Source organism: Parafrigoribacterium soli (genome assembly GCF_040227235.1).
GTDB classification, from domain to species: domain Bacteria; phylum Actinomycetota; class Actinomycetes; order Actinomycetales; family Microbacteriaceae; genus Parafrigoribacterium_A; species Parafrigoribacterium_A soli.
This window is the reverse complement of record NZ_JBELNZ010000004.1, coordinates 343,139-400,809: the sequence shown is the minus strand read 5'-3', so window position 1 is coordinate 400,809 and position 57,671 is coordinate 343,139. Positions and strand designations below refer to the sequence as shown.

Annotated in this window: 47 protein-coding genes and 1 tRNA gene (2 of these 48 running past the window's edge); 37 read left to right on the top strand and 11 right to left on the bottom strand. The window is 65.7% G+C overall.

Annotated features, from left to right (window positions below):
- From ABUA37_RS13120 to ABUA37_RS13075, 10 genes are all read left to right on the top strand, one after another.
- Nucleotides 1–529 carry the 3' portion of an L-ribulose-5-phosphate 4-epimerase gene (locus ABUA37_RS13120; RefSeq protein WP_349899662.1) on the top strand. Its footprint begins 173 nt before the window's first position, so only the last 529 of its 702 coding nucleotides appear in the window; its start codon lies beyond the left edge, outside the window; it ends in the stop codon at nucleotides 527–529.
- An 8-nt stretch (nucleotides 530–537) separates the two neighbouring features.
- Complete coding sequence (gene araA, locus ABUA37_RS13115; protein ID WP_407075392.1) at nucleotides 538–2,046, top strand: L-arabinose isomerase; 1,509 nt, start codon at nucleotides 538–540, stop codon at nucleotides 2,044–2,046.
- Nucleotides 2,047–2,191: 145 nt separating this feature from the next.
- Nucleotides 2,192–3,313, top strand: a complete 1,122-nt coding sequence (chvE, locus tag ABUA37_RS13110; protein ID WP_349899660.1) for a multiple monosaccharide ABC transporter substrate-binding protein — start codon at nucleotides 2,192–2,194, stop codon at nucleotides 3,311–3,313.
- 87 nt (nucleotides 3,314–3,400) lie between these two features.
- Nucleotides 3,401–4,942 carry a multiple monosaccharide ABC transporter ATP-binding protein gene (gene mmsA, locus ABUA37_RS13105; protein WP_349899658.1) on the top strand — a complete coding sequence of 514 codons (1,542 nt, stop codon included), beginning with the start codon at nucleotides 3,401–3,403 and terminating at the stop codon, nucleotides 4,940–4,942.
- Nucleotides 4,939–6,126, top strand: a complete 1,188-nt coding sequence (gene mmsB, locus ABUA37_RS13100; RefSeq protein WP_349899657.1) for a multiple monosaccharide ABC transporter permease — start codon at nucleotides 4,939–4,941, stop codon at nucleotides 6,124–6,126. Before mmsA ends, mmsB begins: the two co-directional genes overlap by 4 nt.
- Nucleotides 6,127–6,376: 250 nt before the next feature.
- Nucleotides 6,377–7,360, top strand: a complete 984-nt coding sequence (locus ABUA37_RS13095) for an ABC transporter substrate-binding protein (protein ID WP_349899656.1) — start codon at nucleotides 6,377–6,379, stop codon at nucleotides 7,358–7,360.
- Between the two features lie 120 nt (nucleotides 7,361–7,480).
- On the top strand, nucleotides 7,481–9,004 hold the full coding sequence (locus tag ABUA37_RS13090; protein WP_349899655.1) for a sugar ABC transporter ATP-binding protein: 1,524 nt from the start codon (nucleotides 7,481–7,483) through the stop codon (nucleotides 9,002–9,004).
- Entirely contained in the window at nucleotides 9,001–10,032 is a 1,032-nt protein-coding gene (locus tag ABUA37_RS13085; RefSeq protein ID WP_349899653.1) for an ABC transporter permease, read from the top strand. The genes ABUA37_RS13090 and ABUA37_RS13085 overlap by 4 nt, the downstream gene beginning before the upstream one ends.
- Entirely contained in the window at nucleotides 10,029–11,039 is a 1,011-nt protein-coding gene (yjfF, locus tag ABUA37_RS13080) for a galactofuranose ABC transporter, permease protein YjfF (RefSeq protein ID WP_349899652.1), read from the top strand. Before ABUA37_RS13085 ends, yjfF begins: the two co-directional genes overlap by 4 nt.
- 28 nt (nucleotides 11,040–11,067) lie before the next feature.
- A complete protein-coding gene (locus tag ABUA37_RS13075) occupies nucleotides 11,068–12,153 on the top strand; it encodes a LacI family DNA-binding transcriptional regulator (protein WP_349899651.1) in 1,086 nt (361 codons plus the stop codon).
- A gap of 51 nt (nucleotides 12,154–12,204) precedes the next feature.
- On the opposite strand, the gene ABUA37_RS13070 is transcribed toward ABUA37_RS13075, so the two are convergent.
- The 3 genes from ABUA37_RS13070 to ABUA37_RS13060 form a co-directional block, all read right to left on the bottom strand.
- Nucleotides 12,205–13,095 carry a carbohydrate ABC transporter permease gene (locus ABUA37_RS13070; protein WP_349899650.1) on the bottom strand — a complete coding sequence of 297 codons (891 nt, stop codon included), beginning with the start codon at nucleotides 13,093–13,095 and terminating at the stop codon, nucleotides 12,205–12,207.
- Nucleotides 13,092–14,054 (bottom strand): carbohydrate ABC transporter permease, encoded by a 963-nt coding sequence (locus ABUA37_RS13065; protein WP_349899648.1) that lies wholly within the window; start codon nucleotides 14,052–14,054, stop codon nucleotides 13,092–13,094. The genes ABUA37_RS13070 and ABUA37_RS13065 overlap by 4 nt, the downstream gene beginning before the upstream one ends.
- A gap of 77 nt (nucleotides 14,055–14,131) precedes the next feature.
- A complete protein-coding gene (locus ABUA37_RS13060) occupies nucleotides 14,132–15,388 on the bottom strand; it encodes an ABC transporter substrate-binding protein (RefSeq protein ID WP_349899646.1) in 1,257 nt (418 codons plus the stop codon).
- A gap of 281 nt (nucleotides 15,389–15,669) precedes the next feature.
- On the opposite strand from ABUA37_RS13060, the gene ABUA37_RS13055 reads away from it, so the two are divergent.
- The 4 genes from ABUA37_RS13055 (at nucleotide 15,670) to ABUA37_RS13040 (ending at nucleotide 19,881) form a co-directional block, all read left to right on the top strand.
- Nucleotides 15,670–16,695: a LacI family DNA-binding transcriptional regulator gene (locus ABUA37_RS13055; protein WP_349899645.1), complete on the top strand. Its 1,026-nt coding sequence runs from the start codon at nucleotides 15,670–15,672 to the stop codon at nucleotides 16,693–16,695.
- Between the two features lie 187 nt (nucleotides 16,696–16,882).
- Nucleotides 16,883–18,043, top strand: coding sequence for a Gfo/Idh/MocA family protein (locus tag ABUA37_RS13050; RefSeq protein WP_407075390.1), 1,161 nt, complete (start codon nucleotides 16,883–16,885; stop codon nucleotides 18,041–18,043).
- Between the two features lie 48 nt (nucleotides 18,044–18,091).
- On the top strand, nucleotides 18,092–18,799 hold the full coding sequence (locus ABUA37_RS13045) for a ThuA domain-containing protein (protein ID WP_349899642.1): 708 nt from the start codon (nucleotides 18,092–18,094) through the stop codon (nucleotides 18,797–18,799).
- A complete protein-coding gene (locus ABUA37_RS13040; protein ID WP_349899641.1) occupies nucleotides 18,796–19,881 on the top strand; it encodes a Gfo/Idh/MocA family protein in 1,086 nt (361 codons plus the stop codon). The genes ABUA37_RS13045 and ABUA37_RS13040 overlap by 4 nt, the downstream gene beginning before the upstream one ends.
- Before the next feature lie 123 nt (nucleotides 19,882–20,004).
- Here ABUA37_RS13040 and xylB read toward each other — a convergent pair whose 3' ends face one another.
- From xylB to ABUA37_RS13025, 3 genes are all read right to left on the bottom strand, one after another.
- Entirely contained in the window at nucleotides 20,005–21,423 is a 1,419-nt protein-coding gene (xylB, locus tag ABUA37_RS13035; protein WP_349899640.1) for a xylulokinase, read from the bottom strand.
- A gap of 193 nt (nucleotides 21,424–21,616) precedes the next feature.
- Nucleotides 21,617–22,810: a xylose isomerase gene (xylA, locus tag ABUA37_RS13030; protein ID WP_349899639.1), complete on the bottom strand. Its 1,194-nt coding sequence runs from the start codon at nucleotides 22,808–22,810 to the stop codon at nucleotides 21,617–21,619.
- 112 nt (nucleotides 22,811–22,922) lie between these two features.
- Entirely contained in the window at nucleotides 22,923–24,008 is a 1,086-nt protein-coding gene (locus tag ABUA37_RS13025) for a LacI family DNA-binding transcriptional regulator (protein WP_349899638.1), read from the bottom strand.
- A gap of 146 nt (nucleotides 24,009–24,154) precedes the next feature.
- Between ABUA37_RS13025 and ABUA37_RS13020 the strand changes: the two genes are divergently transcribed.
- From ABUA37_RS13020 to ABUA37_RS12920, 21 genes are all read left to right on the top strand, one after another.
- Nucleotides 24,155–25,447 (top strand): ABC transporter substrate-binding protein, encoded by a 1,293-nt coding sequence (locus ABUA37_RS13020; protein WP_349899637.1) that lies wholly within the window; start codon nucleotides 24,155–24,157, stop codon nucleotides 25,445–25,447.
- A 9-nt stretch (nucleotides 25,448–25,456) separates the two neighbouring features.
- The gene (locus tag ABUA37_RS13015) at nucleotides 25,457–26,482 is read left to right on the top strand and encodes a carbohydrate ABC transporter permease (protein WP_349899636.1); all 1,026 of its coding nucleotides are present in this window, start codon (nucleotides 25,457–25,459) and stop codon (nucleotides 26,480–26,482) included.
- Complete coding sequence (locus ABUA37_RS13010; RefSeq protein WP_349899635.1) at nucleotides 26,482–27,354, top strand: carbohydrate ABC transporter permease; 873 nt, start codon at nucleotides 26,482–26,484, stop codon at nucleotides 27,352–27,354. Before ABUA37_RS13015 ends, ABUA37_RS13010 begins: the two co-directional genes overlap by 1 nt.
- Nucleotides 27,355–27,454: 100 nt before the next feature.
- On the top strand, nucleotides 27,455–29,875 hold the full coding sequence (locus ABUA37_RS13005; RefSeq protein ID WP_349899634.1) for a beta-xylosidase/alpha-l-arabinosidase: 2,421 nt from the start codon (nucleotides 27,455–27,457) through the stop codon (nucleotides 29,873–29,875).
- 58 nt (nucleotides 29,876–29,933) lie between these two features.
- A complete protein-coding gene (locus ABUA37_RS13000; RefSeq protein ID WP_349899633.1) occupies nucleotides 29,934–31,109 on the top strand; it encodes an ROK family transcriptional regulator in 1,176 nt (391 codons plus the stop codon).
- Between the two features lie 41 nt (nucleotides 31,110–31,150).
- Nucleotides 31,151–32,584, top strand: coding sequence for a GH1 family beta-glucosidase (locus ABUA37_RS12995; protein ID WP_349899632.1), 1,434 nt, complete (start codon nucleotides 31,151–31,153; stop codon nucleotides 32,582–32,584).
- The gene (locus tag ABUA37_RS12990; RefSeq protein WP_349899631.1) at nucleotides 32,581–33,810 is read left to right on the top strand and encodes a multidrug effflux MFS transporter; all 1,230 of its coding nucleotides are present in this window, start codon (nucleotides 32,581–32,583) and stop codon (nucleotides 33,808–33,810) included. The genes ABUA37_RS12995 and ABUA37_RS12990 overlap by 4 nt, the downstream gene beginning before the upstream one ends.
- A 73-nt stretch (nucleotides 33,811–33,883) precedes the next feature.
- Nucleotides 33,884–34,903: a LacI family DNA-binding transcriptional regulator gene (locus tag ABUA37_RS12985; protein WP_349899630.1), complete on the top strand. Its 1,020-nt coding sequence runs from the start codon at nucleotides 33,884–33,886 to the stop codon at nucleotides 34,901–34,903.
- A gap of 154 nt (nucleotides 34,904–35,057) precedes the next feature.
- Nucleotides 35,058–36,428 carry an extracellular solute-binding protein gene (locus tag ABUA37_RS12980; protein WP_349899629.1) on the top strand — a complete coding sequence of 457 codons (1,371 nt, stop codon included), beginning with the start codon at nucleotides 35,058–35,060 and terminating at the stop codon, nucleotides 36,426–36,428.
- Nucleotides 36,429–36,632: 204 nt separating this feature from the next.
- Nucleotides 36,633–37,502 (top strand): carbohydrate ABC transporter permease, encoded by an 870-nt coding sequence (locus ABUA37_RS12975; protein ID WP_349899627.1) that lies wholly within the window; start codon nucleotides 36,633–36,635, stop codon nucleotides 37,500–37,502.
- Nucleotides 37,499–38,407, top strand: a complete 909-nt coding sequence (locus tag ABUA37_RS12970; protein ID WP_349899626.1) for a carbohydrate ABC transporter permease — start codon at nucleotides 37,499–37,501, stop codon at nucleotides 38,405–38,407. The genes ABUA37_RS12975 and ABUA37_RS12970 overlap by 4 nt, the downstream gene beginning before the upstream one ends.
- 41 nt (nucleotides 38,408–38,448) lie before the next feature.
- The gene (gene arfA, locus ABUA37_RS12965; protein ID WP_349899624.1) at nucleotides 38,449–39,960 is read left to right on the top strand and encodes an arabinosylfuranosidase ArfA; all 1,512 of its coding nucleotides are present in this window, start codon (nucleotides 38,449–38,451) and stop codon (nucleotides 39,958–39,960) included.
- An 11-nt stretch (nucleotides 39,961–39,971) separates the two neighbouring features.
- A complete protein-coding gene (locus ABUA37_RS12960; RefSeq protein WP_349899623.1) occupies nucleotides 39,972–40,955 on the top strand; it encodes an arabinan endo-1,5-alpha-L-arabinosidase in 984 nt (327 codons plus the stop codon).
- 44 nt (nucleotides 40,956–40,999) lie between these two features.
- Entirely contained in the window at nucleotides 41,000–41,677 is a 678-nt protein-coding gene (locus ABUA37_RS12955; protein ID WP_349899622.1) for a phosphatase PAP2 family protein, read from the top strand.
- 44 nt (nucleotides 41,678–41,721) lie between these two features.
- Nucleotides 41,722–42,999, top strand: coding sequence for a saccharopine dehydrogenase family protein (locus tag ABUA37_RS12950; protein WP_349899621.1), 1,278 nt, complete (start codon nucleotides 41,722–41,724; stop codon nucleotides 42,997–42,999).
- Entirely contained in the window at nucleotides 42,996–43,535 is a 540-nt protein-coding gene (locus ABUA37_RS12945; protein ID WP_349899620.1) for a TetR/AcrR family transcriptional regulator, read from the top strand. Before ABUA37_RS12950 ends, ABUA37_RS12945 begins: the two co-directional genes overlap by 4 nt.
- Before the next feature lie 205 nt (nucleotides 43,536–43,740).
- The gene (locus tag ABUA37_RS12940; protein ID WP_349899619.1) at nucleotides 43,741–45,066 is read left to right on the top strand and encodes an ABC transporter substrate-binding protein; all 1,326 of its coding nucleotides are present in this window, start codon (nucleotides 43,741–43,743) and stop codon (nucleotides 45,064–45,066) included.
- A gap of 174 nt (nucleotides 45,067–45,240) precedes the next feature.
- Complete coding sequence (locus ABUA37_RS12935) at nucleotides 45,241–46,116, top strand: carbohydrate ABC transporter permease (protein WP_407075389.1); 876 nt, start codon at nucleotides 45,241–45,243, stop codon at nucleotides 46,114–46,116.
- Complete coding sequence (locus ABUA37_RS12930) at nucleotides 46,113–47,003, top strand: carbohydrate ABC transporter permease (protein WP_349899616.1); 891 nt, start codon at nucleotides 46,113–46,115, stop codon at nucleotides 47,001–47,003. The genes ABUA37_RS12935 and ABUA37_RS12930 overlap by 4 nt, the downstream gene beginning before the upstream one ends.
- 16 nt (nucleotides 47,004–47,019) lie before the next feature.
- Nucleotides 47,020–49,368 carry an alpha-xylosidase gene (gene yicI / locus ABUA37_RS12925; protein WP_349899615.1) on the top strand — a complete coding sequence of 783 codons (2,349 nt, stop codon included), beginning with the start codon at nucleotides 47,020–47,022 and terminating at the stop codon, nucleotides 49,366–49,368.
- Between the two features lie 88 nt (nucleotides 49,369–49,456).
- Entirely contained in the window at nucleotides 49,457–50,497 is a 1,041-nt protein-coding gene (locus tag ABUA37_RS12920) for a LacI family DNA-binding transcriptional regulator (protein WP_349899614.1), read from the top strand.
- Here ABUA37_RS12920 and ABUA37_RS12915 read toward each other — a convergent pair.
- The 4 genes from ABUA37_RS12915 to ABUA37_RS12900 form a co-directional block, all read right to left on the bottom strand.
- Nucleotides 50,490–51,131: a hypothetical protein gene (locus ABUA37_RS12915; protein WP_349899613.1), complete on the bottom strand. Its 642-nt coding sequence runs from the start codon at nucleotides 51,129–51,131 to the stop codon at nucleotides 50,490–50,492. The genes ABUA37_RS12920 and ABUA37_RS12915 overlap by 8 nt on opposite strands.
- A 162-nt stretch (nucleotides 51,132–51,293) precedes the next feature.
- A complete protein-coding gene (locus ABUA37_RS12910) occupies nucleotides 51,294–52,349 on the bottom strand; it encodes a cation diffusion facilitator family transporter (protein WP_349899612.1) in 1,056 nt (351 codons plus the stop codon).
- A complete protein-coding gene (locus ABUA37_RS12905) occupies nucleotides 52,346–52,711 on the bottom strand; it encodes an ArsR/SmtB family transcription factor (RefSeq protein WP_349899611.1) in 366 nt (121 codons plus the stop codon). Before ABUA37_RS12905 ends, ABUA37_RS12910 begins: the two co-directional genes overlap by 4 nt.
- Before the next feature lie 124 nt (nucleotides 52,712–52,835).
- A tRNA-Ser gene (locus tag ABUA37_RS12900) sits at nucleotides 52,836–52,920 on the bottom strand.
- Nucleotides 52,921–53,012: 92 nt separating this feature from the next.
- Here ABUA37_RS12900 and ABUA37_RS12895 point away from each other — a divergent pair.
- Together ABUA37_RS12895 and ABUA37_RS12890 are read left to right on the top strand one after the other, a co-directional pair.
- Entirely contained in the window at nucleotides 53,013–54,188 is a 1,176-nt protein-coding gene (locus ABUA37_RS12895; RefSeq protein ID WP_349899610.1) for a hypothetical protein, read from the top strand.
- Nucleotides 54,185–56,833 (top strand): multicopper oxidase domain-containing protein, encoded by a 2,649-nt coding sequence (locus tag ABUA37_RS12890; RefSeq protein ID WP_349899609.1) that lies wholly within the window; start codon nucleotides 54,185–54,187, stop codon nucleotides 56,831–56,833. Before ABUA37_RS12895 ends, ABUA37_RS12890 begins: the two co-directional genes overlap by 4 nt.
- Nucleotides 56,834–56,878: 45 nt before the next feature.
- Here the strand turns inward: ABUA37_RS12890 and ABUA37_RS12885 are convergent, their stop codons facing one another.
- Nucleotides 56,879–57,671, bottom strand: partial view of a patatin-like phospholipase family protein gene (locus tag ABUA37_RS12885; RefSeq protein WP_349899608.1) — the 3' portion only. It continues 161 nt past the right edge of the window; only the last 793 of its 954 coding nucleotides appear in the window; the start codon falls outside the window, past its right edge; it ends in the stop codon at nucleotides 56,879–56,881.

The following is a 57,671-nucleotide window of genomic DNA, read 5'->3' as shown; positions in this document are numbered from 1 at the left end:
GCCCGAGAACATGATCCTCTGCGACCTCGACGGCACCGTGATCGAGGGCGACCACGCTCCGTCGAGCGACACGGCGGCGCACGCCTACGTGTACCGCTCCATGCCCGAGGTCGGGGGAGTGGTGCACACCCATTCCACCTACGCCACGGCCTGGGCGGCGCGCGGCGAGGCCATCCCGTGCGTCATCACCGCCATGGCAGACGAATTCGGGGGAGACATCCCGGTCGGTCCGTTCGCGATCATCGGTGACGACTCGATCGGTCGCGGCATCGTGCAGACCCTCAGCGGCCACCGCTCCCGCGCGGTGCTCATGCAGAACCACGGCGTCTTCACGATCGGCAAGAACGCCCGCGACGCGGTCAAGGCCGCGGTCATGGCCGAGGATGTGGCGCGCACGGTCCACATCGCCCGGCAACTCGGCGAGATCATCCCGATCCCCCAGCCCTCGATCGACTCCCTGTTCGATCGCTACCAGAACGTCTATGGGCAGCCCGCAGCAGGGCGCCCGGCAGAAGGAGACCAGAAGTGAGCCGCAGCATCGTCCCGAACCTCGCGAACAACGAGGTCTGGTTCCTCACCGGAAGCCAGAACCTCTACGGCGAGGAGACGCTGCGCCAGGTCGCCGAGCAGTCGCAGGAGGTCGTTCGCGGACTGCAGGCGGCCTCGGACATCCCGGTCACCGTGGTCTGGAAGCCGGTGCTCAAGGACTCCGACTCGATTCGCCGCGCAATGCTCGACGCCAACAGCGCGGACAACGTCGTCGGCGTGATCGCGTGGATGCACACCTTCAGCCCCGCGAAGATGTGGATCTCCGGCCTCGACGCGCTGCAGAAGCCGCTCCTGCACCTGCACACGCAGGCCAACGTCGAGCTGCCCTGGGCGGAGATCGACTTCGACTTCATGAACCTCAACCAGGCGGCGCACGGTGACCGCGAGTTCGGCTACATCCAGACGCGCCTGAACGTCGCGCGCAAGACCGTCGTCGGCCACGTCTCGAACCCCGCGGTCACCGCGCAGATCGGCACCTGGTCGCGCGCCGCATCCGGATGGAACGCCGTGCGTTCGCTCAAGCTCGCCCGCTTCGGCGACAACATGCGCTACGTCGCCGTGACCGAGGGTGACAAGACCGAGGCCGAGCTGCGCTTCGGGGTGAGCGTCAACACCTGGGGCGTGAACGAGCTCGCCGAGGCCGTAGACGCCGCGAGCGACGCAGACACGGATGCCCTGGTCGCCGAATACCTGGACCTCTACGACGTCGCGCCAGAGCTTCACCCCGGCGCCGAGCGAGCGGACTCCCTGCGCTACGGCGCCCGCATCGAGCTGGGGCTCCGCTCCTTCCTCGAGGCGGGCGACTTCGGAGCATTCACCACAACCTTCGAAGACCTCGGCGCGCTCCGCCAACTCCCCGGCCTCGCCGTGCAGCGGCTCATGGCCGACGGCTACGGCTTCGGGGCGGAAGGTGACTGGAAGACCGCGGTGCTCGTGCGCGCGGCCAAGGTGATGGGCGCGGGGCTCCCCGGCGGCGCATCCCTCATGGAGGACTACACCTACGACATGGTCCCGGGCAACGAGACGATCCTCGGCGCCCACATGCTCGAGGTGTGCCCGTCGCTCACGACGTCGAAGCCGCGCCTCGAGGTGCACCCGCTCGGCATCGGCGGCAGGGAAGACCCGGTGCGCCTGGTCTTCGACACGGATGCAGGCCCCGCCGTCGTCGCCGCCCTCAGCGACATGCGCGACCGCTTCCGCCTCACCGCCAATGTGGTCGAGGTCGTCGACCTGCCGCAGCCGCTGCCGAAGCTCCCGGTCGCCCGCGCCCTGTGGAAGCCGGCACCCGATTTCGCCACGAGCGCGACCGCCTGGCTCACGGCCGGCGCCGCCCACCACACCGTCATGTCGACGGCCGTGGGTATCGAGGCCTTCGAAGACTTCGCCGACATCGCGCGCACCGAGTTGCTCGTGATCGACGAGGACACCACTGTTCGCGGTTTCCAGCGCGAGGTGCGCTGGAATGCCGCGTACTATCGCTTGGCACAGGGCATCTGATGCTCACCGCCGGGCGCGCCCCACACTCACCGACGGTCGCGATCAACGCGCTGCCGGGAGGAGACGCGGTCTTCATGGACGAGCCGCGTCCCGCTTCGCACCACTCCTGACAACGATGTCCATAGAAAAACCGAAAGGAAACACAGTGAATAAGAAAGCACTACTCGCGGTCCTGACCGCGGGCGCGGTCATCGCAACGATGGCTGCCTGCTCCGGCGGCGGCCGTGGCGGCAGCAGCGACACCGGCGCGACCAACAACAAGGGCGCACTCGTCGGCGTCGCGATGCCGACGAAGACCTCCGAGCGTTGGATCAAGGACGGCGACGCAGTCAAGGCCGACCTCGAGAAGCTCGGCTACAAGGTCGACCTCGAGTACGGCGATGACAAGATCCCGCAGCAGGTTCAGCAGATCAGCAACATGATCACCAAGGGCGCCAAGGTCCTGATCATCGCGTCGATCGATGGAACCGCGCTGAGCGACCAGCTCGACAACGCTGCCAAGGCGGGCATCAAGGTCATCGCGTATGACCGCCTGATCAACGGCAACAAGAACGTCGACTACTACACGACCTTCGACAACTACAAGGTCGGTGTAGACCAGGCGACGAGCCTGCTCACCGGTCTCGGTGTGCTCGATGCTGACGGCAAGAAGACCGACAAGAAGGGTCCGTTCAACGTTGAGCTGTTCGCCGGTAGCCCCGACGACAACAACGCCACGTTCTTCTACAACGGTGCGATGGACACCCTGAAGCCCTTCATCAACGACGGCACCCTCGTCGTGAAGAGCGGCCAGACCGGTTTCACGCAGATCGCAACGCTGCGATGGGACCCGGCCACGGCTCAGAAGCGCATGCAGAACCTCATCGCGAGCACCTACTCGGATGGCGCGAAGGTTCAGGGCATCCTGTCGCCGTATGACGGCCTGTCGATCGGTATCATCTCCGCCCTCACCGGCGCGGGTTACGCCACCGACGCCCTGCCGATCATCACCGGCCAGGACGCTGAGGCGGCATCCGTGAAGTCGATCATCGCGGGTCAGCAGTACTCGACGATCTACAAGGACACGCGCAAGCTCGGCAAGGAGGCCGTCAAGATGGCCGACGACATCCTGAAGGGCAAGAAGCCCGAGGTGAACGACACGAAGAGCTACAACAACAAGGTCAAGATCGTCCCGACCTTCCTGTTCCAGCCCACCGTGGTCACCAAGGACAACTACAAGTCGGTTCTGATCGACAGTGGCTACTACAAGGAGTCGGACCTCAAGTAGGTTCGATCTAGCACCGCGCAGTGGCGGCGGATTCGTTCCGCCGCCACTGCGTCGTCCTTTCTTCACAGCGACGGAAGAAGATACACAGTGTCAGAAACCATTCTCGAGATGCGCAACATCACGAAGACTTTTCCGGGCGTCAAGGCGCTCCAGGATGTCTCGCTCGAGGTCAAACGCGGACACGTTCACGCCATCTGCGGCGAGAACGGAGCGGGCAAGTCAACACTCATGAAGGTGCTCTCGGGGGTCTACCCGGCAGGCACCTTCGAGGGCGAGATCCTCTTCGAGGGCGAGCCCGTAGCGTTCAAGAACATCAACGACTCCGAAGCGGCCGGAATCGTCATCATCCACCAGGAGCTCGCGCTCAGCCCCTATCTGTCGATCGCCGAGAACATCTTCCTCGGCAACGAACAGCAGGCCAAGGGCTGGATCGACTGGAATCGCACCAACCTCGAGGCGAGCAAGCTGCTCGACCGCGTCGGTCTGCGCGATAACCCGATCACCAAGATCATGGACATCGGCGTGGGCAAGCAGCAGCTCGTGGAGATCGCCAAGGCGCTCTCCAAGGAGGTGAAGCTGCTCATCCTCGATGAGCCGACCGCGGCGCTCAACGACGAGGACTCTGCCCATCTGCTCGACCTGATCAAGCAGCTGCAGGCCCAGGGCATCACGTCGATCATCATCAGTCACAAGCTCAACGAGATCAAGGCGATCGCGGATGAGGTGACGATCATCCGTGACGGCAAGCCGATCGAGACGCTCGACATGGTCGCGGACGACGTCAGCGAAGGCCGCATCATCAAGGGGATGGTCGGTCGCGAACTCGGCAACCGCTATCCGGCCCACGAGCCGAAGATCGGCGACGAGCTCCTTCGCATCGAGGACTGGACGGTGTATCACCCGCTCGACCGCTCGCGGCAGGTGGTCAAGGAGGCGAACCTCACCGTTCACGCCGGTGAGATCGTGGGCATCGCGGGGCTCATGGGTGCCGGCCGCACCGAGCTCGCGATGAGCGTGTTCGGCCACAGCTACGGCCACAACATCACCGGAAAGATCTATAAGCGCGGCGTGGAGATCCACACGAACACGGTGAGCGCCGCGATCGATAACGGCATCGCGTATGCCACCGAGGATCGCAAGCGCTACGGCCTCAACCTGATCGAAGACATCACGAGGAACATCTCCGCGGCATCGCTGCAGAAGCTCGCCGCGCGCGGCTGGGTGGACAGCAACAAGGAGCGCCGCGTCGCGGAGGGCTACCGCACGAGCATGAACATCAAGTCACCGACGGTGGCTGCTCTCGCCGGCAAGCTCTCCGGAGGCAACCAGCAGAAGGTTGTGCTCTCGAAGTGGATGTACTCGAACCCCGATGTGCTCATTCTGGATGAGCCCACTCGCGGCATCGACGTCGGCGCCAAGTACGAGATCTACGGCATCATCAACCAACTCGCGGATGAGGGCAAGGGCGTCATCGTCATCTCCTCCGAACTGCCGGAACTGCTCGGTATCTGCGATCGCATCTACACCCTCTCGGAGGGTCGCATCACGGCGGACGTGCCTCGCAGCGAGGCCACCGCGGAACACCTGATGAAATTCATGACCAAGGAAAGGGAACTGGATCACCGATGAGCCCGTTCAAAGCAACACTCAATTACCTCACCGGCCAGTTACGTCAGATTGGCCTCTTCATCGCGCTCATCGCCCTGGTGGTCTTTTTCCAGGTTGCCACAGGTGGCATCACGCTGAAGCCGATCAACGTCTCGAACCTGGTCATCCAGAACAGCTACATCCTGATCCTGGCGGTCGGCATGGTGATGGTGATCATCGCCGGTCACATCGACCTCTCCGTCGGCAGCGTTGTGGCCTTCATCGGCGCCATGTCGGGAGTGATGATCACCCAGTGGCACATCCCGTGGTTCGCCACCATCGTGCTGTGCCTCATCCTCGGCGCACTCGTGGGCATGTTCCAGGGCTTCTGGATCGCCTACTTCGAAATACCGTCGTTCATCGTCACGCTCGCCGGCATGCTCCTGTTCCGTGGCCTCACGCAGATCACGCTGCAGAACCAGCAGATCTCGCCCTTCCCGGATTCCTTCCGCGCGCTCGGTTCCGGCTTCCTGCCCGACCTCGGTGGTGGAACGAGCACGCTCGAACCGCTGACGGTGATCATCGGTATCGTCGCCGCCGTCGCGCTCATCGTGCAGGGTGTTCGCCAGCGTCTTGCCCGCAAGAAGTATGAGGTGGAAGACGAGCCGCTGACCTGGTTCGTGCTGAAGCTCGCTTTCACCGTGGGGCTGATCCTGCTCGTCGCGTACCTGCTGGCCGGATACCGTGGCACGCCGATCGTGCTCGTCGTGCTCGGAGTGCTCACGGTGGGTTACTCGGCCGTCATGGCGAATACCGTCTGGGGCAGGCACATCTACGCACTGGGCGGCAACGCCAACGCGGCGGCGCTGTCTGGCGTGAAGACCAAGCGGGTCAGTTTCCAGCTGTTCATCAACATGGGCGTGCTTTCGGCTCTCGCCGGACTCGTTTTCACAGCGCAGCTGAACCTCGCGAACCCGAAGGCCGGTGACGGCTTCGAACTCGACGCCATCGCCGCCGTCTTCGTCGGTGGCGCGGCCATCACGGGTGGTATTGGCACGATCTCTGGCGCCATCATCGGTGGTCTCATCATCGGTATCCTCAACAACGGCATGTCGATCCTCGGCGTCGGCACCGAATACCAGCAGCTGATCAAGGGCCTCGTGCTCCTGGCGGCCGTGGCGTTCGACGTCTTCAACAAGCGCAGGGGGGCGAGCTCGACCAAGTAGCTCGCCCGCCCCAAGGATGGCCCGGTCGCGTGAGCGACCGGGCCATCCTGGCTTAAACCATTGATAGCGCTAACAATCTGGCGTAACCTGCCAAGAACCGCGATAAACCGGCGTTACCACACCGTAATAATCCGCTGTTGTGCGTACCAATTGTGAGCGCTAACATTCTGAATCAGGTCGGATCACCCCGATCGCACCGGATGAGGGCCGCGGCTCAGCAGACCGGCACTAAACAAGGAGGTTTGGTTAGATGAAGAAACTACTCACCATCGCAGCGGCAGGGGCGGCGATCGCGATCGCCCTCTCCGGCTGTGCGGCTGGAGGCGGCTCGAGCTCCAGCGGCCCCAAGGACGCCAAGGACATCGTCGTGGGCTTCGCCCAGGTCGGTGCCGAGAGCGGATGGCGCACCGCGAACACCAAGGACATCAAGAGCTCCTTCAAAGACGCGGGTATTCAGCTGAAGTTCTCGGATGCGCAGCAGAAGCAGGAGAACCAGATCAAGGCGATCCGCTCCTACATCCAGCAGCGCGTCGACGTCATCGCGTTCTCGCCGGTCGTTGAGTCCGGCTGGGACACCGTACTCAAGGAAGCCAAGGCGGCGAAGATCCCGGTTGTGCTCACCGACCGCGCGGTCGACTCCAAGGACACCTCGCTCTACGTGACGTTCCTCGGCAGCGACTTCGTCAAGGAGGGCAAGGAAGCCGGTGACTGGGCGGTGAACGAGTACAAGGACGCGACCGACACCGTGCCGATCATCCAGCTCGAGGGCACCACCGGCTCGGCGCCCGCGCTCGACCGCACCTCCGGCTTCGCCGACGCGATCGCCGCCAACCCGAAGCTCAAGATCGTCGCAAGCCAGACGGGTGACTTCACCCGCTCGGGCGGCAAGCAGGTCATGGAGGCTCTGTTGAAGTCGCACCCCGAGGTAAAGCTCGTCTGGGCGCAGAACGACGACATGGGTCTCGGTGCCATCGAGGCGATCGAGGCCGCAGGCAAGGTGCCGGGCAAGGACATCAAGATCATCACCGCGGATGCCACGCACGACGGGCTCCAGGCTGCTGCCGACGGCAAGATCAACTTCGTCGTGGAGTGCAACCCGCTCATGGGCAAGCAGCTGATCGAGATCGTGAAGAAGATCACGGCGGGTGACTCGCTGCCGAAGCGCATCGTCACCGACGAGACGACCTTCACGTCGGCCCAGGCCAAGGAAGCGCTGCCGACGCGCAAGTACTGACCGGTCGCGCCGGCCGGGCGCGGATGAGACCGCAGTTACGCTACGGTCTCATCACGCCCGGCTGGCGCCGAGGCGCGTGCCTCGCCCAGGATTCACCTCAACGAAGAGAAAGCCATCCGCATGAGCCAGCCCGCTCCCGTCATCGACATGACGGGGATCTCGATAGCGTTCCCGGGTGTCAAAGCCCTCGACGGGGTCGACTTCCGCATGTTCCCCGGAGAAGTCCACTCGCTCATGGGCGAGAACGGAGCGGGAAAGTCGACGCTCATCAAGGCTCTGACCGGCGTCTACTCCATCGATACCGGGCGCATCCTGCTCGATGGCAAGCCGCTGTCGATCTCATCGCCAGCGCAGGCGCAGGCCGCGGGCATCAGCACCGTCTATCAGGAGGTCAACCTCCTCACCAATCTCACCGTGGCCGAGAACATCATGCTCGGCCGCGAAGCCCGCAGGGGGCCGGCCATCGACTGGAAGAAGACGAGGGCGCAGGCGGCGGAGCTGCTCGCGGGACTCAGCCTCGACATCGACCCGAACTCCCTCCTCAGCTCCCACTCGCTCGCCGTGCAGCAGCTGGTCGCCATCGCGAGGGCGATCGGCATCCAGGCCAAGGTGCTCATCCTCGACGAGCCGACCTCGAGCCTCGACACCGACGAGGTGGCGGAGCTCTTCCGCATCATCCGCCGGCTCAAGAAGAGCGGCGTCGCCATCCTGTTCGTCTCGCACTTCCTCGAGCAGGTGTACGAGATCTCCGATCGACTGACGGTGCTGCGCAACGGGCAGCTCGTCGGCGAGTACCTCACCGACGACATCCTGCGCATCGAACTCGTGCACAAGATGATCGGCAAAGAGGTCGAGGTGCTCGACGACCTCGAGCGCAAGACGCGCAGCACCGTGGATGCCGCGGACGAGGAAGTGCCGTTCGTCGAGGCGATCGGCCTCGGTCGCAAGGGTTCTCTCGCCCCGATCGACCTCAGCGTGTACGAGGGCGAGGTCGTCGGCCTCGCGGGTCTGCTCGGTTCGGGTCGGACCGAACTCGCGAGGCTCCTCTCGGGCGCCGATCACGCCGACGCCGGCGAGCTGCGCATCGGCGGAAAGGCCTCGAGGCTGCGCACACCGCGGGCCGCGCTCAAGCGGCGTATCGCCTACTCCTCTGAGAACCGGCGTGCAGAGGGCATCGTCGACGACCTCAGCGTGCGCGACAACATCGTGCTCGCACTGCAGGCCGATCGCGGCTGGTTCCGGCGCATCCCGAAGAAGCGGCAGGACGAACTCGCGACGAGCTACATCAAGGCGCTCAACATCCGCCCGGCGAACCCGGATGCGCTCGTGCGCAACCTCAGCGGCGGCAACCAGCAGAAGGTGCTGCTCGCGCGCTGGCTTGCGGTGGCGCCGCACCTGCTGATCCTCGATGAGCCGACCCGCGGCATCGACGTGGGCGCCAAGGCCGAGATCCAGAAGCTCGTGATCGAGCTGGCAGAGAACGGGATGTCAGTGCTCTTCATCTCCGCGGAACTCGAGGAGGTGCTGCGCCTCAGCCACCGCATCGTGGTGATGCGCGACCGGGAAAAGGTGGCAGACATCGAGAACGACGATGTGAGCCTCGGCCAGGTCATGACCCTAATCGCGAGCGGAACGGAAGCATGAGCGCCATCCTGAGAGGCCGGCTCGTCTGGCCCATCGTCACCCTCGTCGCACTTCTCGTGCTCAACGTCATCGTCGAGCCGAGCTTCTTCTCGATCCGCCTGCAGGACGGCCACCTCTTCGGCAGCATCATCGACATCCTGCGCAACGGAGCCCCGACGGTGCTCGTCGCTCTCGGAATGACCCTCGTCATCGCCACCCGGGGCATCGACCTCTCGGTCGGTGCAATCGTCGCGATCTGCGGCGCCCTCGCCTGCTCCATGATCGCCGCGTCGCCGCATCCGGGCAGCGTCTCGACCGTCATGCTGGCGGTCGGCGCGTCACTCGTGCTCGCGATCGTGCTCGGGCTCTGGAACGGACTGCTGGTCTCGGTGATCGGCATCCAGCCCATCATCGCCACGCTCATCCTGATGACCGCCGGCCGTGGCCTCGCGATGCTCATCACGCAGGGGCAGATCATCACGGTCACGAGCGCGCCGTACAAGGTGATCGGCGGGGGATACTGGCTGGCACTACCCGCCTCCATCCTGATCGCCGCCGTCATGTTCGCCATCACGGCACTGCTCACGAGGAAGACCGCACTCGGAGTGCTGATCGAATCCGTGGGCATCAACCCCGAGGCGAGCCGGCTCGCCGGAGTGCGCTCGCGCAGCATCATCTGGACCGTGTACGTCTTCAGCGCTCTGTGTGCTGGCGTCGCCGGTCTCATGATCAGCTCCAACGTCACGGCCGCGGACGCCAACAACGCCGGGCTGTGGATCGAACTGGATGCGATCCTCGCGGTCGTCATCGGCGGCACCTCCCTCATGGGCGGACGGTACTCGCTCATGGGCACCCTCATCGGTGCGTTCATCATCCAGACGCTGACCACCACGGTCTATACGGTCGGTATCCCGCCCGAGGTCACTCTCGTGTTCAAGGCCATCGTCGTTATCGCCGTCTGCCTGCTGCAGTCGCCCGCGATGCAGGCGCGAATCCGAAACATGCGAAGAAAGCGTGCACTCGCCATCAAGGAAGGTGTCGCAGCATGAGCGTCCAGGTCACGGGCAGGGCGCCCGTATTCGCCCGCACCGGCATCCGCCGGTACCTCCCGAACTCTCGCTACGTCTCGGTGCTCGTCACGCTCGCACTGCTCATCGTGATGTTCGCCGCCGGCTCCGCGAGCTACCGCGGCTTCTTCTCCGGGCAGGTCGTGCTGAACCTGTTCATTGACAACTCGTTCCTCATCGTGCTCGCGGTCGGGTCCACCTTCGTGATCCTCACCGGCGGCATCGATCTCTCGGTCGGCTCCGTCGTGGGGCTCTCGACGATGATTGCCGCCTATCTGCTGCGGGCCGGATGGTCGCCGGCGCCGGTCATCCTCGTCGTGCTGCTGGCCGGGTCGACGCTCGGACTGCTGGTCGGACTCGTCATCCACTACTTCGACATCCAGCCGTTCATTGCGACGCTCGCCGCGATGTTCCTCGCTAGGGGCCTCTGCTACGTGATCAGCCTCAAGTCGATCTCGATCAGCGATCCATTCTTCACCTCGATGGCCCAGACCCAACTCCCACTCGGCCCCGACCTGCATCTCACGCCGAGTGTCATCGTTGCGCTCATCATCGTGGCCGCCGCGTTCTTCGTGCTGCACTACACGCGCACGGGCCGCACGGTCTACGCGATCGGCACGGGGGACCAGTCGGCCATGCTGATGGGCCTGCCGGTCACGCGCACGCGCATCCTCGTCTACGTCATCAGCGGCTTCTGTGCCGCGCTCGGCGGGGTGCTCTTCACTTTCTACACGCTTTCGGGCTACAGCCTGACCGCGGTCGGCATGGAACTCGACGCGATCGCGGCCGTGGTGATCGGTGGCACGATCCTCACCGGCGGCTCCGGATATGTGCTCGGTTCGGTGCTCGGCGTGCTGGTGCTGGGCATCATCCAGACCATCATCAGCTTCGACGGCACGCTCAGTTCGTGGTGGACCAAGATCGTGATCGGCGGACTGCTCCTGCTCTTCGTCATCCTGCAGCGCGTGTTCCTCGCCAGGAAGCGATGACTGCGCGAGGTCACCGGGGGCGGCATAATTGAGTTCAGCTGTCGAGGAGCCAGAGTCCGGCGCGGGTGTACGCAGCGAGAAGTCGGCGGTGCGGGTGAGTACAGGCGAGCAGAGAGCCCGCGTCGCAACGATCTTCGACGTCGCGCGCCTCGCCGGCGTCTCTCACCAGACCGTCTCGCGCGTGCTCAACGACCTGCCGAATGTTCGCCCCTCGACCAAACTCAGGGTCGAGGATGCGATCAAGCAGCTTCGCTATCGGCCATCCACCGCCGCGAGGGCGCTCGTCACGAAGCGATCGCGCACCATCGGACTCGTCACCACCGGCGCACCCGACTTCGGCCCGTCCAGCACCGTCATCGGCTTCAACGAGGCCGCCCGCGAGGCACGCTATGCGGTGAGCATGGCGAGCATGCTCGACTCCGATCCGGAGTCGGTGCGTGCCGCCGTCGACCTGCTGCTGCGCCAGAACGTCGAAGCGCTCGTTCTCATCGCATCGAGGCGCGGTGCGCTCGAGTCCATCCGCGGCATCGAGCTGGGTGTGCCGCTCATCGCCGTGGAGTCCAGCGGTCGCGGTGGCTTCCACAGCGTCTCCATCGATCAGTACCGTGGCGCGCGCGCCGCCGTGGCGCACCTCATCTCTCTCGGGCATCGAGAGATACTGCACCTCTCCGGCCCCAGCGACTCGATGGATGCCATCGAACGTGTGCGCGCATGGCGCGACACCTTGGCGGAGCACGACCTTCAGGCGCGCGAACCTGCCGTGGGCGACTGGTCGCCCGGCAGCGGCTATCGCTACGGACTCACGCTCACCCCGCCGCTCGACTTCACCGCCATCTTCGTCGGCAACGACCAGATGGCCCTCGGAGTGATTCAGGGCCTCGTGAAGAACGGCGTTCGGGTTCCGGAGGACGTGAGCATCATCGGCTTCGACGACCTTCCCGAAGCGGAGTTCTTCTCTCCGCCGCTCACGACCATGCGGCAGGACTTCAGCGAGCTCGGTCGCGAGATCATGGCCGGGCTGCTCGAGGTCTTGAAAGACGAAGACGCGCACAAGCACACGAAGTCGGTTCCGCAGCTCGTCGTGCGCGAATCGACAGCGCCTCCTGCCGCCTGAGCAACGAGTGCTCGGCGGCAGGAGGCGCTGTCGTGCTACCCGCCTGGCCGGTTAGCGGCCCGCGAGCGAACCGCCGATCCCGCCCACGCTGAAGTACTTGTTCAGCAGGGCGAAGAGCAGCACCGGTGGAAGCATCATGACCACGGCCACCGCCATGACGAGGCCCCAGTTGGCCTGGTTCTGCTGGAAGAACGTCTGCAGCCCGATCTGGAGCGTGTAGTTCTCGTCGGAGCGCAGGAACACCACCGCGACCAGATAGTCGTTCCAGGCGAGCAGGAACGCGAAGATCGCGGTCGACAGCACGCCAGGCAGCGAGTTGCGCAACACGATGCGCAGGAACCCGCCAAACACTGAGGCGCCGTCCATCCACGCGGCTTCCTCGAGCGTGATCGGAATCGAGTCGAAGTACGCCGCCATCATCCAGATCGCCACCGACATGGTCGAGCCGACGTAGATGATCGTGACACCCGCGAGGTTGTCGACCAGTCCGAGCTGCGCAAACAGGATGAACAGCGGGATGACGGCGGTGACCACGGGCAGCGACTGCACAACGAACAGCACGAGCGAATAGCCCGAAACGAGCTTGCTGCGACCGCGCGAGAGCACGTACCCGGCGGGAGCCGCGACGACGACGGCGACGAGCACCGTGATGAGCGTCACCGTGAGGCTGTTCAGCAGCCACGTCCCCACCTTCGTCTTGGCGAAGATGGTGCCGAAGTTCTCGAGCGTGAATCCGTGCGCCTGGCTGCCGAGTGACGGCTGCGTCGAGAGGACCAGCACCGCGAAGATCGGAATGAGCACGATCGCGCAGATCACGACGAGCGCGGCGAAGCGCCACCATTTTCCGCGTTCCTGCATCTGGGTGAGCGTGCGGCGTTTCGAGGGGGCTACCCCTACCTGGAGCTTGCCCACGAGCTGGGCTGCTGGAGCTTCGGTGCTCATTCGATGTTCACCTTTCGAATCTGGCGGTACAGCAGCACCGAGATGATCACGAGCACGATCGTCATGATGAACGCGATCGCGACACCGGGGCCGGTCTGGAAGTTCTGGAACACCGTGGAGTAGGCCAGCACGACCAGCGTCTGCGTCGAGTTGACCGGCCCACCGCCGGTGAGAAGGAAGATGCTGGGGAAGTCGTTGACGCAGAAGATGGTCATCAGGATCCAGCTGATGTAGGTGGAGCGTGAGATCATCGGCAGCGTGATGCGACCGAAGGTCTGCCAGCTCGAAGCACCGTCGACCTTCGAGGCCTCGTACACGTTGATGTCGACGGACGCGAGCGCCGACGACATCATCATCATCATGAACGGGAAGCTGATCCACACCTTGAAGATGCAGACGACGATCTGGGCGTTCAGCGGGTCGGCGAGGAACAGCGGATTGCCGAAGCCGAGCGCGTCGGCAATGATCGGCAGCGGCGACTGAGGGGTCGCAACGAGCCAGTTCCACGAGGTGGCGGAGACGACCACCGGCACGACCCAGGGCAGCAGGAGCAGCACCTTGAACAGGCCGTTAGCCGGGATGCGGGTCCGCAGCAGCAGTGACAGCGCCAGGCCGATGGCCCAGCTGCCGAACACGCCGACGACCGTGAAGACGATCGTGAAGATCGTCGCGTGCAGGAAGGCCGGCGTCTGCACCACCGAGATGTAGTTGTTGAGGCCGACGAAATCGCCGGCGCTCAGAAGGTCGCCATTGCGCAGTGACTGCATGCCCGCGTAGACAACGGGGTAGACGTTCAGCAGAACGAGCAGGATGAGCGATGGCAGCACGAACAGGGTGAATGTTCGGGTGTGGGTGAATGCGCGCTTGCGGTCTCGGCCGCTCGGTGAGCGTCCGGAGCCACCGACTCCTACTCCACTTCGCGCTTTTTTAAGCGCTCCGGTAACGGACTCGGTCGTCATGTACTTCTCCTTCGAAGGTCCTCGTAATGATAGAACGGGTGGGCCCGGCCTAGGCCGGACCCACCCGAATCGGTTCGTTACTTCATGAGGCCTTCCATCGACTTCTGCAGCGTGGTGAGCGCAGACTTCGCGTCGGTCTTGCCACCGAGGATGGCCTGGGCGAAGGTGATCATCGGCGCGGTTCCGTCAACGGTGTTGGCGATGTTCGCGAAGAGACCGGTCGTGCCGGGCGCAGCCCAGGTCTTGAAGATGGGCTGCCACTCGTCGACGATCTTGACGTTGTTGGCGTTCGACTTGAACTCCGGGGTGTCAGCGATCGACTTGAGCGGCGGGAGGCCGATACCCGTCTTCTTCGTCCACAGGGGCGACATGTTCTTGTAGTAGTACGTGAGGAACGCCTCAGAGCCCTTCTGGCTGGGGGTGTTCTTGTACATCATGATGTTGTTCGGGAAGTACAGGCCACCCTTCTTGCCGCTGGGGCTTTCGAGCGGGTCACCGACGACCAGGTCACCGGCGACATCGCCGACGGCACCGGACGGAAGGCCTGCGCCATCCCAGCCGAAGCCGAACTTCTTGGCCTTCCACTGAGCCTGAACGTTGTCGCTCGTGTAGGTGGCCGCAGCGGGGTCGCTGTAGCCGCTCTTCACGAGGTCGAGGATGAACTCCATCGCCTCGATGTTCTCGGGGGTCACGCAGTCCGGCTTCTTGTCAGCGTTGAAGAGGCCGCCACCGTTGTTGATCATGAACGCGGTGAGGATGTGGCTGCCGGTGAAGCTGCCCGCACCTGAACCGACACCGAAGCCGAAGACGCCGATCTTCTTGAGGGCCGCACACACGTTGCGGTACTCGTCCCAGGTCTTCGGGGACTCGACGCCGGCCTGCTCCATGAGGGACTTGTTGTACCAGGAGCAGCGGATGTCAAGGTTGTACGGAATGGCCGCGTAGCCGTCATCCGTCTTCATGGTGTCGACGAGGCCGTCGAAGAAGTCGTCGTAGAGACCGTTCTTCTTCCACTCGTCGAGCAGGTCATCCGCATAGGCGATCTTGCCCTGTGCGGCGAACTGGAACGCCTGCGTTCCACCGCCGGAGCTGACAGCCGGGCCCGTGTTGGATGCCACGGCCGAGGAGAAGGTCTGGGTGAAGTTCGCCCACTGGATCTCCTGGTACTTCGCAGCGGGAAGGCCGCCCTTCGGCTTGTAGGCGAGAGTGATCTGCTTGTCGGTGGGGTTGAACTCGGTGCCGCCCCATGGCATGTTCCAGAACTTGAGCGGCTTGGAGCTGCCTCCGGCTCCGCCGCCGCTGCTACACGCCGCGAGTGCGGCAGTTGCTGCCACACTTCCGGCGATTCCTAGGAATCCACGCCTCGAGAATGAAGATCCTGTGGATTGTGAAGCCATGACAGTTCCTTTCCAGCCACCGCCGACCGAAGGGGCGGCGGCCATGATTCGTCGTTGGATGCATGTGTCGCTCTACTGGTGAAAAGGTTTCGTGCTGCGACGGCATCAGTATTCATGGGTTCGAGGGCCTTTGTCAACAGGAAACGGCGGTGCAAGTTCGCACAAGCTCGCACAACTTCGCCCGATGCAAAGAGCAATATGGCCGCTAACATGAGCGCATGAGTCTGCAAAAGGTTTCGTCACCGCGCGCAACGCTCGCGGAGATTGCACACGACGCATCCGTCTCAACGTCGACGGTATCGAAGGTGCTCAACGGTCGCCCCGGCGTTTCCGAGTCCGTGCGCGAGCGCATCGAGGACCTGTTGCACTCGGCGGGATACAGTCGGCGCGGCACCGCGCACTCTCAGGGAAGGCTCATCGAGCTCGTCTTCGAGAACATCGACAGCGAATGGTCACTGGAGATCATCCGCGGCGTCGATCGCGTTGCGCGCGAGCATGGATTGAGCGTGATCCTGACCGAGAGCGGCGATCGTTACACCCAGGCACCGGACTGGATCGACGGCATCATGAGGCGCCAGCCCGTAGGCGTCATCCTGCTGTTCTCGAAGCTCTCCGTTGACCACAAGCGGCAGCTGCGCACCCGCAACATCCCCTTTGTCATCGTTGACCCGGCGGGCGATCCGGATGCCGATGTCGCCTCGGTGGGGTCGGGCAACTGGTCGGGTGGGCTCGCCGCGACGAGGTACCTCGTGGAGCTCGGTCACCGCAGGATCGGCATGATCACGGGGCCCCAGGAGATGCTCTGCTCGACGGCCAGACTTTCTGGCTATCGCGCGGCGCTCGATGAGGGTGGAATCGCCTTCGATCCGGCGCTGATCAAGGGCGGTTCGTTCCACTATGAGGACGGCGTGGCCGCGGGTACCAAGCTCCTCTCCATGCCCGACCGGCCGACGGCGATCTTCGCAGGCAACGACCTGCAGGCCTTCGGCGTATACGAGGCCGCGCGCAAGCTCGGACTGTCGATTCCCGACGACGTTTCGGTCGTCGGTTACGACGACGTGCCCACCGCGAGTTGGATGGGGCCGACGCTCACCACGGTGCGTCAGCCGCTCATCGAGATGGCAGAACAGGCCACCCGACTGGTGCTCGCGCTGCGCGAAGAAACCGACCCACAGCTCGTGCGCCTCGACCTCGCGACGAGTCTTGTCGTGCGGGGCAGCACCGCGCCACCCGCCGCGCGCTGAGACCCGTTCGAGGGCAGTCGCAGCGCAACTACGCTCCGACAACTTTCCTCACGAGTTGAGAAAGCTTGCGCAGACAGGCACGAGCGGGATAGCGTGACGGGACACGCATAAGCAGTCGGGCGCGCTTTTTCGCGGCCCACGGATGAAGGAGTCCGCACAGATGAATCGACCCTCGCTGGGCGTGGCGATGATGGGCTATGGCTTCATGGGTGCGGCGCACTCCCAGGCCTGGCGGGTCGCCCCGCGATTCTTCGATCTTCCCGTCGAACCACGGATGTCGGTCATCGTCGGCCGCGACCGCTCGCGAGTCGAGGCAGCGGCCGAGAAGTTTGGCTGGGCCGAGGCCGAGACGGACTGGCGGCGGGTTATAGAGCGCGACGACATCGGCCTCGTCGACATCTGCAGCCCCGGGTCCACGCACGTGGAGATGGCGATCGCCGCTCTCGAGGCAGGCAAGCACGTGCTGTGCGAGAAGCCCCTCGCCAATACCGTCGCCGAGGCGGAGCTCATGGCCGAGGCGGCCGCGCGCGCGGCGGAGCGTGGCGTCTACGCCATGGTCGGCTTCAGCTACCGCCGGGTCCCTGCGCTCGCCCTGGCACGCGACCTCGTCGCTGCGGGCCGGATCGGCCAGTTGCGGCAGGTGCGGGCGCTCTACCTGCAGGACTGGCTCGTCGACGCCGAGGGTCCGATGACCTGGCGGCTCGACAAGAGTCTCGCGGGATCGGGCTCCCTGGGCGACATCGGCGCTCACGCGATCGACGCCGTGCAATTCGTGACCGGGCGCACGGTGGCAAGCGTCAGCGGCATCCTCGAGACCATCGTTCACGAGCGCCCGCTTCTCGGCGAGTCCATCGGCCTCAGTGGCACCGCTTCGAGCGAGCGCGGCACGGTGACGGTCGACGACGTTGCCCTGTTCACCGGTCGGCTCGACGACGGCGTGCTCGCCTCGTTCGAGGCGACGAGGTTTGCGACCGGGCGCAAGAACGCGTTCCGCCTCGAGTTCAGCGGCTCCGACGGCGCGATCTCCTTCGACTTCGAGCGGATGAACGAGCTCGAGTTCTACGACGGAACCGACGCCGCGGGGGAGCGTGGCTTCCGCCGCATCCTCACGACCGAGCCGCAGCATCCGTATATGGAGGCGTGGTGGCCGGCCGGGCACGGCATCGGCTATGAGCACCCCTTCTCGCACCAGGTGCGCGACATGCTCGTCGACATCGCGGAGGGCAGGCAGCCGCGACCGTCATTCGACGATGGACTGCAGGTACAGCGGGTTCTCGATGCCATCGAGGCCAGCTCTGCCGCCGGTAGCAGCTGGATTTCCGTGGGCACCACAGCCTCGGAACAATAGAACTATAGGAACGATGAGCGGCAATCGCCGTCAGGCGAGGAGAACACCATGAGTACAGAATCACGCGAGCGCCAGGCGCTCATCGTCCGCGGCGGCTGGGACGGACATCAGCCCGTCGAGACCACGAACTCGATGATCCCGTTCCTCGAGAGCAACGGATTCAGGATCCGCGTCGAAGAGGGGCCGGCCATCTATACGGATGCCGAGTTCATGAAGACCGTCGACCTGGTCTTGCAGATCAACACGATGGCCACCATCACGAAGGAAGAGTTCGCCGGCCTTCAGGACGCCGTGTTGAACGGCACGGGCATGGGCGGATGGCACGGCGGCATCGCGGACTCGTACCGCAACAACGCCGACTACCTGCACATGATCGGCGGGCAGTTCGCTCACCACGCGGGCAAGGACCCGGCGGAGCGCACGGGCGAGCAGTCGGACAACTACATCCCGTACACGGTGCACATCACCGACCTCGGCAAGCAGCATCCGATCACCCAGGGCATCGATGACTTCGATCTCGTGACCGAGCAGTACTGGGTGCTGAGCGACGAGTACAACGACGTGCTGGCGACCACGACCCAGGAGGTGCGCCCCTGGGATGCGTGGAACCGTCCGGTCACGGCGCCCGCCATCTGGACTCGTCAGTGGGGCAAGGGCCGGATCTTCGTGTCGGCGCCCGGTCACCGGCTCGAGATCCTGGACAACCCCAACGTACGCACGATCGTGGAAAGGGGCCTGCTGTGGGCAGCCCGATGAACATTGGAATTATCGGCGTCGGCAACATCAGCGCGCAGTACTTCGCGGAGTTTCCGAAGCTTCCCGGCCTGAAGGTCGTCGCGATCGCGGACGTCAACGAGGCACGCGCGGCCGAGGTCGCGGCGGAGCAGGGCGTCGAGGCGCTCAGCGTTGAGGCGCTCCTGGCGGATCCGCGCATCGACACCGTGCTGAACCTCACCATCCCCGCCGCCCACGTGCAGATCGCCACGCGCGCGCTGCAGGCCGGCAAGAACGTCTACGGCGAGAAGCCGCTCGCGCTCGACCCCGACGAGGCCGCGCCGATGCTCGCGCTCGCGCGTGAAAAGGGACTGCGCGTGGGCAGTGCGCCCGACACGGTACTCGGCACGGGCATCCAGACCGCCCGGGCGCTGCTCGACTCGGATGCCGTGGGCGAGCCGGTCGGTGCCGCCGTGCACTGGAGCTCGGCGGGTCACGAGCGCTGGCACCCGGCACCGCAGTTCTACTACCAGCCGGGCGGCGGCCCGCTGTTCGACATGGCTCCGTATTACCTCAGCGCGCTCATCACCCTCTTCGGACCGGTGGTCCGGGTCTCCGGCGTCGCCACCCGCTCGAACCGTGAGCGCACGATCGCCACCGGCGCCCAGGAAGGCACGGCCATCCCGGTCGACGTCGACACGCACGTGAGCGCGATCCTGGAGCACGCGAACGGCGTGACCTCCACCATCACGGTGAGCTTCGAGGTGTGGGCGACGCGCACGCCGCTCTTCGAGGTGTACGGGACGAACGGCACGATCGCCGTGCCTGACCCGAACCGCTTCTCCGACCCCGTCGAGGTCTGGACCGTGGATGCGCCGGAGTGGACCGAGGTGCCGACCTCCGCGGGTTATGCGGATGCGGGCCGTGGCTATGGCCTCGCGGACCTCGCGCACGCGGTGGAGACCGACAGGCCGCACCGCGCGTCTGGCGAACTCGCGTTCCACGTGCTCGAGATCATGGACGCCGTGCTGCGCGCCGGACACGAGCACCGGGTAATCGAGCTGTCGAGCACCGTGGAGCGCCCGGAGGCAGTGCCGTTTGGAGCCACGCCAGATAGCTGGTGAGGTGCGGTCGCTGAGCTTGCCTGCCCTGAGGAGGTCGCTCTGCGACCGTCTCGAAGGATCGAAGCGGGCAGTTCCCTTCGACAGGCTCAGGGAACGTGGTGTGTGCGCAGGGAATGCGGCCGCTCAGCGCCTCGCGGCGTACTGCTCGCGGATGATCGGGCGCGTGTCGTGCGCGGGGCTGGCCGCAAGGTCGAGCGACCAGTCAGGCCGCGCGTTCTTGAGCGCCCACGCGGCCTGCACGGTCGCGCCGAGCGCCACGTACTCTGCCGGTGATGGCACCTCCACGGGTACGTCGAAGACCTGGCCCGCGATGGTAGCGACCGCCTCGTTCTGGGCGGCACCGCCGATCAGCAGGATGCGACGCGCCTCGACGCCCTGGGCGCGGATGGCGTCCAGTCCGTCGGCGAGCCCGCACAGCATCCCCTCGATGGCTGCCCTGGCCAGGTTCTGCCTCGTGGTCGAGGCGAGTGTGAGGCCGAAGAGTGTTGCCGTGGCGTCGGGCAGGTTGGGCGTGCGCTCGCCCTCGAAATAGGGCTGCAGCACGGCACCGCCAGCACCGGGCTCGGCCTCGAGTGCGAGTCGGCCGAGTTCGGCGTGGTCGACGCCGAGGAGTCCGGCGATCGAATCGAGCACGCGAGCGGCGTTGAGGGTCGCGACGAGCGGAAGGAAGGCTCCGGTGGCGTCGGCAAACCCGGCTACCGTGCCGCTCGCATCCGTCGACGCCGCGTCGGTGACGGCGAACACCGTTCCGCTCGTGCCGATCGAGACGACGACATCTCCCGGACCCGCGCCGAGCCCGAGCGCCGCTGCAGCGTTGTCGCCGGCACCGACGCCGATGACGCGACCGGTGCGGATGCCCTGCTCCGGGAACTTGGCGCTCTCGCCACCCCAGGCGCCGGGCTTCATGACGCGCGGAAGGATGGCCGGGTGGCCCAGCGCCCGCTCGAACAGCTCGCGGTCGTAGTGGCCGGTCGCGGGGTTCCAGTAGCCGGTGCCGCTCGCGTCCGAGCGGTCGGTGACGAGCTCCTCCAGCCGCGGGCCGTTCAGGCTCTCGCCCTCCGGGCCGTACCCGCGCAGTCGCCAGGTGAGCCAGTCGTGGGGGAGCACCACGGCCTCGACCTTCGCCGCGTTCGCCGGTTCGTTGTCGCGCAGCCAGCGCAGCTTGGTCGCGGTGAAGCTCGCGACCGGAACGAGGCCGGTGCGTGCCGCGTACTCCTCGGCTCCGACCTCGGCGATCAGGTCCTTGGCCGCCTGGGCGGAGCGCGTGTCGTTCCAGAGCAGGGCCGGGCGGATGAGGCGACCCTCCGCATCCAGCACGACCATGCCGTGTTGCTGGGCCGCGACCGAGAGCGCCGAGACGTCCTTCAGGCCGCCGGCGTCGTCGATCGCCGCGAGCAAGGCATCCCACCACGCGTTCGGATCGACCTCGGTGCCGGCCGGGTGCGAGGCGCGCCCGGTGCGCACGATGTCGCCGGTTTCGAGGTCGCGCACGACGACCTTGCAGCTCTGGGTGGACGAGTCGATTCCTGCAACGAGTGTCATGTGCTCATCCTTCTCCGCTGGACGCGTGTCGTGTTACTGCTCGGTTCTCTTCACAACTCAGGCAGATCGCAGAAGCCCGTAGTGGTGCCACTGAGGAACCGGGCCGCGTACTCGGCACCGCGACAGAGTGCAGGAGTTATGAAAATGGAGGGAGGGGGCGCTGGTAGCGACCCCTCCCCGCTGTGCGATCAACTTAGCCGCGGGCGCCCATGAGGTGCTCGAGCGCCAGCTGGTTGAGGCGCACGAAGCCGAAGCCCTTCGCACCGAAGTACGAGTCGGCGTCGAAGTCCTCGAACGCGGAACGGTCGGCCAACAGTTCGGCGTAGCCCTCGCCCTCGCCGAGCGTCGGCACCTGGATCTCCGGCACGCGCGAGGCGGCGAGAGCCTCCTGCACCTCGGGGTCCGCGCGGAACGCCTTCGCGCGCTCCTTGAGCAGCAGGTAGTTCTGGATGTTGGCGCGAGCCGAGTCCCAGACACCGGTGATGTCTTCTGTGCGGCTCGGCTTGTAGTCGAAGTGGCGCGGACCCGTGTAGGCCTGGCCGCCATCCGGACCGCCGTTTTCGAGCAGGTCGACGAGGGCGAAGGCGTTGGCCAGGTCGCCGTGGGCGAACACGAGGTCCTGGTCGTACTTGATGCCGCGCTGGCCGTTGAGGTCGATGTGGAACAGCTTGCCCTGGTAGAGCGCCTGAGCGATGCCGGCGGCGAAGTTGAGGCCGGCCATCTGCTCGTGTCCGACCTCGGGGTTCACGCCGAACAGCTCCGGGCGCTCGAGGGTCTCGATGAACGCCAGGGCGTGGCCGACGGTGGGCAGCATGATGTCGCCGCGAGGCTCGTTCGGCTTCGGCTCGATGGCGAAGCGGATGTCGTAGCCCTTGTCGGTGACGTACTGGGCGAACAGGTTAACGCCCTCGCGGTAGCGCTCGAGCGCACCCTGCAGGTCCTTGGCGGAGTCGTACTCCGCGCCCTCGCGGCCGCCCCACATGACGAAGGTCTTGGCACCGAGCTCGGCGCCGAGGTCGAGCTGGCGGAGCGCCTTGCGCATCGCGAAGCGGCGCACGTCGCGGTCGTTCGAGGTGAAGCCGCCGTCCTTAAACACGGGCGCGCTGAACAGGTTGGTGGTGACCATCGGAATGATGAGGCCGGTGTCGGCGAGGGCCTGCTTGAGGCGGTCGATCTGCTTCTGGCGCTCGGCATCCGTTGAGCCGAAGGGGAAGAGGTCGTCGTCGTGGAAGGTGAGGCCGTATGCGCCGATCTCGGCGAGCCTGGTCACGGCCTCGACGACGTCGAGCGGGGGACGGGTGGGACCGCCGAACGGGTCGGTGCCGTTGTATCCGATGGTCCACAGACCGAAGGAGAATTTGTCGTCGCGCGTTGGCTGCAGTGCCATGGTGTTCCTAACTTTCGTTGCCATAAATAGTTTGTTGGCTTGAAAAACATATTACAGCTTGCTGTTGAGATTTCGATAGCCGTCCGGATGATTTATCTGGCTGAAACCGTGGTCACCGCGCGGGAGCCGGCCCGGTGCTCGACCGGATCACGAGTTCGGTGGGGAGCTGCACATGTCGGGGAACCTCCTGGCCATCGAGCCTGCGAATGAGCATGCCGAGCGCCTGTGCCCCCAGTTCGTGCAGGGGCTGGGCCACGGTCGTGAGAGGGGGTGTCGAGCGAGCGGCCTCGGGAATATCGTCAAAGCCGATGACGGAGAGGTCTTGCGGCACGCGAAGCCCGAGTTCCCGCGCGACGTTGAGCACGCTGATCGCTGACATGTCGTTCGCCGCGAAGACGGCGGTGGGCCGGTTGCGCAGGGTGAGAAGTTCGCGCGTTGCTGCCTCGGTCAACGCAGCCTGGTACCCGCCCTCGCGCACCAGCGTTGGGTCGAAGTCGATGCCCGCCGCCTCGAGTGAATCCCGGTAGCCACTCTCACGCAATTGTGCGGATGCCAGATCGCCTCGACCTCGGATGTGTGCGATCCGGCGGTGGCCGAGACCGATGAGATGCTCGGTGGCGACGCGAGCACCGCCCGTGCTGTCGGAGTCGATCGTGGATGGGCCGCCCGGCCCGCTGTGAGGATCGATCGCGATGGCCGGAATTGACGTCGTCGGCATGAGCACCGTCGGCGTCACGATGATGGCTCCGTCGATGAGCGTGCCGGCCAGTCGCGACAGGGAGCGGTGCTCCCAGCCCGTGCGGTCTTCGCCCGTGGCGAGGCCCGAGTATGCGAGCAGCTCGTAGCCGGTGCCGATGGCCGCTGCCGAGATGCCCTTGAGCAGCTCGGCCGAGAAGGACTCGAACTCGGCGACAAGGATGCCGATGACATTCGTGCGTCGCCGCCGCAGGCTGCTTGCCACGAGCGAGCTTTCGTACCCGAGCATCGCTACAACTTCCAAGACGCGCTTCGACGTCTCCTCGGCGACTCCGTAGCGGCGGTTGATGACCTTGGAGACGGTGGGGATCGATACACCTGCGGCTCGAGCCACGTCTCCGATCGTCACCCGCCCGAGCTCGCGTGAAGGTATGAGCGACGGAGCGGCCGCAAGCGCGACGGTCGACTCGCGCGCGGCGGGTTCGTCAACCTCGGTGCCCATGGCATCACAGTACAGCTTTAGGTCTCGTGAGGATGCGGTTCGAAAACGTTATCGATATCGATTGACATACCCCCGGACGGGTGTCATCCTCGTCTCACGGCAGACCGCTGCCGGTGTCCACCACCACACAAGGAGTTTCCACAATGATGAGGAAATATCGAGTCGCGGGTGTTCTCGCGCTCGCTCTGAGCACGGCATTGCTCGCTACCGGCTGTTCCGGCAGCGGAAACGACAATGCGTCGAACGATGGCAAGGTCGCCATGTCCTTCTGGGACAACTCGACCACCGGCCCCGGCAAGGCGTTTTGGCAGAACACGGTCAAGGAATTCGAGGCGAGCCACCCGAACGTCACCATCAAGATCCAGACCATTCAGAACGAAGACCTCGATGCCAAGCTGCAGACAGCCCTGAACTCGGGGGACGCACCCGACATCTTCCTGCAACGCGGTGGCGGCAAGATGGCGGCGATGGCAGCTGCAGGCCAGCTTCAGGACCTCACCAACTTGGTCGACGACGCCACGAAGAAGGCTATCGGCGAGGGTGCGTTCAAGAGCCAGTCCATTGACGGCAAGCTCTACGCGATGCCTATCAGCGTTGCCCCGGAAGGCATTTACTACAGCAAGGATCTCTTCGAGAAGGCGGGTATCACCGCTCCACCCGCCACGATGGACGAGCTGAATGCCGCCGTTACCAAGCTCAAGGCAGCCGGCGTTGCGCCGATAGCCGTCGGAGCGAAGGACGCCTGGCCCGCTGCGCACTGGTACTACAACTTCGCGCTGCGCGAGTGCAGCAAGTCGACCCTGGACAAGGCGGCGACGACATTCAAGTTTGACAACCCTTGCTGGACCAAGGCAGGCGAGGACCTCAAAGCCTTTAGCGACACCACGCCCTTCAACAGTGGCTTCCTCACCACACCGGCTCAGCAGGGTGCGGGCAGTTCTGCCGGCCTCGTGGCGAACCACAAGGCGGCGATGGAACTGATGGGCTCGTGGGACCCGGGTGTCATCGCGTCCCTCACGCCGGACCAGAAGCCGCTCCCCGACCTTGGCTGGTTCCCGTTCCCTTCGATCAAGGGTGGTGACGGCGAAGCCGGAGCCATCATGGGTGCGGTCGGCGGCGACTCATGCTCGGCGAAGGCACCGAAGGAGTGCGCGGAATTCCTCAACTACGCCACGACGAAGAAGGTGCAGGAGGCCTACTACAAGGCTTTCAACGCCATTCCCGTCAACAAAGCTGCTCAAGGCGTCATCACCGAGTCGTACCTCACGGACTCGATCAAGGCCTTCAACAGCGCGCCATACGCCTCGCAGTTCCTCGACACGCTCTACGGCCAGAATGTCGGCAACGCGCTCAACGTCGGTGTCGTGAACATGCTGGCAGGCAAGGGTTCGCCCGCCGACATCATCAAGACCGTCGAGCAGGCCGCGGCAAAGGGTTAGCCCGCAACCATGAGTGAATCCCTCCGCTCGGCCCCGGTGTTCGAGCCGGGGCTGGCTCAGGGGCCGCAGTCGGCGGGGGTTGATGCGCTTCGCGTGTCAACCTCCGCCACCAAGCGGCCCAAGCGACGGATCGCGGATCGGCGCAAGCGACTCGAGATCGTGCTGCTCTCCGGCCCCGCGATCATCATGTTCGTCGGCTTCGTCATCTTTCCGGTCGTGCTCGCGGCGTACTACGGCTTCTATCGATGGAAGGGCTTTGGGCCGCCGCTGGATTTCGTCGGGCTGGGCAACTACAAGGTCATTCTCACCGACCCCGAGTTCCACAATGTGCTGCTCCACAATGGCGTCATTGTCGTGCTGTCGCTGGTCCTCCAGGGGCCGGCGGCGATACTTCTGGCGCTCTTGCTCAATCGCACGTTCAGGGGGCGTTCGCTCGTACGTGTCTTGATCTTCGTGCCGTACGTCATTTCAGAGGTGATTGTCGGCACCGGCTGGAGCCTGATGCTTCAGACATCCGGCGCCGTGAACGACCTGCTGCAGGCCGTCGGACTCGGAGCATTCAGAGCAGATTGGCTGTCGAATCCCGACATTGCCATCTGGTCGCTCATGTTCATCATCTCGTGGAAGTACATCGGTTTCGCCGTCATCCTCTTTCTTGCCGGGTTGCAAAGCATCCCAGAGGAACTGTTCGAGGCGGCAGCAATCGATGGCGCGAGCTACTGGCAGGTGCAGCGCAGCATCACCCTGCCGCTGCTCGGACCGACGATCCGCATCTGGGCGTTCCTCTCGATCATCGGTTCGCTTCAGCTCTTCGACCTCGTCTACATCATCTGGGGGCAGTACATCGCCTCGACGGCCGGCGTTTCGACCATGGCGACATACATGGTCGCCAACGGCCGCACCTCAGGCAACTACGGGTATGGCAACGCTGTGGCCGTGGTCATGTTCGTGATCTCGCTCGTCATTGCGCTGATCTATCAACGTTTTGTGTTGCGGCGCGATACCGCGGGCGCACTCACGGAGAGGAACAAGTAATGGCAGTCACGACAGGCACCGCAGCGCCGCAGCGAGGGGCGCGAACCCGACATCGCAGCGAGTGGGGAAGCCCGACCGTCTACTTCATCTCGCTGCTTTTCATCGCCGTATGCCTCGCTCCTGTGCTGTTCATCGTGATTGGAGGATTCCGCGATAATTCGCAGATCACCTCCTCACCTGCCGGACTCCCGAATCCGTGGCAGATCACGAACTATCTGAATGTGCTCACGGGTGTGACGTTCTGGCGGGAAGTCGGTAACTCCGCGCTCGTCGGTCTCGTCACCACTTTCGGCGTCGTCGCCCTGGGACTGATGGTGAGCTTTGTGCTCGCGCGCTATCAGTTCCGCGGGCGAGGTGCCATGTACTCGCTGTTCGCCGCCGGGCTGATGTTCCCGATGACCGTGGCGATCACACCGCTCTACATCGTGGTGCGGGACCTGGGCCTGACGAACAACCTCGCGGGGGTGATCCTGCCGCAGATCGGTTTCGGCCTGCCGGTGACCGTCATCATCCTGGTTCCCTTCCTCAGGGCGATTCCCGATGAGCTCGAGGAGGCGGCGGCGATAGACGGCGCAAGTAAACTCGGGTTCTTCTTCCGGATGGTCGTGCCGCTGTCGGTTCCGGGTGTGGTGACCACGGGCATCCTCGCCTTCATCGGAAGCTGGAACGCCTACCTGCTGCCGCTGTTCCTTCTCAACGACCCGGCGTCATTCACGCTGCCGCTCGGCGTGCAGGCATTCGCCTCACAGTATTCGGTCGACACCGCTAAAGTTCTAGCGTTCACCTCGCTTTCCATGATCCCCGCGCTGATTTTCTTTGCGATCTTCCAGCGACGCATTGTTGGCGGCTTGACCGGGGCGGTCAAGGGATAGAAGTCCGCGCGGTGCTGGACCGGAAACGGCGCCGCGCGGAACCCGAGTCGGCCCTATCCCGAGCGAAAGAGATAAACCCGTGAGTGTCGCCGTTCCCTCCATGCCCACTGTGTCCGAGCGCGTGCGCGCACTGCACCAGTCCATGACGCTCGAAGAAAAGCTCGCGCAGATCGTGGGCTACTGGCTCGACCAGAACGGACTCGTCGCGCCGATGCAGGGCGAGATGGCCGCAGGGCAGAAGCCCGCGGGCGACCTCGGCGAGGTGACCCGTCACGGCATCGGCCACTACACCCGTGTCTATGGCACGCGTCCCGTCGAACCGGTCGATCGCGCCGCGTGGCTGTGGGCGGAGCAGCGGCGACTGAAACGCGAGACCCGGCTCGGCATCCCGGCCCTGGTGCACGAGGAATGCCTGACCGGTCTCGCGGCGTGGAAGGCCGCGGCCTTTCCCACTCCGCTCGCCTGGGGAGCCGCATTCGACCCGGCGCTCGTCGAGGAGATGGCGCGCACCATCGGTGAGTCGATGAGGGAACTCGGCATCCACCAGGGCCTTGCTCCCGTGCTCGATGTCATCCGCGATCCGCGTTGGGGGCGGGTGGAGGAGTGCATCGGCGAAGACCCGTACCTTGTCGGCACCGTCGGCACGGCATATGTGCGCGGGCTGCAGGCTGGTGGCGTGCAGGCGACGCTCAAGCACTTCCTCGGATATTCCGCCTCGCAGTCCGGACGCAACCACGCACCGGTGCACGCGGGGCCGCGCGAGATTGCGGATGTCTTCCTGCCGCCGTTCGAGATGGCGATCCTCGATGGCGGGGCGAAGTCAGTGATGAACTCGTACACCGAGGTCGACGGCGTGCCGATGGCCGCCAACGCCGACTTCTTCACCGGGCTGCTTCGCGAGCGTCTCGGATTCGACGGCGTGGTCGTCGCCGACTACTTCGCCGTCGCGTTCCTCGAGGTCATGCACGCGGTCGCGGCCGACCGCGGTGAGGCCGCGGCACTCGCGCTCGAGGCAGGCATCGACATCGAACTGCCGACGGGTGACGCCTATCTCGCGCCGCTCGCCGAACGGATCCGCGCCGGACTCTTCGATGAGGCGTACGTCGATCGTGCCGTGCTGCGCGCGCTCGCACAGAAGGAGGAGCTCGGCCTGCTCGACGCTGACGCCTTCGAGAATGAGGCACCCGCGCAGATCGACCTGGACTCGCCGCGCCATCGGGAGCTCGCGCGACGACTCGCGGAGGAGTCCGTCGTGCTGCTCTCCAACGACGGGGTGCTGCCGCTAGGTGGTCAGACGGCGCCGTCGACGGTCGCGGTTATCGGCCCGAACGCCGACCGCGCGCAGGCCCTGCAGGGCTGCTACTCCTTCGCCAACCACGTTCTCGCGCACCACCCGGACCTGCCGCTCGGCATCGACATCCCGACGGTTCTGGATGCCCTGCCAGGCGCCTTCGCATCGGCAGAGCTCGCGGCTCCCCGCTTCGTCTTCTCCGAGGGCTGCGCCGTCGAAGGCGACGACGAGTCCGGATTCGTCGAGGCGGTCGCCGCAGCCACCGACGCAGACGTGGCCATCGTCGTGGTCGGCGACCAGGCCGGGCTCTTCGGGCGCGGCACCGTCGGTGAGGGCAACGACTCCGAGTCACTCGAGCTGCCGGGCGTGCAGCGCAAGCTCGTCGAAGCCGTGGTTGCCACCGGCACCCCGGTCGTCATGGTGCTGCTCACCGGCCGCCCGTACGCCGTCGGCTGGGCGCTCGACGGTTCGGCCGCGAAGCCGGGCGCGGTGCTGCAGGCCTTCTTTCCGGGCGAGGCGGGTGGCCTCGCGATCGCCGATGTCATCACCGGCACCGTCAATCCCTCCGGGCGTCTTCCCGTCTCGATGCCCCGCTCGGCGGGCGCGCAGCCGTACAGCTACCTGCACCCGATCCTCGGCGGGGCATCGGATGTGACGGCGACAGACCCGACGCCGCTGCGCCCCTTCGGTTTCGGGCTCTCGTACACCTCTTTCGAGTATTCGGACCTCGCCGTCGACTCCACGGTCGATGCCGGCGAAGTCTTCACGGCATCCGTCGTGGTCACGAATTCTGGTGCGCTCGCCGGTGCGCACACGGTGCAGCTGTACGGGCGCGACGTGCGCGCCTCGATCACGAGGCCCACGGTGCAGCTGCTCGGTTACGCGCGCGTGGAACTCGAGCCGGGCGAGAGTGTGCGATTGACCTTCACGGTGCCGACCACCCGATTCGCATTCAGCGACCGACGGATGATCAAGATCGTCGAGCCGGGAGACGTCGAGGTCTGGGTGGGCTCGCACGCTGCCGCCGCGGCGACCGAGGAACGGACCGAGACGACGGGAGGCGCGATCGTGAGCGAGAAGCGCGCCGCGGTTCGAGAGCTTCCCGGCAGCGCAACCCCGAGAGCGACCGTTGTCATCACCGGAGGGGTGCACGAGGTGACCATGGACGATCCGCGCGAGGTTCTCGCGCGCGCGGACGAGGCGGTCGAAGCATCCGAGTTGGCGGGCTGACCCCGTCGAACGGCTCGCGCGGCCGATAGGGTGATGGCGGCATGACGTGAGGAGTTAGGTGAACGGCGACAACCTCGACCAGGTGCGACGGCGCAACCTCTCGACGGTGCTGCGGCTCGTGCACGCGAACGGCTCGCCCTCGCGCGCCTGGCTCACGCGACAGACCGGGCTCAACCGCTCGACAATCGCGGCGCTCGTCGCCGAACTCGGCGAGCGCGGTCTCGTGGTCGAGAGCGAGCCGGATCCGACCAAGCGCGTGGGGCGCCCCAGTCTCATCATCCGGCCGAGCGAGCGCACGGTTGCGATCGCCGTGCACCCCGAACTGGATGCGGTCGAGGTCGGCCTCGTCGCGCTCGGCGGAAAGGTGCTGCGCCGCATTCGCCGCGATACCGCGCGCGTGCCGTCCGTGCAGGAGGCCGTGGAGGTGATCGCCACGGTCGTGAGCGAACTGCGCGACGAGCTCGGCGACGACTACCGGATCGTGGGCATCGGCCTCGCGGTTCCGGGCCTCGTGCGCGAGAGCGACGGCCGGGTGAGCGTTGCACCACACCTCGGCTGGACCGACGAGCCGCTCGCCGAGCTCGTCGAGGCGGCCACCGGATTCCCCGTGACCTCGGCGAACGACGCCAACGCGGGAGCCATCGCCGAGCGGGCGTTCGGCGCGGGCCGCGGCGTCGACGAGATGATCTACCTGAACGGTGGCGCGAGCGGCATCGGTGGCGGTGTCATCACCCGCGGCGAACTCCTGCGCGGAGCCTCGGGATTCGCCGGCGAGATCGGCCACACCATGGTGAACAGCGCGGGCGCGCGCTGTCACTGCGGGTCGAGCGGATGTCTGGAGACCGAGGTCTCGCGTGCGCCACTGCTCACGGCGCTCGGCCTTGCCGCGGGAGATGCGGAGCGGCTGGACGACGAACTGCAGGCCGCCTTTGAAGCCGGGGCAGCGCCATCCGCAGCACTCGTCGAGCTCGTGCACCGGCAGCTCGGCTACCTGGGACGGGCGCTCGGCAACAGCGCCAACATCTTCAATCCGCAGCTCATCGTGCTCGGTGGCTTCCTCGGCTCGCTGTATTCGGCGGCACCCGAGGTGCTCGACGAGGCCATGCGCGCGAGCGCGATGGCCGCCGTCACCGAGCACATCGAGATCAGGAGAGCGGAGCTCGGCAGCGCGATCCTGATGATCGGTGCAGCGGAACTCGCGTTCGCGGAATTGCTCGCGAACCCCGCGGCCTAGACTGGTTCCACCGCTATCTTGCTGGACCATGAGGGGGCACTATGACCGCAGGCAACGCTGACTATCGCGACTCCGGACTGGTCTTTCCGGAGGACTTCTTCTTCGGCTCGGCGACGGCCGCCTACCAGGTGGAAGGCGCCTGGAACGAGGACGGCCGCGGTCCATCGATCTGGGACACCTTCTCGCACACTCCCGGGCGCATCAGCGATGGCACCACCGGTGACGTGGCGGATGACCACTACCACCTGCTCGAGGCCGACCTCGACCTGATGAAGCAGCTGGGACTCAAGGCCTACCGCTTCTCCATCGCCTGGTCACGGATCATTCCGACCGGCGCGGGCCCGGTGAACCAGGCCGGCATCGACTTCTACTCGAGGCTGGTCGACGGACTGCTCGCGCGAGGCATCCGCCCCATCGCCACTCTGTATCACTGGGACCTCCCGCAGCCGCTCGAAGACGCGGGCGGATGGCCGAACCGCGACACCGCGTACCGCTTCGCCGAGTACGCGGCGGTGATCGGCAAGGCGCTCGGTGACCGCGTGCACACCTGGACCACCCTCAACGAGCCGTGGTGCACGGCGTACCTCGGCTACGGCTCCGGTGCCCACGCGCCCGGACGCACGGAGGACCTCGCCGCCCTCACGGCGGTGCACCACCTGAACCTCGCGCACGGTCTGGCGCTGCAGGAGCTGCGCCGCGTCGTGACGAACGACCCGCAGTTCTCGATCACGCTCAATCTGCACGCCCTGCGCGGCGTCGGCGACACGGGTGCGGAAGCGGTGCGCCGCATCGACGCGCTCGCCAACCGCGCCTTCACCGGTCCGCTGCTGCATGGCGCGTATCCGACCGACCTGTTCGAGGACACCGCCTCCATCACCGATTGGGGCTTCGTCCGGGATGGCGACCTCGAGATCATCCACCAGCCGATCGACTTCCTCGGCGTGAACTACTACTCCACCACCACGGTGCGGATGTGGGACGGCGTGAGCGATCGCTCCGCCGGCGACGGACACAAGCCGGCGGCGGGAACGCCCTGGCCGAGCGCGGGTGCCGTGGAGTTCGTGCAGCAGGCGGGCCCGTACACGGCGATGGGCTGGAACATCGCGCCGGACGGATTCGAGCAGTTACTCATGGACGTGCACGAGGAGTTCCCCGAACTGCCGCTCGCGATCACCGAGAACGGCGTCGCCTTCGACGACGTGGTCGTCGACGGTGCGATCCACGACATCGACCGCATCGACTACCTCAGGCGCCACATCACGGCGGTGCACCGCGCGATGCAGCGGGGCGTCGACATCCGCGGGTATCTCGTCTGGTCGCTCTTCGACAACTTCGAGTGGGGCTACGGCTTCAGCAAGCGCTTCGGCATCGTGCGGGTGGACTACGACACCCTCGAGCGCACGGTTAAAGACAGCGCCAAGTGGTACTCGGAGCTCGCGTTCAGCAACACGATCCCCGAAGAGACCGCTATTTGACCACCGTTGTACACCCTGGCGATTCGCTCTCGAATCGCCAGAGGCTCGTCTATGTTCTCGTGCTCGGTGCTCTCACCGCGCTCGGCCCGTTTTCGGTAGACCTCTACCTTCCCGCGTTCCCCGCGGTCGAGGCCGACCTCAACACGACCGCGGTCGCCGTGCAGCTCACGCTCACTGCGACCACGATCGGCTTCGCCATCGGGCAACTGCTCGTGGGCCCGTGGAGCGACAAGGTGGGCCGCCGGATGCCGCTCATCATCGCGACGCTCGTGCACATCGGCGCCAGTCTCGGCATCGTGCTGTCGCCCGATGTCGTCTGGGTCGGCGTCTTCCGGCTGCTGCAGGGCATGGGCGCGGCCGGCGGTGGCGTCGTGGCGATGGCTATGGTGCGGGACCTCTTCGGTGGGCTTCCCCTCGTGCGGATGCTGTCGAGACTGGCGCTGGTCAGCGGGCTCGCGCCCATCCTGGCCCCCGTCATCGGCTCGCAGCTGCTGCGCATCGTGGAGTGGCGCGGCATCTTCGTCTTCCTCACGATCTATGGCGTGCTGGTCGCGATCGCCGCGGTGTTCTTCCTCGTGGAGACCCAACCGGCGGCCCGTCGCGCCGACGCCGGTCACAGCACCATGGCCCAGCGCTTTCGTGCCCTGTTCTCCGATCGCGTGTACGTCGGCACGATCATCATCGCCGGCATGACCTTCTCCGGCCTGTTCGCGTACCTTTCGGTGGCACCGCTGTTGTTCCAGCAGATCTACGGGATGTCGGCCCAGGAGTTCGGACTGCTGTTCGCCGTCAACTCGATCGGCGTCGTGTTCGGTGTGCAGGCGAGCTCGCGGCTGGCCAAGTACGTGGCTCCGCAGTGGATCCTGCTCGGCGCGGTGCTCCTCATGCTCGCCTCGGCGACGGTGATCGTGGTGCTCGACCTCAACAGTGTTGGCCTCTACGGCATCCTCGTGCCGCTCTGGTTCTTCATCACCGCCTGCGGATTCGCGTTCCCCACTCAGCAGGTGCTCGCGCTCGCCGGGCACGGCGGAGAGGCGGCAACGGCGGCCTCGGTCATGGGTGCCGTGAACTTCGGCTCGGCCGGCGTGATCTCGCCGATCGTCGGCCTGTTCGGCGTCACGAGCGCCGTGCCGATGGGAGGGGTGATGATCTGCACGTCAGTGGTCTCGCTCTTCGTCATGTGGCTCGTGGTGCGCCCGCGCTCGGTGCCCGCGCTCTCCCGCTGACGCACATCCCCTCGCGACGGGCTACAACGATGTAGTGTCCTGACGTCGGCACAATTTCGCGGGAGGGGTACGGATGGCGACGACGATGCACGACGTTGCGCGCGAGGCCGGGGTCTCGATCAAGACGGTGTCGAACGTCATCAACGACTACCCCTACATCCGTGCCGAGACGAAGCAGCGGGTCGAAGATGCGATCGCGAAGCTCGGCTACCACCCGAACCTCTCGGCCAGAGGGCTGCGCTCTGGTCGCACGGGTGTCATCAGCCTCATCATCCCCGTGCTGCGTAACCCCTACTTCGCGGAACTGGCGGATGCCGTGATGCGGGCCGCGGGCAGGGAGGGCCTCTCGGTGATCATCGAGCAGTCCGACGGCGACCGCGAGCGCGAGCTGCAACTGCTGCACGGAGCGCGCGCCCAGGCGGTCGACGGCATCTTGTACAGCGTGCTCGGCCTCGGCGACGACGACGCGCACCTGCTCGATGATGTGGTGACGCCGATGGTGCTACTGGGCGAGCGGATGTTTCATGGACCCGCCGACCACGTCACCATGCGCAACGCCGAGGGCTCGAAGGCGGCGACGCAGCACCTGCTCGCGCAGGGGAGGCGGCGGCTGGTGGCGCTCGGCGCTCATCGCGGCGAGGTCATTGGCTCCGCGGGACTTCGGCTCACCGGGTATCGGGAGGCGCTCGAGGAGGCGGGTCTCGCGTTCGACGAGTGCCTGGTCGGCGAGGTCGGAGGCTGGTTCCGCTCCGAAGGGGCGACCTCGATGAAGCAACTACTCGACTCCGGCGTGGAGTTCGACGGGGTCGTTGCGTTCAACGACCTGATCGCGCTCGGCGCCATGCGCGTGATGCAGGAGGCGGGCATCCGCATCCCCACCGATGTTGCTGTTATCGGCTTCGACGACATCGACGAGACCCGCTATACGCTGCCAACCCTGTCGTCGATCCAGCCGGGGCGAGACGAGATCGCCGAGGTGGCTGTGCGCTACCTCAAAGAGCGAATCGCGAACCCGAAATCCGGGCTGGCTCCCCGGCGGCACCTCTCGGAGTTCCGCGTGGTCGAGCGCGAATCGAGCGCGACCGCCTCCTGAGACGACGTCGCGTTTTTTCTCTTGACAGGCCGCATTCGCAGTCTGCATGATGTCTTCTACAACGTTTTCCTACAACGTTTTCCTACAACGTTGTAAAACGGCACCACCTTCAGACGATGAAGTCCTCGCAATGAAGCAATCGAAGGGAACCACAGTGAAGAAGAAAGCTCTGGGTGCGGTTGTCTCCGCACTCGCCATCGCCGCCATGCTCGCGGCCTGCTCGGGCGGAGGAGGAACGACCTCCGACAAGGGCACGAGCCCCAAGCTCACCAACTGCACCAACAAGATGGTCTACAAGGATGCACCGCAGGTCTCGGTGTGGGCCTGGTACCCCAACATGGCCAAGGTCGTCGACAACTTCAACAAGGGCCACAAAGACGTTCAGGTCTGCTGGAACAACGTCGGCCAGGGCAATGACGAGTACACCAAGGTGCAGACGGCGATCTCGGCGGGCAAGGGTCTTCCCGATGTCGTCATGCTCGAGGCCGACCACCTCTCGAGTTACGAGATCCAGAACGCGCTCGTCGACATCAGCAAGTACGGCGCCGACAAGGTCAAGGACAACTTCAGCGAGGGCGCATGGAAGGACGTCTCCCAGGGCTCGTCGGTCTACGCCATACCGGTCGACGGTGGCCCGATGGCCCTCATCTACCGCACCGACGTGTTCGAGAAGTACGGCGTCACGACGCCACCCACCACCTGGGAGGAGTACGCAGCGGATGCCGCGAAGGTGAAGGCCGCCGGCGGACCCGTCTTCGGTGACTTCGGCGCCAACGTGCCTGCCGAGATCATGGCGCTGCAGATTCAGAAGGGCGCAGAGCCCTTTAAGTACGACCTCAAGGATCCGAAGAAGCTCTCGATCAAGCTGGATGACCAAGCGTCGAAGGATGTTCTCGACTACTGGGCAGGCCTCGTCAAGAAGGGCCTCGTCGGCACCCAGGACCAGTTCACCACGGACTACATCTCCGGTGTCGTCGGTGGCAAGTACGCCACGTACACCTCGGCGGCCTGGGCACCCGGGTACCTGACAGGTGCGGGCGTCGGCGTCGGAGCATCGAAGGGCGTCTGGGCGGTTGCGCCGCTGCCGCAGTGGGACAAGGCGAACCCGGTTTCCGTCAACTGGGGTGGCTCGGCATTCGCGGTGACCAGCCAGGCCACCAACAAGAAGCTCGCGGCGGAGGTGGCCATGGGGTTGTACGCCGACCCTGATTCGCTCGCGGACGGCTGGAAGAACCAGGTCATCTTCCCGCTCAACCAGAGCGTGCTGAAGTCCGAGGAGTTCATCAACAACAAGTCCGAGTTCTTCAATGGCCAGACGGCGAACAAGGACGTGTACATCCCTGCGGAGAACGCCTATAAGGGCTTTGTCTACGCGCCGATCACCGTGTACTACTACGCGCAGCTGCAAGCAGTAGCCGTGAAGATCAACGCGGGCAAGATCAGTGGGGCGGATGCCGCAACCGAGCTGCAGGCGAAGATCGTCAAGTACGCGAAGTCGCAGGGCTTCACCGTCACCGAGAAGTAGCGACACCGAGAAGTAGCAGGGGCGTCACCGGTCCCGGAGTCACCGCTCCGGGACCGGTGAGCACCTCACGAACCCTTACTCACCTCCGACTCCACGAAGGATCGTCGAATGGCAAACGTACAAGCGATCCCTGCGCCCTCGCCGCTTCGCGGCTCGGGGGCGTCGGGCGCAAGGAAGGGCACGGCGCGGGGGTCAGGTCGGCGCATGCGCTCGCTGACCGGGTGGCTCTTCGTGGGCCCGTTCGCGGTCGTCTTCCTCGTCTTTCTCGTCGCACCTCTTGGCTATGCCTTCTACCTGAGCCTGTTCAGCAAGGGGCTGGCGACGGGCACGATTTTCTCCGGTGCAGACAACTACGTCAAAGCGTTCACTGATCCGTCCTTCCTCGGTGGGATCTGGTTCGTGGTCCGTTTTGCCCTCGTACTGATACCGGTGCAGATGCTCGTGTCGCTCTCGTTAGCCCTGGTGCTCGACGCGATCACGACCCGGTTCGCCCGGTTCGCCCGACTCATGATCTTCCTGCCCTATGCCATCCCCGCGGTTATCGGGGCGCTCATGTGGGGCTTTCTCTACAGCCCGACCTTCGGCCCGCTCCAGCAACTGTTCGGTCTCTTCGGTGCGTCGGCGCCGTTCCCGCTGTCGCCCGACAACATCTTTGGTGGGCTGATGAACGTGGTGACCTGGCAGTGGGCGGGCTACTACATGATCATCATTTACGCGGCGCTTCAGGGCATTGATCCTTCCCTGTACGAGGCCGCCAGAATCGATGGGGCCAACGCCAGGCAGGTCGCGCTGCGGATCAAGATACCGATGGTCAGCTCGGCGCTCGTTCTCATCTTGGTATTCGCGCTGATCGGTACCCTGCAGTTCTTCACGGAGCCGGCGATCCTGAGGCTCGTGTCGAACGGCTCGATAACGCCCGATTTCACACCTAACCTCTACGCCTTCACGCAGGCCTTTTCGTACGCGAACTTCAACTACGCGTCGGCGATCTCCTTCGCCCTCGGCATCATCGTGTTCATCGCCGTGTACATCTTTCTCTTCCTCACTCGCAAGCGCGGGAGCATCCTGTCATGACGACCACCTCTGCCCGAATCCCCTCGATCGACCGCTCGCGGGATGGGAAGAAGCGCCGACGCGGGTTCCTCCTGCCCCACCTTTTTCTGGGTGCGCTCGTCGTCTACTTTCTGATTCCGGTCTGGTGGCTCATTGTCGCCAGCACCAAGGATGTCGGCGGGCTGTTCAACGGCTCGGCCGGTGCGATGTGGTTCGACAAGAGCTTCGCGCTCATTCCCAATCTCGTCGACCTCTTCACCTACAACGACGGCATCTATCTCCGCTGGCTCGGGAACTCGCTGTTCTACGCACTCGCCGGCGGCATCGGGGCCACCGTTCTGGCGGTGCTGGCCGGCTATGGGTTCGCCAAGTACCGCTTCAGGGGTCGTAGCTTCTCCTTTGCGCTCCTGCTCGGGTCGGTCATGGTGCCGCTGACCGCGCTCGTGATTCCGACCTTCGTGCTGCTCTCGGGCCTCGGACTCACCGACACGATCTGGGCGGTCATCCTGCCGTCCCTGCTGAACCCCTTCGGCGTCTATCTCATGCAGGTCTATACGGCGGATGCGGTGCCGAATGAGCTCCTCGACGCCGCGAGGGTCGACGGCGCCGGAGAATTTCGCACCTTCGCACAGGTCGCGCTGCCGCAGTTGCGGCCCGCGTTCATCACGGTGCTGCTGCTGTCCATCGTCGGGTGCTGGAACAACTACTTTCTCCCTCTCGCCATGCTGTCTGACACCCGGTTGTTTCCGATCACCGTCGGCCTCGGGCTCTGGCAGGGCCAGGCCTCGGCGAACAATGGCGGAGGCCACTCGCTCTGGGGGCTCATCATCGTCGGTTCGCTGGTGTCGGTCGTCCCGCTCGTCATTGCCTTCCTGTCACTGCAGAAGTACTGGCAGGGCGGACTCTCGCTCGGCAGCCTCAAGTAGTGCCGCCTTTCTCCACCGTCACCTCAACTCGAAAGAAGCACATGTCGCTCGCGCACCTCACCATCGACCCGCACTTCAGGGTCGGCGAAGTCAACCGGAGGCTTTTCGGCTCCTTCGTCGAGCACCTGGGACGCTGCGTCTACGACGGCATCTACGAGCCGGGGCACCCGACCGCGGATGCCGAGGGCTTTCGCGAAGATGTCATCGAGCTGGTCAGGGAGCTCGGCGTCTCGACCATCCGCTACCCGGGCGGCAACTTCGTCTCGGGCTTCCGCTGGGAAGACAGCGTAGGTCCTCGCGCCGAGCGCCCGCGCAGGCTCGACCTCGCGTGGCACTCGACCGAGACCAACGAGGTGGGCTTGCACGAGTTCTCCTCCTGGCTCGACAAGGTGGGCAGCGAACTGATGCTCGCCGTGAATCTCGGAACCCGGGGCACGCTCGAGGCACTCGACCTGCTCGAATACTCCAACATCCGCTCGGGCACGGCGCTGTCCGACCAGCGCGTCGCCAACGGCAAGACGGATGCCTTCGGGGTGAAGATGTGGTGTCTCGGCAACGAGATGGACGGCCCGTGGCAGCTCGGCCACCGCTCGGCGGATGACTACGGCAAGATCGCGTCGCAAGCGGCGAAGGCGATGCGGCAGCTCGACCCCTCCCTCGAACTCGTCGTCTGTGGCTCGTCCGGCGCGCACATGCCGACCTTCGGCGAGTGGGAGCGCGTCGTGCTCAGCCACACTTACGACGATGTCGACTACATCTCCTGTCACGCCTATTACGAGGAGAAGGACGGCGACCTCGGCAGCTTTCTCGCCTCCGCCGTCGATATGGATCGCTTCATCGAGTCCGTGGTGGTGACCGCTGACCACGTGAAGGCCGTGCGCGGCAGCGACAAGACCATCAACATCTCGTTCGACGAGTGGAACGTCTGGTATATCGACCGCTACCACGACGTCGACAAGATCGATGGTCTCGACAACTGGCCGGTTGCGCCGCGCCTCCTGGAGGACGCTTATTCGGTTGCCGACGCGGTGGTGGTGGGCAGCCTGCTCATCTCGCTGCTGAAGCATGCCGATCGGGTGACCTCGGCATCCCTCGCGCAGCTCGTCAACGTGATCGCCCCGATCATGACGGAGCCGGGCGGTGACAGCTGGCGACAGACCACCTTCTTCCCGTTCGCACTCACCTCGCAGCTCGCCAGGGGGGTTGCCCTCGAGGTGAAGCTCGACTCGGAAAGCTACTCGACCGAGGCCTATGGTGAGGTCGCTCTCGTGGATGCGGTGGCCACGCTCGATGAGGAGACCGGCCGCACCGCCGTCTTCCTCGTCAATCGCGACCAGTCGCAGGAGACCACGGTGACGATCGACATCCAGGCTCTCGCGGGCGTTCGCGTGCTCGACGCGCAGACCCTGAGTGACGAGGACGTCTACGCCAAGAACACGCTTGATGCGCAGGAACGCGTCGGGCTCACGGCGAACGACAGCGCGGTGATCGAGGGCGGAACGCTCACGGTCACCCTGCCGCCCGTGTCGTGGACGGCACTCTCGCTCGGCTGATGCGTCACGCGATGGCGGCACGGATTGCCGGGATCGTCGCCTCGGTGGCCATCCTCGCTGGCCTTTCCGGATGCTCCCAGCCAGGCGGCCCCCTGGCGCTGAGTGGAGACCTTGGAACGCACGACCCGGCGATCGTTGCCGGGGATTCCGGGCATCCGTGGTTCGTGTTCTCGACCGGCGACCCCGTCGTGGGCGACGGCAACATTCAGGTCAGAACCTCCGAGGACGGCAGGTCCTGGAGTTTCGTCGGAACGGTGTGGAAGACCAAGCCGGCCTGGCTTGAGAAGGCCGTGCCCGGCGTCGGCAACCTCTGGGCACCGGAGCTCTATCAGCACGACGGCCTCTGGTACCTCTACTACGCGGCATCGACCTTCGGCTCCAACCGCTCGGCCATCGCGCTCGCGACGAACACCACGCTCGACAAGCACTCCGCCCACTACAAGTGGGTCGACCGCGGCGAGGTGATCGGCTCCGAGAAGAGCGACGACTTCAACGCCATCGACCCGGCGATCGTCGAGGATGCCGCCGGTACCCCCTGGATGGCGTTCGGGTCCTTCTGGAGCGGCATCCGCATGGTGAAGCTCGACTGGCCGAGCGGGCTGAGGGCCGACCACGACGTGCCACTGCGCCTGGCCGACCGGGGTGCCCCGCCGAACGCGATCGAGGGCGCCACCGTCGTGCCGCACGCCGGCGAGTACTTTCTCATCGTCTCCCGGGACTTCTGCTGCAAGGGCCTCGGAAGCACCTACAACATGGCTGTCGGCCGATCGAAGAAGGCGACCGGGCCCTATGTCGATCGAGCAGGGGTGCCCATGCTGCAGAACGGCGGAACCTCGTTGCTCAAGTCGAAGGGCACGCGCATCGGCCCAGGCGGCGAGTCATACTCCCGCGGCTACCTGGCCTGGCACTACTACGACGCGAACAACGGCGGCGCACCGACCCTGGCGATCGAGAAGCTCAGCTGGGACGCCGAAGGCTGGCCGGTCCTGCGCTGACGCGCCCTCGGCGAACACCTAGGCGCGGTGGCTACCGTGGATGGATGTCCGAAGAACCCCACGACGCCGCCAAGGCCGGTCCCTCCGCGCAGACGACACGACGCGTTTCGCGGTTCTGGCCGATTGTCAGCGGCCTGGCCGCGGTCGCTCTCGTGGTGGGCGGCGGCCTCCTCATCATGGCCCGCGCCGGCGCGACCGAGATCGACACCGAGTGGATGGACGAGATCGTCGAGCACCGCAGCCCATTCTGGCAGGCGCCCGCGCTCGCGATGAACTTTCTCGGCGGCGGATGGTTCGCCACGTTCGTCGTGCCCATCGCGATCATCGCGATCCTTTGTCTGCTGCGGCGCTTCTGGTCGGCGCTGTTCTTCGCCGTGGCGACCGGTGCCAGCGTCGGGCTCGTGCAACTGCTCAAGGACCTGATGGGGCGGGCGAGGCCCATCGACCAGCTGGTGGCATCCGATGCCGGCTCGTTCCCCTCGGGGCACGTGGCAAATGCCGCGACGATGGCCGCCGTGTTCATCCTGATCTTCTGGCGCACCTGGGTCTGGATCGCCGGAGTGGTCTACACGGTGCTCATGATGCTGAGCCGCACCTACCTCGGCGTGCACTGGCTCACCGACACCCTCGGCGGCCTGCTGCTCGGTGCGGCGGTCGCCGTGATCGTGTGGGCTCCGCTGGCGAGCAGACTGCGGAGCGAACGGCCCGCCCCGACCTCCTGAGCTCGGCTGGGCGCTGCGGCGCGGTCTACCGGTAACGTTTCCCCATGAGAATTCTCCTGATCGGGGCCGGTGGCGTCGGCGACGCGATCGCGAAGATCGCCGCGAGGCGCGATTTCTTCGACGTCATGGTCGTGAGCGACTACGACGAATTGCGTGCCGAGCGCACGATCGCCTGGATCGAAGCCAAGCACGGGCCGCAGAACGGGCGCTTCGTCGCGGCGCAGATCGACGCCTCAGATCCGGATAGCGTCGCATCCGTCGCGCTCGAGCACGGTGCCACCCACGTCATGAACGCCGTTGAACCGAAGTTCGTGCCGACGATCTTCGCGGGTGCGCTCGCCGCGGGCGCGAACTACCTCGACATGGCCATGAGCCTGTCGGAGCCGCATCCGACCGACCCGCACGCCCAGACCGGTGTGAAGCTCGGCGACGACCAGTTTGCGCAGGCGCCGGACTGGGAGACGGCCGGCCTGCTCGCGCTCGTCGGCATCGGTGTCGAGCCGGGCCTCAGCGACGTGTTCGCGCGCTTCGCCGCCGACCACCTGTTCAGCGAGATCGACGAGCTTGCTGTGCGTGACGGGGCGAACCTCGTGGTGCGCGACGAGGCCGGCAACGAGATCTTCGCGCCATCCTTCAGTATCTGGACGACGATCGAGGAGTGCCTGAACCCGCCCGTGATCTGGGAGAGGGATCGCGGCTGGTACACGACCGAGCCGTTCAGCGAGCCGGAGGTGTTCGAGTTTCCCGAGGGCATCGGCGCGGTCGAATGCGTGAACGTGGAACACGAGGAGGTGATGCTGATGCCGCGCTGGGTGGACGCGAAGCGCGTCACCTTCAAGTACGGGCTCGGCAACGAGTTCATCGGCATCCTCAAGACGCTGCACCAGCTGGGACTCGACAAGACGGACCCGGTGCGAGTGCGTTCCGCGTCCGGCCCGGTCGACGTCGCGCCACGCGATGTGGTAGCCGCGGGCCTGCCGGATCCGGCCACCATCGGCCCGCGGATGACGGGCAAGACCTGCGCGGGCGTGCTCGTGACGGGCGTCGGCACCGATGGTGAGCGGCGCGAGACCTACCTGTACCACGTGAGCGACAACGAGTGGACGATGGCCGAGTACGAATGCCAGTGCGTGGTGTGGCAGACGGCTCTGAACCCGGTGATCGCGATGGAACTTCTCTCGACGGGGGAGTGGAACGGGCGAGGGGTGCTGGGACCAGAGGCCTTCCCCGCCGACCTGTACCTCGAACTCATGGCCCGGCCACAGAGCGACGGCGGATACGGGCAACCGTGGGGGATGGAAGAGAGGGCGCTGCAGCCATGAGTCCGCGTTCGGTGCGGAGCGACGAGGTGCTGGAGTTGGCCCTCGGCGTTCTCGAACGCAACGGACTCGAGGCGTTCAGCATCGTCGAGGTGGCACGAGCCGCGGGCGTGAAGCCGCCGTCGCTGTACAAGCAGTTCGACGGCAAGGCAGACATCGAGGCGCGACTCATCGAGATCGGGTTTCGGATGCAGGGCGACACCACCGCGCGCGCCATGTCCGCGCTGGGTCCGGCCCCGACGCGAAGGATGATCGTGGAAATGCTGGTGCGCGCGTATCGCGACTTCGGCCATCGGCATCCGCAGTTGTATCGGCTCATGCACGAGCGACCGCTGCCGCCGACGCTGTCTGCCGAGGCATACATGGCCCGGGGCGAGACCTACCGCAGCCTCTTCGACGACCCTTCTGTGGCCACCAGTTTCTGGGCCTGGGCCCACGGCCTGCTCACGCTCGAGCTGGCCGGCCGCTACGAGGCGGCCGTCGACGTGGACAGGATTTGGGAAATCCTGATCGAGAGGCTGTCTGCCGAGCTCGGCTGAGCCTGCCGACACTCCCGCGGGCCAGCGGGCGTAAACCAATTTGCGGTTCTCGGCAACAAAATCCTTGTTTATGCCGTGATGTTACCGGTAATGTTACCGGAAACATTGCTGTAGAACCCGGTGTAGTCGCGGGCTCGATCAGCACGGCACCGGAGTGGCTGCCAGGCCTGCAGAGGCGGCGCTCCTCTTTACAAGGAGGTACAGAATGCGAAAGAGGCAGCTCGCAGCCGCGGCCATACTGGTCACCGGCGCGATGTTACTTGCCGGATGTTCCGGCGGCAGCGGTTCGACGGCCGATTCGGGCAAGGTCAACACGAATCCCGACGGCAAGGGCAAGACGCTCACGCTGTGGGACTACGAAGACCCGACGAGCGCGATGGGAATCGCCTGGAACGAGGCCATCAAGGAGTTCGAGAGCGAAACCGGCGCCAAGGTCAAGTACGAGGCGAAGTCGTTCGAGCAGATCCGCTCGACCGCGAGCCAGGTGCTCAACTCGAACGCCGCCCCAGACATCCTCGAATACAACAAAGGCAACGCCACGGCCGGCCTGCTCTCGAGCCAGGGCCTGCTGAGCAACATGAACGCCGCGGTAAAGGCCTACAACTGGGACAAGAAGCTCGCCCCCTCGCTGCAGACCACCGCTCGCTACGACGCCAAGGGCGTGATGGGCTCGGGCAATTGGTACGGCATCCCGAACTACGGTGAGTACGTCGAGGTCTACTACAACAAGGACATGTTCAAGAAGTACAACATCGAGGTGCCGAAGACCTTCTCCGAGTTCGAGGCCGCGCTCAAGACCTTCAAGGACAACGGCGTCACCCCTCTGGCCGAGTCGGCCGCGGAGTACCCGCTTGGCCAGCTGTTTTACCAGCTCGCGCTGAGCAAGGCCAACCGCTCGTGGGTGGATGACTACCAGCTCTACAAGGGCAAGGTGGACTGGACCGGCCCCGAGGTCACCTTCGCCGCCAACACCATCAAGGACTGGGTGGACAAGGGCTACATCAGCAAGGATGCCGCGGGCCTGAAGGCAGAGGACGCCGGCACAAGCTGGATCAGCGGCAAGTACCCGATCTTCTACTCGGGCAGCTGGTGGTACAACCGCTTCACCACCCAGGCAACGAGCTTCGACTGGGGCACGTTCCTCTTCCCCGGTTCGAAGATGGCTCCGGGTTCCTCGGGCAACATCTGGGTCGTTCCGACCAAGTCGAAGAACAAGGACCTGGCCTACAAGTTCATCGACATCACGATGAGCAAGAAGATCCAGAACCTCATGGGTAACAGCGGCGGCATCCCCGTCGCGGCCGACGCCTCCGCCATCACCGACCCGAAGAGCAAGGAGTTGATCGACAACTTCAACACGCTCACCGGGCAGGACGGCATCGGTTTCTACCCCGACTGGCCCACGCCGACCTTCTACGACCAGCTGAACGCAGGTCTGCAGGAGCTCGTCAACGGCACCAAGTCGACCAAGGCGGTTCTCTCCGAACTGGGCGGCGAGTACCAGTCGGGCGTCGACGACATCACCAGGTAATTCCCGGGCCGGGGCGGCGCGCAAGCCGCCCCGGCATCGGTTCATCATTCGACGATCTGAGGAGCAGCAGTGGCAACCGTGCCGTTCGTGCGACCCGAACGTGTCAGAAAGAGGCACGCGGATGAATCCCTCCTGCCCCACAGCGGACGAGGCCGCGGCAACGGGGGATTCTGGCTGTACTTGATTCCGGGCTTCGTGCTGTTCGCGATCATCATCCTGATCCCGCTGGTGTGGAACATTTACCTCAGCTTCACGTCGTGGCGCGGCATCCTGCCACCCGTCTTCATCGGCCTCGAGAACTGGACGGACCTGTTCCAGGATTCGAAGTTCTGGACGTCCTTCCTCAACAGCATCTGGATGATCGTGGCCATGGTCATCGTGCCGACGCTGCTCGGTCTGCTGTTGGCCGCCATGCTGTTCGACCTGGTGGGCAAGAAGTTCGGCGGGCGCCTGGCAAGCTTCCTGCGCGCGACCTACTACCTGCCGCAGATCCTCCCCGTCGCTGTCGCGGCCATCGTGATCGGCTGGATCCTCAGGCCCGAGAACGGCGCGCTCAACATCGTGCTGAAGGCGTTCGGGCTCGGCGGCCTGCAGCACAACTGGCTCGGCAGCCCTGACACGGCGCTGATCAGCATCATGTTCGTGATGGTCTGGGTGCAGCTCGGCTACCCCGTCGTCATCTTCATGGCGGCGCTGCAGCGTGTCGATCCGGAGCTCTACGAGGCCGCGGAACTGGATGGCGCCGGCTGGTTCCAGAGGTTCCGCGCAATCACGGTCAACATCATCCGCCCCGAGATCTTCGTGGTCGCGCTCACCTGCACGATCGCCGCGCTCAAGGTGTTCGCGCCCATCTACATCCTCACTCGAGGCGGCCCGGGCACCTCGACCATCGTGCCGAGCTACTACTCGTACAGCGAGTTCTTCCAGAACCAGCAGGTGGGCTACGGTGCGACCATCGCGACCGCCCTCACCCTGCTGATCGTCGTGCTCGTGATCATCTTCATCAAGGCGCAAAACGCCGTCGAGCGTTCGGAGCGTGAGGTTCGATGAGTACGACCACCGTCAACAGAACCGCGAGCGCGCCGCGCGAGGTCGCGCCGCACAAGCACCGCACCAAGCGCACGGTTGCCGACTGGATCATTCTCGTCGGGGCGATCGTGATCGGCTTCCTGATCGCGGTGCCGTTCCTGATCATCGTGATCAACTCGTTCAAGTCCCCGGCGGACTATGCCGGTTCCGGACCGCTGACCCTTCCGACGCAGCTGTACTTCCACGGCATCGAGAACTTCTGGACCAGGGTCAACTTTCCCGAGAAGCTGTGGAACAGCTTCCTCATCAGCAGCGTCGTCGCGATCGCGGCCGTGCTGCTCTCGGTGCTGAATGCCTTCGCCATCGGAATCGGGCGCGTGCGCGGCAGGACCTGGGTCATCATCCTGTTCCTGCTCGCGAACATGATCCCCCAGGAGGCGCTGCTCTACCCGCTGTACTACATGTTCAAGCAGGTGGGCCTCTACGACAACGTGTGGTCAGTGATCATCATCTTCACGGTCATCCAGAGCGCGTTCGGTACCTACCTACTGTCGTCGGTGTACGGCACGTTCCCCAAGGAACTGCTCGAGGCAGCGTCGCTCGACGGCGCCGGTCGCTGGCAGATTCTGTGGCGGGTGATCGTGCCCATCTCGCGGCCGACCCTCTCTGTGCTCGTCATCTTCTTCTTCATCTGGACCTGGAACGAGTTCCTCATTCCACTGACCTTCCTGGTGAGCAATGACAACCAGACGGTGCCGGTGGCGATCGCCGTGCTGCAGGGCGACAGGCTCATGGATGTGACGACGACCAGTGCCTCGGCGCTGCTCGGTCTCATCCCCACGCTCATCTTCTTCCTCATCTTCCAGCGCACCCTGACCAGGGGCATCACCGCAGGCGCGGTCAAGTAGTTACGGACACGAACGAATGAAATTCACCGACGGATTCTGGCAGCTGCGACCGGGGGTCACCGCGCTCTATGCGCGCGAGGCCTACGACATCTGGCCCGCGGATCACTCCCTGCAGGTCACGGCTCCCACGAGGGTCATCGAGACCCGGGGTGACACGCTCAACCAGCCGGTGCTCACCGTGACGCTCAGCTCGCCGCTGCCCGGCATCGTCGGGGTGAAGGTCGAGCACTTCACCGGCGGTCGCGACCAGGCGGGCTTCGACCTCGTCGGCGCCGAGGACGGGCACGGTGTCGTCACGATGACGGATGCCGGCGCCACGCTCACGAGCGGCGACCTCACGGCGACGATCTCGGCGGGTGCCCCGTGGCGACTCGAGTTCAGCTCGGGGGACCGCGTGCTCGCCTCGAGCGGCCACAAGTCCCTCGGCTACATACAGCTCGCCGCCGACGCGCAGGTCGACGGCGCGCCGATCGGCAACGCGCGCGCGGGTACGTCGGGCACTCTGCACGACAGCTACCTGCACGAACAGCTCTCGCTCGGGGTGGGGGAACTCATCTACGGTCTCGGCGAGCGGTTCGGGCCGCTCGTCAAGAACGGTCAGTCGGTGGACATTTGGAACGCCGACGGAGGCACCTCGAGCGAGCAGGCCTACAAGAACGTGCCGTTCTACCTGAGCAACCGCGGATACGGCGTGCTCGTCAACAACCCGGGTCACGTCTCGTACGAGGTCGGCTCCGAGGCGGTCGAGCGGGTGCAGTTCTCCGTGGCGGGCGAGTCCCTGGAGTACTTCGTCATCGCGGGAGAGAACCCCAAGCAGATCCTGGAACGGTACACGGCGCTCACCGGTCGCCCGGCATCGGTACCGGCCTGGTCGTATGGGCTGTGGCTTTCGACGAGCTTCACGACCAACTATGACGAGCGGACGGTCACCGGCTTCATCGACGAGATGGCGAGGCGCGAGCTGCCGCTCAGCGTCTTCCACTTCGACTGCTTCTGGATGCGCGAATTCAACTGGACCGATTTCGAGTGGGACTCCCGTACCTTTCCCGACCCCGAGGGGATGCTCGCGCGACTGCACGAGAAGGAGCTGCACGTCTGCGTGTGGATCAACCCCTACATCGCGCAGCGCTCGCCACTGTTCGCCGAGGCGAAGGCCGCGGGCTACCTGCTCAAGCGCACGAACGGCGACGTGTGGCAGTGGGACCTCTGGCAGGCGGGCATGGGACTCGTCGACTTCACCAATCCGGATGCCGTGGCCTGGTACCAGGGCAAGTTGCGCGTGCTGCTCGACCAGGGCGTCGATGCCTTCAAGACCGACTTCGGCGAACGCATCCCGCTCGACGTGGACTACTTCGACGGCTCGAACCCCGAGCGCATGCACAATTACTACACGCAGCTCTACAACAAGGTCGTCTTCGACGTGCTCGAGGAGCAGCGAGGCGCGGGCGACGCGGTGATCTTCGCGCGCTCGGCCACCACGGGTGGGCAGAGCCTGCCGGTGCACTGGGGCGGCGACTCGACCTCGAGCTTCGAGTCGATGGCAGAGACCCTGCGCGGCGGCCTCTCGCTCGCGTTCAGCGGGTTTGGCTTCTGGAGCCACGACATCGGCGGCTTCGAGGGCACCCCGGATGCTGGCGTCTTCAAGCGCTGGACCGCCTTCGGCCTGCTGTCGAGCCACAGCCGTTTCCACGGTTCGGACTCGTACCGCGTGCCGTGGGTCTTCGACCGGCTCGCGGATGGCACGGAAGACACGAGCGAGCAGAGTGCCGTCGCGGTGACCCGAAAGTTCGCGAACCTCAAGCTGTCGCTCATGCCGTACCTGTACGCCGCGGGCCTCGAGGCGACGCGGCTCGGCACTCCCGTGCTTCGGCCGATGCAGCTGGAGTTCCCTGACGACCCGGCCACCGGCTACCTCGATCGCCAGTACATGCTCGGCGCCGAACTGCTCGTCGCCCCCGTCTTCACCGAGGACGGTACCGTCGACTTCTACCTGCCCGCGGGTGGCTGGACCAACTATTTCACCGGCGAGCAGGTGCAGGGCCCCGGATGGCGACGCGAGCAGCACGGCTTCGACAGTCTGCCGCTCTACGTGCGCGAGGGGGCGGTGCTTCCCATCGGTGCCCGCGGCGACAGGCCCGACTACGACTATCTCGACGGCCTCACGATTGAGGTCTATCCCTCATCGACGAGCGAGAGTCGCACTGTTCTGGTGACGACGCCCGAGGGCGTTGGTGCGGAGTTCCTGGTCGACCGCACAGGCGGGGAGGTCCGCGTCAGTTCCGGCACCACGGCGCCGTGGCGTGCCAGGCTCGCGGGCGGAGCGAGCGTCGAGGCGACCGACGGAACGGTGCGGCTCGACACCTGAGAGCGCGCACACGGGACGCGGGCGTGCGCGAAGTATCCTTAGGTATCGCCGCAGAGGCGTGGCGCGACGAAGGTGAGGGGGAAGCCAGGTGACCCTGCCTTCGCGCGCCTCCGAGCATCCGGCCGAGCGTCCGGCGACGATCTACGACGTCGCGCGGCGAGCGGGCGTGTCGCACCAGACCGTCTCGCGGATGCTGCAGGGCTACGAGGGCATCAGGCCCGAGACCAGGGCGCGCGTTCAGACCGCGCTCGACGAGCTCGAATACCGGCCGAACCTGGCCGCACGATCGCTCGCGACCAACAGCTCCCGCCGCATCGGCGCGCTCGTCTACGAGCTGCTCGAGGTTGGCCCGAGCAAGACCATCCAGGGCGCGAGCGATGCCGCCCGGCACGCGGGGTACCTGCTCGACATCGTCACGCTTGACCCGCGCGACGACACCGCGGTCGACCAGGCGCTCAGCGTGCTGCGCACCCAGGACCTCGCGGGCATCGTCGCGTTCGCGCCGATGGACCTGCTAGCCGATCGCATCCAGCACGCCGGCTTCGCGGTGCCCGTGCTGATGGAGACGGATGTCGACCAGAGCGCCGCTGCACTGCACACGAGCGTGAGCGACTCCGGCATGCAGCAGCTCGTCGATCACCTGGTCGGACTCGGCCACCGCGACCTCTACTACCTCTCCGGTCCGCTCGAGTGGTGGGCGTCGAGAAATCGCGTCGCCGCCTTCGAGGCCGCGCTCGAGAAGCACGGGCTGACCTCCGCCGGCACCGTCGAGGGAAACTGGTCGTCCGCATCCGGGTACCGCGCGGGTACCGAACTGCCTCTCGATGGCGGCGTGACCGCCGTCGTGGCAGCGAACGACCAGATGGCGCTCGGCCTCCTGCGGGCGCTCGCCGAGCGCGGAGTCTCGGTGCCGGCGGATCTCAGCGTCACGGGCTTCGACGACACCCCCGAGTCCGCCTATTATCAGCCGCCGCTCTCCACCGTTCGCGTCGACTACGAACGGCAGGGGCGCAGGCTCATGAACCGCCTGCTCGCCACGATCAGCGATGGCCACGCCGTCGACGACGAGCCGGTGGATGCGCCGCTGCTGGTGCTGCGCGAGTCGACCGCGCCGCCCCGAGCTACATGACGGAGACGGTCGGGATGCCCATCAGGGCCATCAGGCCGAGCACGAGGCCGAGCACCACGGCGAGCGTGACGATCACGGCGAGTGCCGTCAGCATCGGCCGATTCTCGAACCAGTAGGCGGTGCCCGGATACTGCGAGAAGAGCGTGTCCGAGGTCATCGGGTGCGGGTCCTCTTCGAGGGGAGCACCGCTCACGGCGGCCACCGCCCGCATCGCCGATTCGGTCCAGAAGATGCCGCGCATCCGCACCAGGCGACGATCATTCTCGTCGCACAGCAGCAGCTGCTGCGTGGTCTCGGTGGAGGAACTGCGGTAGGTGAAGACGAGAACCGCGTGACTCACGCTCGACAGCGGTACGACCGTGGCCGAACCGAACATGGAGCGCTCGTGAATCTCGGTGTTCGTGACCCCGATGAAGGTGCGCAGATAGGCCAGATAACCGGCCGAGACGAGCAGGATGGTTGCCAGGTGCACCGCGAGTGCGATCGGCCAGGTGCCGCGCGGCGCCCCGAGAAAGTAGAGGGCACCGAACAGCGGCAGCGAGAGCAGCACGTATGAGAGCGCGCCGTTGCGCACGAGGGAATGCCGCGGGCTGACACGCACGAGGTATTTCGGCGCCTCCGCAGTGCGCACCATTCTTCCCCCAAACCTGCTGGCACCCATGTCGCTCTGCGCCGTCGCGTTCCCCACCGATTCCTCTGTGCACTCTACCTCCCGCGGGCGTTGCATCGACGATGAATTTCAGTCGGCTTGTCGGAGGCGAGCATGCCGCTCCCGACGCCGTTCCTGCCGCCAGGCTCAGTGAGTGTGCGGATGCGGTGCGCCGCCTCCGGACGACACCCGGATCGGCAGGTCGTCGAGGTTCGGCAGCGCGTGGGCCAATTCATGCTCGGCCTGGTGCACGATCGCCTCAGCCTCGATGAGGTTCGACGTGGCGGCGATCTGGATCGTCGCCGCTCCCCGCAGTCGGTGACCGACCCAGCGCAATTGCACCGCCGGAACGGAGAGCACGCCCGGTGTGTGCGAGAGGGCCCGCTCGGCTTTCTCGACGAGCTCGGGTTCGATTCGGTCCATGAGCCGGTAGCCGATGCTGCGCACGGTTCCGAACAGCAGAATCAGGATCGAGACCGAGATCAGCAGGCCGATGATCGGGTCGGCGAGCGGGACGCCCAGGATGACGCCGACGGCGCCGATGACCACGGAGAGTGAGGTGAAGCCGTCGATTCGGGCGTGCACGCCGTCGGCCACGAGGGCCGCCGATCCGATCTGCTGCCCGACCCGGATGCGGTAGATGGCGACGGCTTCGTTACCGAGGAATCCAATGACGCCGGCAACGACCACCCACTCCAGGTTATGGAGAGGCTCTGGATGGATGAAGCGTGTCACCGCTTCGTAGCCGGCGACGACGGCGGAGAGCGCGACGACGGCGACGATGAAGAGACCGGCGAGGTCCTCGGCGCGGCCGTATCCATAGGTGTAGTGCCGACTTGCCGCCCGTCGCGCCAGCACAAAGGCGACCCACAGCGGCACGGCGGTGAGGGCATCCGAGAAGTTGTGGATGGTGTCGGCGAGCAGGGCCACGGAGCCGCTGATGATGAAGATGATCAGTTGGAGCACGGTTGTGCCGAGCAGCACGAAGAGGCTGATCTTCAGGGCGCGTACTCCGGCAGCGCTCGCCTCGAGCGCGTCGTCGATCGCGTCGGCGGCATCGTGACTGTGCGGAACGAACAGGCCGTAGAAGAATCCGCGAATCCCGCTCGGATGGCTATGACCGTTCGGCCCGTGAGAATGGTCGTGGTCGTGGTCGTGGTCGTGGTCGTGGGGGCGCTGATGCTCGTGGCTGTGGCCGCTCACGCGTTGGTCTCCTCGCGCGTGTGGTGGTGGCGCGGCACGCCGCCGAGCGAGTGCTCGGCCTGGAAGATCGCATCGGAGACGAGCTGAGCGGCGTGCTCGTTCTCCAGGCGGTAGTACACGCGCGTGCCCTCCTGGCGGGTGGTCACGAAGCGGCCGAGGCGAAGCTTCGCCAGGTGCTGCGACACCGCCGCCGGGCTTTTGTCCACGGCCGTGGCGAGGTCGTTGACCGACTGCTCCCCCTCGCGGAGCGCCAGGATGAGCCGCACCCGCGTGGCGTCGGCGAGCATGGAGAACACTTCGACCGCGAGTTCGACGAATTGGCTGTCGGGATCACGGCCGCATATTTTCTTATCTGCATGCATACGCAGATTATGGCATGCCGGATGCGCGGCGAGAACGCTCCGAAGAGCGGGTGCTGAGCGGCTCCGAATCGCTGACGACCGGGCCAGGCGCAGCCGCTGCTCGACGCAAGAGGCTCAAAATCGGCGGAGAATGGGGGATTCGAACCCCCGAGGGCTTGCACCCAACACGCTTTCCAAGCGTGCGCCATAGGCCACTAGGCGAATTCTCCTGGCTGATCGTGCCACCGAAGCGACGACGACCAACGTAAAGCATACGGGATGACCGGAGCGCCCGTTTCGGGCCCGGAGGTACGATCAACAGGTGACTTCTCCCGTGCGGCCGACAGGCAGCGCGTTCGGTGCATCCGCGTCTGCTCGACCTGTGCTCGATCGCTCGCTCGTGCGCCTCGCATTCCTTATTCCTGGCGGCCTCGCACTCCTTCTCGGGCTGGATGCCGCGCTCCTTCTTTTGGGGCTGAACGCGCCGCTCACCCTCGATCGTTTGCCGCAGTTGCATGCCGGTCTCATGGTGTTCGGCTTCGTCGGCACCTTCATCGTGCTGGAGCGCGCCGTCGCCGCTCGCCGCTGGTGGGGATTCGCGGCACCCGGTCTCCTTGGCCTCGGCAGTCTCGTGATGCTCTCCCCGCTGCCCGTGCAGGTGGGTAAGGCGATGCTGGTGGTTGGCATGGCGGCGCTGCTGGGCATCTATTTCGTGGTCTGGAGGCGACAGGCGGCTGCGGCCACGGCCATCCAGGTGCTCGGTGCGATCTCTGGGCTCTCGGCCACGGCGCTGTGGCTGGGCGGCACGAGCGTCGCCTCGCTGGTTCCCGGCATGGTGTCGTTCCTCGTGCTCACGATCGCGGGCGAGCGCCTCGAGCTCGCGCGCATCTCGCCGCTCGTCACGATCGGGGTCGAACGGCTGGGACTCGGGGTCTCGCTCGCGCTGGCCGCGTCGGCATCCGCGTGCGCCCTGTGGCCCGTCATCGGCTACCCGCTGCTGTCGCTGTCGCTGGTTGCTCTCGTGGCGTGGCTGTTCCGCTTCGATGTGGCGACCCGGCTGGTGCGCTCGACCGGTCTTCCCCGCTACATGGCGGCCTGCCTGCTGAGCGGATACGTCTGGCTCGTCGTGGCCGCGGGTATCTGGCTGTTCATGGGTCGGGTTGATTCCGGATGGGCGTACGACGCCGTTCTGCACTCCGTGTTCCTGGGCTTCGTGATCTCGATGATCATGGCGCATGCGCCGGTGATTCTGCCCGCCGTGCTGCGTAAGCCACTGCCGTACCGGCCGTTCCTCGGCATCCCGGTCGCGCTGTTGCACGTGTCGCTCGTGCTACGCGTGGTGGGGGATGCCCGTGAACTGCCGGCTGCCGTGCAGTGGGGCGGAGCGCTCAACGTGACCGCCCTGCTGCTCTTCGTCGTGCTCGCCGTGACCTCAGTGATTCTTGGGCCGCCGAAGAAGAGCTCGCTGCGGGCTCAGCGCACTGGCGCCGCGAAGTGAGCGGAACACTCTCGCGCAGGCGCTGGTACCTGCTGATGAACGGTCTGGTCGCGGTGTGGCTCGTGGCCGCGGGCGTCATCGTGATCGTGCACCGCTTCGTCCCGGCGGGCACCTGGCTCATGGTGCACCTGCTGCTGCTCGGCGCCGTGAGCACGGCCATCCTGGTCTGGAGCCAGCACTTCGCGGACTCGCTGCTGCGCCGCCCGGCTCCGGGCGGCCGCCGCTTCCACGGCATCCGGCTCGTGGGGCACTCACTCGGTGCGGTGCTCGTCGTCGCCGGGATCGTGAGCGGATGGTGGCCGCTCGTGCTCGCCGGCGGCATCCTCATCGGGATCGTCGCCATCGCCCACGCGACCAGTCTCACGGTGCAGTTGCGCGGTGGCCTTCCCGCTCGCTTCGCCCCGCTCGTGCACTACTACATCGCCGCGGGACTCTCGCTCGTGGTCGGCGTCACGCTCGGTGTGATCATGGCTCGATCGGCACTGCCCGCCGCCGTGCACGACCGGCTCTTCCCGGCGCACATCGGCTTCAACCTGCTCGGCTGGGTGGGCATCACGGTCGTCGGCACCTTCATCCTGCTCTGGCCCACCGTGCTCGGCACGCGCGCCTCCGACACCGCGAAGGGCACGGCGCGAAGCACGCTCGTGCTGCTGATCGGCGGCATCCTGCTCTACGGCCTGTTCTGCCTCGCAGACCTGCGCGTCGGCATCGCCGCGGCGGTGATCGTGTACGTCGCAGGCATCGTGCTGATGCTCGTCGATGCGGCGCGGCAGGCGAGGCGCGCACCTCCGTCGAGCTTCGCGGCGTGGAGCCTCGCCGCCGCGATGGCCTGGTTCGTGGTCTGCGCGCTCGGACTCGGCATCCTCGTGGCCACGGCACGAAACTGGGCGGATGCGGACGACCGCCTGGCCTGGCTCGTCGGCCCGTTCGCGGTGGGCTTCGCGGCGCAGATCGTGCTGGGTGCGATGAGCTACTTGTTGCCCGTGGTGTTCGGTGGCGGTCCGGACGCGGCGCGGCGCTCCGCTGCCGAACTCAATCGCGGTGGCGTCTTCCGCGTGGTCGTGGTGAACCTGGGCATCGTCGTCTATCTCCTGCCCGCCTCGAGCCTCGTGCGCGTCGTCATGTCACTGCTCGTGTTCCTCGTGCTCGTCAGCTTCCTGCCGCTCGCGGTTCGAGCGGCTCTCGCCTCGCGCCGCGCTCCGAGCGGGGCGGATGCGATGGTGCGGTCGGCCGCGCCGGCTCCGACGCCCGCGCGGCACAGCGGTTCCCTCGTGGTGGCCGCGGGCACGCTCATCCTCGCGATGACGATCGGTGTTGCGCTGGATCCCGCCGCGAGTGGACTCTCGATCGGCGTGCCGTCGGGCGGCGCCGCGGCAAGCGGACAGACCACCACGGTCGAGATGACCATGAAGAACATGCGCTTCTCGCCCAGCACCGTGGAGGTGCCCGTCGGCAACAAGCTCGTGATCAAGCTCCGCAACGCCGATGACCAGGTGCACGACCTGACGCTCGCGACAGGCATCACCTCGGGGCGGCTGGCGCCCGGCGAGAGCGCCACGGTGGACGTGGGCGTGGTCGGTGCAGGCATCGAGGGATGGTGCTCGGTGGCCGGACATCGCCTCTTGGGGATGGTCATGAAGATCGTCGCGACGGGCGGCCCTGCGGCGGCAGAGTCCAGCACGGGCTCGACCGGTTCGCGGTCCGGCCACGACATGGCGGCCATGCCGGGGATGGGCGGCACGGTCGATGGACCCTCCGCGGCCAAGGACATCGACCCGGCAAAGAAACCGGGCAAGGACTTCGTCGCGAGGGACGCCGTGTTGGCACCCGCGGCATCCGAAACCGTGCACAAGCTCACGCTCACGGTCTCCGACCTGCAACGGGCGGTCGCACCGGGCATCACCCAGAGCCTGTGGACCTACAACGGCACGGCGCCAGGCCCGACCCTGCACGGCAAGATCGGCGACGTGTTCGACATCACCCTCGTCAATGACGGCACCATCGGGCATTCGATCGACTTCCACGCGGGCTCTCTCGCGCCGGACAGGCCGATGCGCACGATCGATCCAGGCCAGTCGCTCACGTACCGCTTCACCGCGACGCGATCCGGAATCTGGCTGTACCACTGCTCGACCATGCCGATGTCGGTGCACATCGCCAACGGCATGTTCGGCGCCGTGATCATCGACCCGCCCGGTCTCAGCCCGGTCGACCGCGAGTATGTGCTCGTGCAGTCCGAGTATTACCTCGGGCCGCAGAAGGGCGAGGTCGACGCCGCGAAGGTCGCCACGGAGAAACCCGATCTGGTGGTCTTTAACGGCTATGCCAACCAGTACCGGTACTCGCCGCTCACCGCGAAGGTGGGGGAGCGGGTGCGCATCTGGGTTCTGGATGCCGGACCGAACCGGCCGAGTTCCTTCCACCTCGTGGGCGGCCAGTTCGACACCGTCTTCTCCGAGGGTGACTACCTGCTCCGCAACGGCGGCAGTACGGGCACGGGTGGCGCGCAGGCGCTCGCACTGCAGCCGGCCCAGGGAGGGTTCGTCGAGTTCACCCTCCCCGAGGCGGGCAACTACTCCTTCGTCACCCACGTGATGTCGGATGCCGAAAAGGGCGCAGCGGGCACCCTCCACGTCACGGAGTAGCGCAGTTTGCGGATCGAGGCGGCTGCTCGCCGCCGCATCGAGACCTCAGACCCAGAACTCGGCGAGCCTGCTGGCAAGCTCCGTTCCCTGTTCGTACCCGGCCCGCGCTGCCGCCGGGCGCAGCGAGAAGTCCATCGCGTTCGGTCCGAACAGGTGCTCGGAAGCGGCATCCGGGCCCACCACTTCGACGTGACTGCCGGCGGCGCGCAACACGTCCACCTGAACGGCCAGTCCCGTGCCCCACTCGAGCGGATGCAGCGTTCTGCCGCCGAACGGAGACAGCACGAGCACCCGCTCGTACCCGGTTGCGAGGTCCGCATTCTCGGCATTGATGCGGTAGCCGCCGTCGAGATACGTCCTGTCGCCGATGCGGTAGGGGAAGCCACCACCGGCACAGCTCGCCGCGACGGCGTCGACGAGATCGACCCCGCTGTGCCGATCGAACACGACCGGTTGCGCGCTGTGAGCATCGATCGCGGTGATGAGAACGCGCCGCTGCGGCCACTCGTGGTTGCGGAACCGGGTCGCCACGGTCGCCCGCCACTTCTCCGACCAACTGCCGTCGGATGCTGCATCCGCCTCGAGTGCGGCCGCGGCCACTCTGCGGCGCAGCTCGGGCAGATCCGAGGAGGAGGCGATGAGCTGCTGCAACCGGGCCAGCGGATCGGTTCCGAGTGTGCGAGCGGCCCCCGGCATCCGAGGTGGTACAGACCGCTGCTGTGGTGGAACAGCCTCGACGGTGGTGGCGAACAACTCGGCCGGGCTCGCGCCCGCGAACTGCGCCGCCGCCGTCGATCCCGCCGAGGTGCCGATCGTCAGGTCGGCCTGGGTGACGTCG

Excerpts from the sequence above, each read along its gene's own strand:
- mmsB (WP_349899657.1), top strand. The coding sequence starts at position 4,939 with ATGAGCCCGTTCAAAGCAACACTCAATTACCTCACCGGCCAGTTACGT.
- ABUA37_RS13095 (WP_349899656.1), top strand. The coding sequence starts at position 6,377 with ATGAAGAAACTACTCACCATCGCAGCGGCAGGGGCGGCGATCGCGATC.
- ABUA37_RS13090 (WP_349899655.1), top strand. The coding sequence starts at position 7,481 with ATGAGCCAGCCCGCTCCCGTCATCGACATGACGGGGATCTCGATAGCG.
- ABUA37_RS13085 (WP_349899653.1), top strand. The coding sequence starts at position 9,001 with ATGAGCGCCATCCTGAGAGGCCGGCTCGTCTGGCCCATCGTCACCCTC.
- yjfF (WP_349899652.1), top strand. The coding sequence starts at position 10,029 with ATGAGCGTCCAGGTCACGGGCAGGGCGCCCGTATTCGCCCGCACCGGC.
- ABUA37_RS13070 (WP_349899650.1), bottom strand. The coding sequence starts at position 13,095 with ATGAGCACCGAAGCTCCAGCAGCCCAGCTCGTGGGCAAGCTCCAGGTA.
- ABUA37_RS13065 (WP_349899648.1), bottom strand. The coding sequence starts at position 14,054 with ATGACGACCGAGTCCGTTACCGGAGCGCTTAAAAAAGCGCGAAGTGGA.
- ABUA37_RS13055 (WP_349899645.1), top strand. The coding sequence starts at position 15,670 with ATGAGTCTGCAAAAGGTTTCGTCACCGCGCGCAACGCTCGCGGAGATT.
- ABUA37_RS13050 (WP_407075390.1), top strand. The coding sequence starts at position 16,883 with ATGATGGGCTATGGCTTCATGGGTGCGGCGCACTCCCAGGCCTGGCGG.
- ABUA37_RS13045 (WP_349899642.1), top strand. The coding sequence starts at position 18,092 with ATGAGTACAGAATCACGCGAGCGCCAGGCGCTCATCGTCCGCGGCGGC.
- ABUA37_RS13040 (WP_349899641.1), top strand. The coding sequence starts at position 18,796 with ATGAACATTGGAATTATCGGCGTCGGCAACATCAGCGCGCAGTACTTC.
- xylB (WP_349899640.1), bottom strand. The coding sequence starts at position 21,423 with ATGACACTCGTTGCAGGAATCGACTCGTCCACCCAGAGCTGCAAGGTC.
- xylA (WP_349899639.1), bottom strand. The coding sequence starts at position 22,810 with ATGGCACTGCAGCCAACGCGCGACGACAAATTCTCCTTCGGTCTGTGG.
- ABUA37_RS13025 (WP_349899638.1), bottom strand. The coding sequence starts at position 24,008 with ATGGGCACCGAGGTTGACGAACCCGCCGCGCGCGAGTCGACCGTCGCG.
- ABUA37_RS13020 (WP_349899637.1), top strand. The coding sequence starts at position 24,155 with ATGAGGAAATATCGAGTCGCGGGTGTTCTCGCGCTCGCTCTGAGCACG.
- ABUA37_RS13015 (WP_349899636.1), top strand. The coding sequence starts at position 25,457 with ATGAGTGAATCCCTCCGCTCGGCCCCGGTGTTCGAGCCGGGGCTGGCT.
- ABUA37_RS13010 (WP_349899635.1), top strand. The coding sequence starts at position 26,482 with ATGGCAGTCACGACAGGCACCGCAGCGCCGCAGCGAGGGGCGCGAACC.
- ABUA37_RS13005 (WP_349899634.1), top strand. The coding sequence starts at position 27,455 with ATGCCCACTGTGTCCGAGCGCGTGCGCGCACTGCACCAGTCCATGACG.
- ABUA37_RS12995 (WP_349899632.1), top strand. The coding sequence starts at position 31,151 with ATGACCGCAGGCAACGCTGACTATCGCGACTCCGGACTGGTCTTTCCG.
- ABUA37_RS12985 (WP_349899630.1), top strand. The coding sequence starts at position 33,884 with ATGGCGACGACGATGCACGACGTTGCGCGCGAGGCCGGGGTCTCGATC.
- ABUA37_RS12975 (WP_349899627.1), top strand. The coding sequence starts at position 36,633 with ATGCGCTCGCTGACCGGGTGGCTCTTCGTGGGCCCGTTCGCGGTCGTC.
- ABUA37_RS12970 (WP_349899626.1), top strand. The coding sequence starts at position 37,499 with ATGACGACCACCTCTGCCCGAATCCCCTCGATCGACCGCTCGCGGGAT.
- arfA (WP_349899624.1), top strand. The coding sequence starts at position 38,449 with ATGTCGCTCGCGCACCTCACCATCGACCCGCACTTCAGGGTCGGCGAA.
- ABUA37_RS12960 (WP_349899623.1), top strand. The coding sequence starts at position 39,972 with ATGGCGGCACGGATTGCCGGGATCGTCGCCTCGGTGGCCATCCTCGCT.
- ABUA37_RS12955 (WP_349899622.1), top strand. The coding sequence starts at position 41,000 with ATGTCCGAAGAACCCCACGACGCCGCCAAGGCCGGTCCCTCCGCGCAG.
- ABUA37_RS12950 (WP_349899621.1), top strand. The coding sequence starts at position 41,722 with ATGAGAATTCTCCTGATCGGGGCCGGTGGCGTCGGCGACGCGATCGCG.
- ABUA37_RS12945 (WP_349899620.1), top strand. The coding sequence starts at position 42,996 with ATGAGTCCGCGTTCGGTGCGGAGCGACGAGGTGCTGGAGTTGGCCCTC.
- ABUA37_RS12940 (WP_349899619.1), top strand. The coding sequence starts at position 43,741 with ATGCGAAAGAGGCAGCTCGCAGCCGCGGCCATACTGGTCACCGGCGCG.
- ABUA37_RS12930 (WP_349899616.1), top strand. The coding sequence starts at position 46,113 with ATGAGTACGACCACCGTCAACAGAACCGCGAGCGCGCCGCGCGAGGTC.
- yicI (WP_349899615.1), top strand. The coding sequence starts at position 47,020 with ATGAAATTCACCGACGGATTCTGGCAGCTGCGACCGGGGGTCACCGCG.
- ABUA37_RS12915 (WP_349899613.1), bottom strand. The coding sequence starts at position 51,131 with ATGGTGCGCACTGCGGAGGCGCCGAAATACCTCGTGCGTGTCAGCCCG.
- ABUA37_RS12905 (WP_349899611.1), bottom strand. The coding sequence starts at position 52,711 with ATGCATGCAGATAAGAAAATATGCGGCCGTGATCCCGACAGCCAATTC.